Genomic DNA, 57,384 nt, shown 5'->3' on the forward strand with positions numbered 1-57,384 from the left:
CTCTCCCAGGGGGAGAGGGGACTGACCGAGATGTTCTTTCGAGCTACGCCGACCTGAAAAATCGAGTCGAACTCAGGTTTTGAAAAGCTCAAAGATCGGCTCCCTTTCCCCCTCGCCCCCCTTGGGGGGAGAGGGCTGGGGTGAGGGGGGAATCTCACTGACACACCCAAAAAACCGAAACTATCACTATCCCTGCGTATCACGCCGCACTCGACGCCAACGCCTCCAACGGCGAATACATCCAGCGCATCAACGAATGCCGCCCGCTGATGCCCAACTTGATCGCCGCCCGTTTCAGATAACTCTCCACAGTATTGACCTTCAATGCCAACTGCTCGGCCAGTTCCGGCGCCGTGCGCCCGGCGAGCAGGCCGACACACACTTCGGTTTCGCGGTTCGACAGGCTCAGGCCCAGTTGCACCAGGCGTTCATCGAAGCGCAGGCGCAAGGTTTCCAGCCCGGTGCCTTCGGCGGCCTCGGCTGGCGTCTCTGGCTCAAGGTTGAGCGGCTGCAAGGCGTTGATGTGTTTTTCCACCATTGGCAGTAGCACTGGGGAGATGTCCTGCAACAGGCTGCGCTCCTGCGCGGAAAAGCGCTGCGACTCGCCGTTGCGGTACACCGAAATCACGTAGCGGTAGCCATCCTTGCGCCGGGTCAGGTGCAGTTGCGAGGCGTCCGCGCTGTTCGCGGCTGGCGGGCTTTGTAACGGATGGGCGGCAGCAATGTTGTGTTCGGAAAACACCGTTTCGGCGAGCAGGGTGGGTTCTTTCATCGGCTCGGGCTCACTGCGGCCCGAGCTGCGGCTGGCCGGTTCGACACGCATCTGCCGGATGTGCGTGGCGTCCACCGCCAGTTGCGTCAGGATCAGATCATGCAGCATGCGCGGAAAATGCCGGCTGCCGGTGCTGGCAATGACCTTGCCGATGTGCGGGAACAAGTGTGAATTCATATGCGTGTCATCCCTGAGAGGCGTTAATTCAAAAACGTCTGCAGCACTGTCGACGATCTCCTTGGTCGACGAAATACCGCAGACTTGGATCCTATCCTAGTACAACGTTTGAGCGACGGTTTAATGAAGGTGTTATTAGCTCATAACCGCGATGTCGGGTTGTTTGCCCTGTGAGCACCAGCGATTACGGCCCTGTTGCTTGGCTTGATACAGGCAGGTATCGGCTGCTTTCAACAGGATCGCCGGGGTTACCGTGTCATCGACCGGGTGCCGTGTGGTAATTCCGGCGCTGGCGGTGACATAGCCCAATGGATGTCCGGCGTGCTCCAGTTGCAGCGTACGGATGGCTTGCAGAATATCTTCGGCGACCTGAATGGCGCCGGCATTGTCGGTATTGGGCAGCAGCACGGTGAATTCTTCGCCGCCGTAGCGTACCGCGAGGTCACTCGGTCGTTTGACCGCTTGCTGAATCGCCTGCCCGACGGCGCTCAGGCAATCATCGCCCGCCGCATGGCCATACTGGTCGTTGTAGCGTTTGAAGTGGTCGACATCGAGCATGATCAATGACAGCGCCGAACCCTGTCGCCGCGCCAGGCGAATTTCGTCCACCAGCGCATTGTCCAGGCGTCGGCGGTTGCCCAGCCCGGTGAGGCTGTCGGTCAGCGCCATGTCACGCATGGTCTGGTGTGCATAGCGAATTTCCCGCTCCATGGCCATGCGCTGGCGCAACTGGTGCAGCACGACCAGGCCGAAACCGCTGAGCACCAAAATCAGAAACACCAGCACGAAGCCGTTTTTCAGCAAATCCTGCTGCCACGGTTCGATGATCGAGTCCCGTGAAAGCCCGGCCTCGACCACCAGCGGATAGGTGGTGAGCGCACGGTAGCCGTACAGTCGCTCAGTGTCATCGACCACCGCGCGTACTTGCGCAATGCCAGCGTTGGCGTTGGGCAGGTAGACCTTGAAGATCTCGCTGTTAGCCAGGCTTTTGCCGATCACCGACGCGATGAACGGCCGGCGCACGAGGATGGTGCCGTCGCGTCTGGCCAGCACCAGTGCGCCTTTGTCATCAATTCTGAAGTCACCGTAGTAGTCGACAAAGTAGCTGACCTTGACCGTGCCCAGCAGCACTCCGGCGAACGAGCCATCGGGATTGTTCAGGCGGCGGGAGACGGGAATGATCAGGTCATGGGTCGAGCGGCTTTCGACCACATCACCGATGCGCACTTGCCGATCATCATGGCTGCGGTGGTATTGAAAATAATCGCGATCGGCGTTGTTGGCGGTCTCGGGCGTGACCTCCTTGTCGGTGACAATCCACTGCCCATCCGCGCCGTAGATGAACAAGCCATGCAGCTGCGGCATGATTTTCGATTGCTGCACCAGCAGTTTGTGAATCCGCGGCACGTCGAGGTTCTGCAGGCCATCGCCTTCGATCCGCTCGCTCAGGGCGGCGGTCAGCACATCCATTTGCCGAATGGTGTCCTCGGCATGCTGCGCGGTGGCGCGGGCCAGGTTGGTTACCGAATCGCGCGCGGAGGTGAACGCGGCGCGATAGTCGCGCCAGGTGCGCCAGCTCTCTACCGTCAGAAAGGCCAATACCACCACCAGCATAAAACTGACCGTAAGGCGGAACGTCGAGCCAGCGCGCACGGCGTTACGGGCAGAAGCGGCTCTGCTTGAGTCTTCGGTGTTCGGCTCTGGCGGACGGCGTCCGAGCATGAACCTCTCCTTTTTCATACGTAATGCATCGCAACAGTATGACAAGGATCGCCAGAAAGTTCGGCGCGGAGCGTGTTTTATTGCCTGATTGTCCTGTTCGAGTTGACGGTGAAACGCCTTTCAGCCGATTTATCCCGTCTCCGTGCGTCATTAATCTGTACCCAACTTGAACGCAACAACAACTTCTAAAACTCAAAAGGGAAGCAGACCATGACCACTCCAACCTACAACCGCCTCAACAAAGACGACGCCATCGTGCTGCTGGTCGACCACCAGACCGGCCTGATTTCGCTGGTGCAGGACTTCTCGCCGAACGAGTTCAAGAACAACGTCCTGGCCCTCGCCGATCTGGCCAAGTTCTTCGAACTGCCGACCATCCTCACCACCAGTTTCGAACAAGGCCCGAACGGCCCGCTGGTACCCGAGCTGAAAGAGATGTTCCCGGACGCGCCGTACATTGCTCGCCCAGGTCAGATCAACGCGTGGGACAACGAAGACTTCGTCAAGGCGATCAAGGCCACCGGCCGCAAGCAGATCATCATTGCCGGTGTAGTGACCGATGTGTGCGTAGCGTTCCCGACCTTGTCGGCGCTGGCAGAAGGGTTTGAGGTGTTTGTGGTGACTGATGCGTCCGGCACCTTCAACACCACCGTGCAGCAAGCGGCGTGGAATCGCATGACTCAGGCCGGCGCACAGATGATGAACTGGTTCTCGGTGGCGTGTGAGCTGCACCGCGACTGGCGCAACGACATTGAAGGCTTGGGTAATCTGCTGTCGCAGCGCATCCCCAACTACCGCAACCTGATGAACAGCTACTCGGCGCTCACCGCTCAGCAGAAGTAAGCGAACGCGACCTGACAAAAGCCTGCCCTCAAAGCAGGCTTTTGTCGTGTCTGTGCTTTAAAGCGCTGGCAGCGTTGCGATGGCGTTACTTCAGGTTATGGCTGAAGAACGTGGTCAATTTGGCGAAGGGAATCAGGTTGACCCGGTCGTACAAGTCGACATGGCCGGCGCCTGGAATGATCAGCAGCTCTTTGGGTTCGGCCGCGCGCTGGTACGCGTCTTCACTGAACTCGCGGGAGTGCGCCTGAGCGCCGGCAATGAACAGCAGCGGGCGCGGGGAGATGCTCTCGATGTCGTTGAAAGGGTAGAAGTTCATGAACTTCACATTGCTGACCAGCGTCGGCATGGTGGTGGTCTGCGGCGAAGCACCGGTCGGGGTGACCTGGCCACGCGGGGTGCGGTAGAAATCGTAGAACTCGTCACCCACGGCGTTGCCGGTGAGTTTGAGCGGTGTGCCGCCGGTGTAGCGGATCGGACCGCCCCAGGACTGCGCGTTACGCTGCTGCGCTGCCTGTTCAATGATGGATTGGCGTTGCTCTGGCGTGAGCGAATGCTTGAGGCCGTTACGGTTGGCAGCACCCATGTCGTACATGCTGACGGTGGCAATCGCCTTCAAACGTGGGTCGATCTTGGCGGCACTGATGGCGAAGCTGCCGCTGCCGCAAATACCGATGACGCCGATACGCTCGCGATCGACCAGTGGGCGAGTGCCGAGAAAGTCCACCGCCGCGCTGAAGTCTTCGGCATAAATGTCCGGTGCAACCGACTGGCGTGGCAGGCCCTCGCTTTCGCCCCAGAAGGACAAGTCGAACGACAGCGTGACGAAGCCTTGTTCGGCCATTTTGGTCGCGTAAAGATTGGCGCTTTGCTCTTTCACCGCGCCCATCGGGTGGCCGACGATGATCGCGGCATTTTTTGACTGCGGGTCAAGGTTCTTCAGGCTGAACAGATTGCCTGCGACCTTCATCCCGTACTGGTTCTTGAAGGTGACCTTTTCCACGGTCACTTTATCGCTGGTGTAGAAGTTGTCTGCGCCGTTCGACATATCGGCTCCCATGGCTGAAAAAGTACTGAAGAGCAGCCCGAAGGCCAAGCAAAAACCTTTCACTGGAATGTCCTTGCGATTGAGGGTTTATTCGTCTGAGCCTGTGCACGAACATTCTCTCGATCAGTTCCTCGGTGCCGAAGTGCATTCCTCTGGATTGCTTGCCTGATCCACTGAATCTGGATTTTCAACGCCGCGCAGACACGAGATGGCGGCAATGAGAGGGCAGGGATGGGATATGGATTACGCAGAGGATTCAGTGCTGGCCTCGACCAATCCGCTTTCAGCCTGACGACCGCTGCGCTGGGTTTCCGGAACCCCGATCCCGAGCAGGACAACCGCCACCGCCGCAATCGCGGCCAAGGTCAAAAAGGCTGCGCTGTAACCGGCCTCCTGCACAACGAATCCGGCGAGGCCGTTGCTCAACGCCGCGCCCAGCCCGAAGGCAGTCGTCAGTGCGCCGAGGCTGATGTTGAAGTGCCCTGTGCCCTGCGTGAGGTCTTTGACCATGATCGGAAACAAGGCGCCGAACAGGCCTGCGCCAACACCGTCGAGCATCTGCACCGCGACCAGCCAATAGGCATCGTCCGACAGCGTATAGAGCACACCGCGCAATGGCAGGATCAGAAAACCGGCCAGCAGCAGCGGTTTGCGTCCCCACAGATCGGCTTTCGCCCCGACCAGTAACGCCGCAGGCACCATCACCAACTGCGCCGCGACGATGCAGGCGGAGGTCAGCGGCGTGGCCATCTGCAAATTGGTTTGCGCGAGTTTTTGGCTCACCAGCGGCAACATCGCCGCGTTGGCGAGGTGGAACAGCGCACAGCAAATGGCGAACAGCAACAGCGAGCGGTTGCCCAGCAGCACCGACAAACCGGAAGGCTGGCGATGACCAGCGTCGGCCGGGTCCAGTCCACGTGCCTGATCATGGTCGATCGCTTCTGGCGACACGCAGGCAATGGCGATGACACTGGCCAGGGCCATGGCCGCCATCAGATAGAACACCGCCACCGGGCCGAACAGATACGCGAATACCCCGGCCAGCAGGGCGGCGCAGGCATTGCCGGCATGATTGAAGGTTTCGTTGCGCCCGGTTCGGCGGGTAAATGCCCGTGGTCCGGTCATGCCCAGGGTAATTGCGCAAATGGCCGGGGCGAATATTGAAGCGGCCATCGCACTCAGGGTTTGCGTCAACGCCACCCACGTGAACGACGTCACGAACGGCAGCAGCAGGCAACTGCCGGTCACCAGCAGCGCGGCGATTGCAATCAACGCACGTTTGCGCCGGCTGTTGTCGACCCAGGCGCCGGCGGGTGTCTGGGTGATCAGCGCGGCGACCCCGGCGATGGTCATCACCAGACCAATGCTGGCGGGCTCCCAGTGATGTACCGCCAATAAGTAAATGGCGAGATAGGGGCCAAGACCGTCGCGCACGTCGGCGAGGAAAAAGTTGAGGCTGTCCAGTGACAGGTTGTTGCGGCGATCGAGGTCAGCGGCCACAGGCAGTGTCTTCAATAGTCGAGGTCTGCGGATGGATTCAACCTCAGCAATCCTAATGACCTGCGCCCGTGAATATAAGTTGCAAGCCCCAGTCGTGTCGTTGCGAAACAACGCCAAGTGGCTGAAAACGACGTTCCGTCACGCGGTTGCTGCGCGTTCAACGCGCTACTTGTATCCTTGCGCCGGTCGAGGACATACGACCGCTGTTATTGCCTTGAATCAGTAACGGCCGGAACGGGAAACCGGACTTTCCATAAGGTGCTTTCGTGAAGCGTGATACCCACCTCGTCATTCTCTTGCTGCTGGTCATCGGCTGCTCCCTCGCGTCGCTGACCATCTGGAAAGTGCTGTCCTCGCGCGATCGCGCGCTGGAGGAAGTCAACGTGCACGGGTTGAACCTGACCCAGGCACTCGAGACCTATTCCGAAGGCATTGTCCGGCAAAGTTCGCTGCTGCTACTCGGGCTGGTCGAGCGCCTGGAAACCGAAGGCAGCGGTCCCGCACAGATCCAGCGCTTGGGTGCGCTGATCAACCGCCAGCAGCCGTTGATGCCACAAATGAGCGGGATCACCATCTATGACCGTCAGGGCCATTGGCTGATGTCGTCGAACCGACCGATCCCGGCGGGAGCCAACAGCAGTGATCGGGCCTACTTCATTCATCATCGCGACGACCCGAGCCGCGAACCCTTTATCGGGCCACCCATCCGTAGCCGCTCCAATCAGGAGTGGGTGATCACCGTCAGCCGCCGTTTCAATGATGATCACGGCGAGTTTGCCGGGGTCGTCGCCGTGACCCTGGGCGTGGAAAACTTTCTGCGTCTGTTCGGCAAACTCGACATCGGCCAGGAGGGGGCCATCGGCTTGTCGTATACCGACGGCACGTTGCTGGTGCGCTACCCCTTCCGCGAGCAGGACATGGGCCGCAACTTTTCCAAGTCGCCGATCTACGCCAAGTACCTGGTCGATCAATCGGTCGGCACCGCGTCTTATACCTCCAGCCTGGATGGCGTCGAACGCCTCTACGCCTTCCGTAAAAGCGAGAAATTGCCGCTGATCACCACGGTCGCCATCGGCAAGCGTGAAGCGCTCACGGCTTGGCGAACCGAGGCGCTGCTGTCGGCTGTGGTGGTGGCGGGGCTGTTGGGACTCACCGGTCTGATCGGCTGGTGCTTGATCCTCGATATCCGGCGCCGGACCCAGGTTGAAGGCGAACTGCGCATCGCTCAACAGCAGCTGCTCGGCTCGAACCGACAGTTGGAACTGTTGGCGATGAAGGATGCGCTGACCGGGCTGGCGAATCGGCGCTGCTTTGATCAGACCCTGGCTTCAGAGGCGCGGCGGGCACAGCGCGCTGGATCGTCGCTGGCCTTGCTGATGATCGATATCGACTATTTCAAACGGTTCAATGATGCGCTTGGGCACGTTGCCGGTGACGCCTGTCTGCAGGCTGTCGCTAATGTGCTGGATGCGTGTGTGCGGCGGCCGTCGGATCTGGTGGCGCGGTATGGTGGCGAAGAGTTCGCCGTGATCATGCCCGACACGGACATTGGCGGCGCTGCGGTGGTGGCGCAATTGATTATTGAGCGCTTGCAGCAGGAAAACATTGCCCACCCCACCAGTCCCGTGACCCGCGTGAGCCTGAGCATCGGCATCGCCGCTGCACGAGGTACGCACCTGGACCCGGTGCACGGTCTGATCGAGTGCGCCGATCAGGCGCTGTATCAAGCGAAAACGGCAGGGCGCAACAGGTTCATGAAGTCCCCTGCGCACCCCTCATTCGACGTCGATGGACAGCAAACCATTGACTCGTGAAACCAGTGTGTCGACGGCAAACGGTTTGGTCAGCACCTGCATGCCCGGGCCGAGCTGACCGTTGCCGAGCACCGAGTTTTCCGCGTACCCGGTAATGAACAAGGTCTTCAGCTTCGGCCTGATTTGCCTGCCCGCATCGGCCATCTGCCGGCCGTTCATGCCACCCGGCAAGCCGACATCGGTGATGAGCAAATCGATGTGCGCGCTGGAACGCAGTACTTCCAGTCCTTCAACGCTGTCGGCCGCTTCGAGCAGGTTGTAGCCGAGATCGTTGAGCACGTCCTTGAGCAGCGTGCGAACGGTGGGTTCGTCGTCGACAATCAGGATGGTCTCGCCGGGCTTGGCCTGCAGGGTTGCCGAGCTTTGTGTGTCGTCGTGATTGCGCTGCGTTTCGCCGAGATAGCGCGGCAGGTAAACGCACATGGTGGTGCCTTGGCCCACAGTCGATTGCACTCGCACCTGCCCGCCGGATTGTTTGGTAAAACCGTAAATCATCGACAGCCCAAGGCCCGTGCCCTGGCCCAACGGCTTGGTGGTGAAAAACGGGTCGAAGGCCTTGGCGATCACTTCCGCACTCATACCGGTACCGGTGTCCGCAACCGACAGGCACAGGTATTGCCCTTCGGGCATTTCCCGTACGCGCGCCGATTCAGCATCCAGGGTTCGATTGGCGGTTTCGACGGTGATGCTGCCGCCATCGGGCATCGCATCGCGGGCGTTGATGCACAGGTTGAGCAGGGCGTTTTCCAGTTGACTGGCATCGACCAGCGCCGGCCACAGATCGGCGGCGACGACCGTCTTCAGGCGAATGCTCGGGCCGACGGTGCGCTGGATCAGTTCGCTCATGCCGGCAATCAGCGCGTTGACCTCGGTTGGCCGTGGATCGAGGGTCTGTCGCCGGGAGAAGGCCAGCAGGCGATGGGTCAGGGCGGTGGCGCGTTTGGCGGCGTCCTGAGCGATCAGCATGTATTTGTCGATGTCGTTCAGGCGGCCTTGGCCGATGCGTTTTTCCATCAGCTCAAGGGAGGCGCAAATGCCGGCCAACAGGTTGTTGAAGTCATGGGCCAGGCCGCCGGTGAGTTGCCCGACCGCTTCCATTTTCTGCGATTGGCGCAGCTTCTCTTCGGCCTGCATCAGTTCTGCGGTTCGCGCCGAGACCCGTTGTTCCAGTGTGTCGTTGAGCGCCTTTAACGCGGCGGTGACCCGGTCGCGCTCGGCTTCGACATTGCGCCGGTCTTCGACATCGATGAGCACCCCGGGAAAGCGTACAGGTGTGCCGTCTTCAGCACATTCGACGCGTCCGTTCGCCTCAATCCAGGTGTATTGGCCATCCGCGCCGCGCACTCGGTATTGGTGCGAATAGGCACCTCCACGGGCAATGACTTCGTTGATTGCGGTTGTAAGTCCGGCCCTGTCGTCGGGATGCACGGTCATCACCACTTGCTCCAGGCTCAGGCCGTCGAGGCCCCAGGTCGGATCGAGGTCGAAAACCCGGGCAAAGGCTTCATCGACGCTGAAGCGATCGCTGGGCAAGTGCCAGTGCCAAGTGCCGATAATGGCGCCGGCGGCCAGCGCGAGCTGGACACGTTCGACGTTTTCCCGGGCGACCGCTTCGCTGATGCGCAAACGCTCTTGCGCGTCGCGGCGTTCGGTGACATCGCTGAAGAAGATCGCAATCTGCCGATCGGCCGGGTCGCCGACACGCACAGCGCGCACATCGAACCAACGTTCGAAGGTATTGGCGTAGTTCTCGAAGTTGGCCGGCTCGCCGGTCTTGGCCACATGGCCGTAGGTCTCGAACCAGAATTTTTCCAGGTTGGGTGCAAACTCGGTGACCCACTTGCCCCGCAGATTGACCCCGGCCTGACGCTCGAACGCCGGGTTGGCCTCGACAAAGAAATAGTCGATGGGTTGGTCGTCGGCATCGAATTTGACTTTGACGATGGCGAAAGCCGCTTCGATGGTTTCCAGAATGGTGCTGAAACGCTCTTCACTCTGGCGCAGTGCAGTCTCGGCGCTGCGCGAGCGGGTCAGGTCGAGCATCGCACCGATCATGCGTTCGGCTTTGCCATCGGCATTGCGGATCAGATGTCCGCGATCAAGCACTTCGGCGTATGAACCATCGTGGCAGAGGAAGCGGTACTCAGCGCTCCAGGTTGTGCCAGAGCCGTCAATCGCTGAGCGAATCGAAGTTGTCACGCGCGAGCGATCCTGTGTGTGAATCTGCGCAAAACGCCAGTCACACGTCGGTTCTATGGCCGTTGATGCGTAGCCATAGGCGTGTTGCAGCGAGTCGTTCCAGATGACCTGGTTGGTTTGCAGATCCCAATCCCAGACGGCGTCGCACGTCGCCTTGACGGCCAGACGCAGGCGCGTGACTTCGGACTCAAGCTCCTCGCGAGTAAGCTGTTTCAGGATGTTCACCCTTCATGCGTTGATGGTTGGCTTGCGTTCGATTGGCGTGTTTCCAGCCATCGGGTTCGCAGCTTTGTGAGCCATTGACCCAGAGCCTTATGGTTAAGTTGCACGCTGGACAACGGCCCAGGTGTATTCATAACGATTCGCCGCTATCCAGTCTGTCGAGCAGCCTCTGCCCGCGTTGCCACAGTGCCTGCTGTTTTTCCTGCGGCATGCGATCGAGGTTTTTGTACATCATGCCCATGCGCTGATTGCCGCGCAGAAGGTCACCGTGGCGCATCAGAAAATGCCAGTACAAGGCGTTGAACGGGCAAGCGTTGTCAGCCGTGGTTTCGCGCACCGAGTACGCACAGTCGCGACAGTAGTCGGACATCCGGTTGATGTACTGGCCGCTGGCGCAATAAGGCTTTGAACCGAGGTAACCGCCGTCGGCGTGCATGACCATGCCGAGGGTATTGGGCAGCTCGACCCAGTCGAAAGCGTCCATATAAATGGCCAGATACCACTCACAGATCTGGCTTGGCGCGATGCCGGCGAGCAGGGCGAAATTGCCGGTCACCATCAGGCGCTGGATGTGATGGGCGTAGGCGTGTTTGAGGCTTTGGCCGATAGCCTGGCGCATGCAGTTCATTTGCGTGTCACCGGTCCAGTAAAACTCAGGCAGGCGCCGCGTGTTACCGAAGGCATTGCCCTCGGCGTACTCCGGCATGTGCAGCCAGTAAACGCCACGAACGTATTCACGCCAGCCGATCAGTTGACGAATGAAACCTTCCGCGGCATTCAGGGCAATGTTGCCTGACCAATAGGCCGACTCCACGTCACTGCAGAGTTGACGCAGATCGAGCAAACCAATGTTCAACGCCGCGCTGATACGCGCATGGAACAGAAACGGTTCGTCGCTGGCCATGGCGTCCTGATAATCGCCGAACCCCGCCAGGGCGTAATCGAGAAACCATGCCCAGAGCGCCTGGGCATCGGCGTGAGTTACCGGATAGTTGAAATCATCCAGACTGCCGTAGTGGCTGGCGAAGCGTTTTTTGACCAGTGCGAGGACTTCATCGGTGATTGCATCGTTGGCAAAACCAGCCGGGTAGGGCGCCTTGACGGATTTGGGCAGGGCTTTGCGATTGTCTGCGTCAAAGTTCCACGCGCCGCCGACGGGCGTGCCATCGCCGTTGAGCAGGAGACGACTTTTGCGGCGCATCTCGCGGTAGAAGAACTCCATGCGCAGCTGCTTTTTGCCAGCGGCCCACGCGCGGAATTCGTCGCGGCTGCACAGGAAGCGGGTGTCGGCGTGCCAGTGGATGGGTAAACCACAATCTTTCAGCGATTGCTCCAGACGCCAGTCGCCGCATTCGGTCATGTGCACTTCGCTCGCCTGTAGCAGCGCCTGCCAGCGCTTTAATTCGTCGGGCACCGAACCGCTGTTTTGCGGATCGTCGAGGGTCACGTAATGCACAGGGATGCCCTGGTCTTTCAGTGCCTGAGCGAAGTGACGCATGGCGCTGAAGATCAAAGCGATTTTTTGCGGATGATGAGCAACGTGGCTGGCTTCTTCCATGACCTCGACCAGCAGCACACGATCATGTTCGCGATCCAGACCTGCCAATGAAGCCAGATCAAACGATAACTGGTCGCCCAGAACGAGGCACAGCCGATGGGTTTTGTTCATTTCACGGATTCAGCGTTAAGAGCGGCAGGCTGCCGAGTGGACGTTTAAGTGCTAAGTCCAGATAGTTGTACAGATTGTAGTCTGTGTATAGGTTTTTGTGCGGTGAATATTCACATCCCCTCTGTGGGAGCGAGCCTGCTCGCGAAGGCGTCGTCGCATTCAACATTGTGAGTGACTGACACGCCGCTTTCGCAAGCAGGCTCGCTCCCACAAGGGCTTGCACTCCGACTCGGATAAACGCTCCCGATATTTCGGGAGCGTTTATTTTGTCTTGAATGGCTTAGCCGGGAAAAACGGGGTAATCCGTATAGCCTTCGGCGGTGCCGCCATACACCGTCGCCGGGTTCAACGCATTCAACGGCCATTCATTGGCAATCCGCGCCGGCAGATCGGGATTGGCCATGAACGGGCGACCGAAAGCGACGAAGTCGGCCAGTCCGGATTCAAGCAGTCGCGCACCGGATGCTGCGGTGTAGCGCCCGGCATAAATGATCGCGCCGCTGAAGGTGTCGCGCACCGCCTGACGAAACGTGAGGGGCATCGCCGGGGCGTTGTCCCAGTCGGCTTCGGCAATCGACAGATAGGCGATGCCCACGTCCTGCAGCACTTTGATCGCTTCAATGTAAGTGGTATGCGGATCTTCCTCGACCATGCCCAGGTAAGTACGCGCTTCATCGGTGGTGGTGAACAGCGGGGCGAAACGTACGCCGACTTTTTCCTTGCCGATGCACTCGGCGACGCCGGCGACCACTTCCTTGAGAAAGCGCAGGCGGTTGTGCAGCGAGCCGCCGTACTGATCGTCGCGCAGATTGCTGTGGGCGGAGATGAACTGGTTCACCAGATAGCCGTTGGCGCAGTGCAATTCGATGCCGTCGAAACCGGCGTCCATGGCGTTGCGTGCCGCCTGGATGTACAGCTGAACCAGCTCCTGCACTTCATCGGTGCTAAGCGCGCGAGGTGCCGACGGCGGGACCAGTTCACCGACGCCGGGCGCAGTTTCGATAAATACGCTGACCCGGTCGGTGGCCACGGCAGAGGCGGAAACCGGCGCCGCGCCTTCTGGTTGCAGCGCGGTATGCGAGACGCGGCCAACGTGCCACAACTGGGCGAAGATCACCCCGTCTACGGCATGCACTGCCTCGGTGACTTTGCGCCATCCGGCGATTTGCTCAGGCGTATGAATGCCCGGCGTCCACGCATAACCCTGGCCACGGGGTTCGATCTGCGTGCCTTCGGTGACCAGCAAACCTGCGCCGGCGCGCTGTTGGTAATACTCGGCCATCAGTTCATTGGCGACGTTGCCCGGCTGGGTGCTGCGCTGGCGGGTGAGGGGTGGCAGGACGATACGGTTTTTCAGGGTGTGATGGCCGAGAGTGGCGGGGGTGAAGAAACGGCTGTTGTTCATGTGTGACCTTTTTGCGATTTATTAGACCAGTCGTCTATTAATTGGGTGAAAAAATAACGCCGGGCAAGACACACCCGGCGTTAGGAGGTTGGACGCGAGGTTTTAGCCCAGCATCTCCAGCAGTTTTTTCGCGACGGCGGCGGAGCTGGCCGGATTCTGGCCAGTGACCAGTTGCCCGTCGGCGACCACATGCACCTGCCAGTCAGCGACTTTCGAGTAATGGCCGCCGAGACGCTGGAACTCGTCTTCGATCAGGAACGGCACCACGTCCGTCAGGCCAACGGCCTCTTCTTCAGAGTTGGTGAAACCAGTGACTTGGCGATGCTGGACCAGCGGTTTGCCGTCAGCGGTGAGGACATGACGCAACACACCCGGTGCATGGCAGACAAAACCGTGGGGTTTGTTGGCGCGGTCAAACGCTTCGATCAACGCGATCGATTGCTTGTCTTCGGCCAGGTCCCACAGGGGGCCGTGGCCGCCCGGGTAGAACACGGCATCAAAGCCATCAGCGCTGACGTCTGCCAAGCGCCCGGTATTGGCCAGTGCCTGTTGCGCGGCGGAGTCTTTGCGGAAGCGATCAGTCTCGGCAGTCTGCGCATCAGGCTCATCGCTTTTCGGGTCCAGCGGCGGCTGGCCACCGGCCGGCGAGACCAGGGTGACGTCGGCGCCGGCGTCCTTGAAGGCGTAGTAGGGCGCGGCGAATTCTTCCAGCCAGAAACCGGTTTTCTTGCCGGTGTCGCCGAGTTGATCGTGGGAAGTCAAAACCATCAGGATTTTCATAGAGCACCTTGAGTCGATCAGATGTCTTCGAGTGAGCGAAGGATTCGCACATCGGCCACACCGGTCAGAAAACGTTTGTCGGGGCGCAGCATAGATTCCAATTAGACCAGTCGTCTAGTAATTTTTTATTCGCAGGTTTTTCATCGACAGGTATGGCAAACTTCCGTTCCTCCGAAAATACGACTGGTCTATTGCCTGGTAATTCGCGCCTCATGAAACCGACCTACGACGACACCCGCCAACACTTGCTCGACACCGGCCACCGGATGATGGCCGAGAAGGGCTTCACCAGTGTCGGCCTCAACGAAATCCTGCAAACCGCCGGTGTGCCCAAGGGTTCGTTCTATCACTATTTCAAATCCAAAGAGTTGTACGGCCAGGCACTGCTCGCGGATTACTTCGTCGACTACCTCGCCGATATGGAACGGCGCCTGACGCTGCCAGGCCTGAGCGCCTACGAGCGGCTGATGGATTACTGGCAGGGCTGGCAGAACCGCTGCACCCTCGAAGGGCACGGCGATGAGTGTTTGGTGGTGAAACTCAGTGCCGAGGTTGCGGACTTGTCGGAGTCGATGCGTCTCACCTTGCGCGATGGCGCCGAGCAAGTGGTGGCGCGCATTGCGCTTTGCATCGAACAGGGTCAGGCCGAAAACAGCCTGCCGAAGGGCGATGCCCGACACTTAGCGGAAACCCTTTATCAGCTGTGGCTGGGCGCCAGTCTGCTGAACAAATTGCAGCGTACCGGCCAATCCCTGGACACCTCGATGGCGATGACGAAACAGCTTTTGCACGTTTGACCAAGATTTTTGGGCGACCCAATGGATGACCTGTCTGCCGGCACTCGGTCGGCCAAATATACGAATGGGAATAAGTTTCAATAACGGAGCGCTTGGTATACCATCCGCGGCGCTTTGCTGGCGGTTTTACCCTTCGTTCTGGCCTATTCACAAGGTTTTCATTTCATGCGTCGTACTCTGCTTTCAATTTGCGTGCTGCAGGCGTTGTCTTCTTCCTCATGGGCCGAACAGGCCGATTCAACATCCTCAGCGCTAGAGCTGGAGGCAACCGACGTGGTCGGTACGGCAGATTACGAACGGGCCGACGGACCGGTGCAGGGTTATCGCGCCACACGTTCTGCCAGTGCCACCCGTACCGACACCTCAATCCATGAAACCCCGCAATCGATCAGCGTAGTGACCAAGGATGCGGTAGAAGACCTCGGCGCCACGCGTTTGCAAGACGCACTCGACTACGCCGGGGGCGTGGGCCGCGCGAACAATTTTGGCGGGCAGGGCCTGACCACTTTCACCTTGCGCGGTTTCACCACCGGCGAGTTCTACCGCAACGGTTTCCCGATCAATCGCGGCTACCCGAACATGCCCGACGCCAACACCATCGAGCGTCTGGAAGTGCTGCGCGGGCCGGCGACGATGCTGTATGGCCGTGGCGATCCCGGCGGCACCTTCAACGTTGTTTCCAAGCAGCCGTTGGCCGAGCGCACGGTCACGTTGGGCAGTCAGTTGAATGACCAAGGCATGAAGCGCGGCACCCTCGACGCCTCCGGTCCACTGGACGACGAGGGGCGTCTGGCCTATCGACTCAACGTGGTTGGCGAGGGCGGCGATACCTTCCGCGATCACGTCGAGACCGAACGCTACGGCGTGACACCGGTGCTGACCTGGCAGGCCAGCGATACCACCCGAGTGTTCTTCGAGGGTGATTTCATGCGCAACAATCATCCACTGGATCGCGGTGTGACGCGTTACGCCAAGCAGATCGGCACCGCCTCGCGCGACACGTTTTTCGGCGAAAAAGACGCCGGCAAATTGCACAACGACAACAACATGGCGCAACTGCGTTTCGAGCATCTGCTCAATGATGACTGGACGTTGGGCGGTGGCTTCCAGTGGCTCGACGGCTCGCTTGAGGGCAACGCGATCGAAGCCAACGGCATTGCCGATGACGGTCGAACCCTGGGGCGTAACTTCAACTACCGTAAACTGGAGTGGACCGATAAGGACACCCAGCTCAATCTCACCGGTCATTTCAGTACCGGCGGCTTGCAGCACACCTTGCTGACCGGCATCGAGTACGAAGATTACGACTACAAGTCGATCATTCAGCGTTCCAGCGGCGCGGTCGGCGCCTACCCGATCGACATCTTCGATCCGGTCTACGGTCAGCCGCGTCCGGCGCTGACTCGCACGCCGACTCACGACAAGGAAAACCTCAAGACCTACGCTGCATTCGTGCAGGATCAGGTGGCGTTGACCGAGCGTCTGAAGGTTCTGGCCGGGGCGCGTTTCGAGCGTTTCGAACACGACTATGAAACCTACGTGCCGGGCGGTAAAAACTGGCAGGCCAGTGATAACGCGGTGACTCCACGCCTCGGCGTGACCTACGACCTGACCGAGACGCTGGCGATCTATGCCGACATCGCGCGCTCGTTCAAGCCCAACACCGGCGCGAGCCGCGTGGGCGGAGGCTTCGCCCCGGAGAAAGGCAAGTCCTACGAAATGGGCGTCAAGTGGGAAGCGCTGGATCATCAGTTGAGCGTCGACGCGGCGATCTATCAGATCGAAAAACGCAACGTGCTGACCACCGACCCGGTGGACTCGACCTTCAGTGTGGCGGCCGGGGAAGTGCGCAGCCGTGGTTTTGACCTGAACGTCGCCGGCAACCTGACACCCGAATGGCGCGTGATCGGCGGCTACGCCTACGTGGATGCCGAAGTGACCAAGGACAATGTGATCCGTTCGGGCACGCGTCTGATGAACATTCCGCAAAACAGCTTCAGCCTGCTCAATGTTTACGAATTTCAGGACGGCGCGTTCAAAGGCCTGGGCCTGGGCACCGGACTCAAATACGTCGACGAACGCGCCGGGCAAACCGCTAATACCGCGTTCTCGATGGACAGCTACACCGTTGTCGATTTGCTCGGCTTTTATAAAGTCAACGAGAAGGTGCGGCTTAACCTTGACGTGAAAAACCTGTTTGATCGGGATTATGAAGAGGGCGCGTTCGGTAATGTCTACGCCTATCCAGGTGCGCCGAGAACGGTGCAGGTGGGGATTTCCTACACGTTGTAAGCCGCGCTCGACGCTGCAACGGCGGCCCCTCACCCCAGCCCTCTCCCGGAGGGAGAGGGAGCCGACCGAGGTGTCTTGCGCTATGCATCGACCTGACAGATCGCGTCGATTATGGATTCATCGGCAATGCCTGACGGTGATGGATTCACAGGCGCTATTGCACGTCGGTGCTCGTCGCCAACATCCCCCAATCGGCCCCTTTCCCTGTGGGAGAGGGAGCCGACCGAGGTGTCTGGCGTTATACATCGACCTGAAACAACGCGTCGATTATGGATTCATCGGTAATGCCTGACGGCATTGGATTCACAGACGCTATTGCACGGCGGCGCGCATCGCCAATATCCCCCAATCGGTCCCCTCTCCTGGGGGAGAGGGAGCCGACCGAGGTGTCTGGCGTTATGCATCGACCTGAAACAACGCGTCGATTATGGATTCATCGGTAATGCCTGACGGCATTGGATTCACAGACGCTATTGCACGTCGGCGTTTATCGCCAATATTCCCCAATCGGTTCCTTTCCCTGTGGGAGAGGGAGCCGACCGAGGTGTCTGGCGTTATGCATCGACCTGAAACAACGCGTCGATTATGGATTCATCGGTAATGCCTGACGGCATTGGATTCACAGACGCTATTGCACATCGGCGCACATCGCCAATATCCCCCAATCGGTCTCCTCTCCCGGGGGAGAGGGAGCCGACCGAGGTGTCTGGCGTTATGCATCGACCTGAAACAACGCGTCGATTATGGATTCATCGGTAATGCCTGACGGCATTGGATTCACAGACGCTATTGCATGTCGGCGCACATCGCCAATATCCCCCAATCGGTCCCCTCTCCTGGGGGAGAGGGCTAGGGTGAGGGCAGCTGTTTCAGCACCCGCCACTTAGCCAGTGACGCAACCCTGCGGCGTCTTCCCTGCAAAGCTGTCCAGCAAACTCGCAACCACCATCTCACCCATGCGTGTGCGCGTCTGCAATGTCGCGCTGGCGCGGTGCGGCTGCAGCACCACTTGCTCATTGCCGAACAGGGCTTCTGGCACATTCGGTTCATCGACAAACACATCCAGCCCCGCACCGGCGATCTCGCCGGCAGCGAGTGCTGCCACCAGGTCAGCTTCGTTGACCAGTTTGCCCCGTGCCACGTTGATCAGATAACCGTCCTTGCCCAAGGCCTTTAGCACGGAAGCATCAATGATGGCTTCAGCCTTGTCGGCAGCGGCGGCGAGAATCAGCGCATCGCTGTCGCGGGCCAATTGCTTGAGGTCGGCGACGAAAGTGTGGGGTACATCGCTCATCGGTTGCAGGTCGGTGTAACTGATCGGACAGCCGAAGGCAGCCGCTCGGCTGGCCACCGCGCGGCCAACCCGGCCCATGCCGACAATGCCGATACGCATGCCGGACACTTGACGTGCCAGAGGCAGAGGCGCCAGCGGTGTGGCGCTGTGCGGCCATTGGCCCGAGCGCACATAGCGATCGCTGGTGCACAGTCCGCGACACACGGAAATCAGCAAGCCGATGGCGAGGTCGGCGACGTCTTCAGTCAACGCGCCAATGGTCGCCGTCACGCGGATGCCGCGATCCCGAGCGTAAGCCAGGTCCACCGCATCGGTGCCGACGCCGTTGACCGCCACCACCTCAAGTTTCGGCAGTTGCGCCATGACGGCCTGGGTGATGCCGGTATGGCCACCGGTGATCACCCCGCGAATATTCGCACCGTGTTCCTGTAAATACGCCTGTTTGTCCGCCTGCTGGAAATAGCGTCGGACCGTAAACAATTCATCGAGACGCGCATTGATTTCAGGAATCAGGATCGGGCTGAGCTGCAAGACTTCTGGCTTCATGTAAACCTCTCTTACCGAATAAAAAGGCCGGCTCAACCGCGACCGGCAAACGGCATGGCGGTGGCCATGACGGTCATGTTCAGAACGTTGGCCGACAGCGGCAGGGCGGCGATATAGCGCACCGCATCAGCGACATGCTTGACGTCGACCATCGGCTCGACGGCGATGCTGCCGTTGGCCTGACGTACACCTTTGGTCATGCGCACCGACATTTCGGTCAGGGCGTTGCCGATGTCGATCTGGCTGCAAGCGATGTTGAATTCACGGCCGTCCAGCGCCAGCGATTTGGTCAGCCCCAGCACCGCATGTTTGCTGGCGGTGTAGGCGCTGCTGAACGGACGTGGCGTGTGTGCCGAAATCGAACCGTTATTAATGATGCGTCCGCCCTGCGGCTGTTGACGGCGCATCAGTCCGAAGGCACCACGGGCACACAGGAAAACCCCGTTGAGGTTGGTGTCGATGACGTTGCGCCACTGCTCGAACGTCAGTTCGTCCAAGGGCACGGCGGGGGCATTGACCCCGGCATTGTTGAACACCACATCCAGGCGTCCGTAGACCTCGGCAATGGTTGCGAACAGCGAATCGACACTGGCCGGGTCGCGCACATCGGTGGGCACCGCGAGGGCTTCGTGCCCCTCGCTTGCCGCCAGTTCGACCAGCGCTTGCAACGGTTCCGGTCGGCGACCGGCAAGCACCAGGGTGTAACCGTCGGCTAGCAGGCCAAGCGCCACGGAGCGGCCGATTCCGCTGCCAGCGCCGGTGACCAGCGCGACTTTCAAAGGTTGAGTGATGGACATTTTGTTGTTCTCCTGTCTTCAAATCACTGCGGCGTTAGGGCCCGCGGGCCGACGCGCATTTCCAGTTGGCCGATCCCGTCGATGCCGGCGCTGATTAAATCGCCTGGTTGTAGTCCATCGACGCCGGACGGGCTGCCGGTCATGATCAAGTCGCCGGCCCTCAGCGCCACTGATCGGGAGATCCGGCTGATCACTTCAGCGACCGACCAGATCTGGCTGTCGAGACTGTCGCGTTGACGCTCCTGGCCGTTGACGTTCAACCACAATTCGCCTTCGGGATGGCCGGCGCGGGTCACTGGCACGATGGCGGTCATCGGCGCGGCGCCGTCGAACACCTTGGCACCTTCCCACGGCAAACCATTGCTCTTGGCGGTGCGCTGAACATCACGACGGGTCAGGTCGAGGCCGGCGGCGTAGCCCCAGACATAGGCCAACGCCTCGTTTTCTGGAATGTTGGCGCCACCTTCGCCGATGGCCACCACCAACTCGATCTCGTGGGCGAAATCCTCGGTCAGCGAAGGGAATGCCACCTCACCGACGGCGTCGACGACGCTGCTCGCCGGTTTCATGAAAAACACCGGCGGCTGGCGCGACTGGCCGACGGCATCTGGCCACGGGTAATTGCGCCCGACACAAAATACCCGGCCAACGGGAAAGCGTTGCTCACTGCCGACAACGGGCAAGGTCACGGGCAGATCGGGCGTGAAGACGTATTCAGTCATGTTCATCCTGTTATGAGTCCTGTTGGTAGCTTCAGCGTACGGCGGCAGTTGTGGGTGAAGTTGGACGAAAGCCGCCTGCAGTTGGAGAAAACGGTGGTGTTGACTCAGCGCACTTTCAATTCGATGCGGTACAAGCGTCCGAGCAGCAGTGAGTAGGAGAGGGTGCCCATCAGCGCCACGCCGCCAATGAACCAGAAGGCCCAGGCGAATGAGCCGGTAGCGTGAACAATCGCGCCAATCACGATCGGCGTGACGATGCCGCCGATGTTGGCGGCGAGGCTGGTGACCCCGCCGGTCAAGCCGATCAGCTCCTTGGGCGCCACTTCCGACACGGCCGCCCACGAAGACGAGGCGATGCCTTGCGCAAAGAACGCAATGGTCAGCACGGCGATGCAGATCGTGTTCGAATCGGTGAAATTCACCAGTACGATGGACATCCCCAGCATCGAGCCAATCACCAGCGGCAACTTGCGAGCGAAGGACATCGAATAGCCACGGCGGATCAACAAGTCCGACACGATGCCCGCGAGAAGGATGCCGACCGTCGCGCCGACAAATGGCAGAACTGCGAAGATCCCGGCCTTGATCATGGTCAGCTTGCGTTCTTCGATCAGGTAGGTGGGGAACCAGGTCAGAAAGAAGTACAGCGCCGAGGTGCTGGCGAACTTGCCGATGCAAATCGCCCAGATTTGCCGATAGCTGAACAGCTCGGCGATTTGTCGCCAGTTGAAGCGCGTACGTTCCTGACTGCTTTTGACCAGACCGCCGCCGGCTTCGATGTATTTCAATTCTTCTTTGCTGACCTTCTTGCAGTTCAGCGGATCGCGATACAGGTACAACCACAGCACGCCGAACACGATGCCGAGCAGGCCGGTGCTGTAGAACACGTGACGCCAGTCAAATGTGGTCGCCAGCCAGAGCAGCGCGCCGGTAAACAGCGCCGTCCCCAGGTATTGCCCGCAGACGTAGATGCTGCTGGCCAGACCGCGCTCGCGCGCCGGGAACCACACCGTCACCGCGCGACTGTTGGCCGGGAACGCCGGTGCTTCCATGGCACCAACCGCCAGACGCAAACCGAACAATGACGCAAAACCTGTGGCAAAACCCTGACACACGGTCACCGTCGACCAGCTGATCAGGGACACCCCGTAAGTGAAGCGCGAACCGAAGCGGTCAGCGATAAACCCGGCAGGGACCAGAGCCAGAGCATACGTCCAGGCGAATGCCGAAAAGATCAGGCCCATTTCGATCTTGTCCAGACCAAGGTCCTTGGCCATGAACGGCGCGGCAATCGAGATATTGACCCGGTCGATGTAATTGATGATCGTCGCAATCAGCAGCAGCGAGAGCATGAACCAGCGTCGCCGCGAGGGCAGGCGTTGTGGCAGGACGGCGTCCCGGGCGCCGTCTATCACTGGCGGCACGGTGGCTTGGGAAGCATGTGAATTCGACATGGAGAGACCTCGTTATTGTTAGAAGAATCGAGATGTTTTCGCGCAGCCGAAGGCGTTGCCCGCGATGGTCGAGGCATGCCAATCGATACTGGAACGAACGGTGCGAGCAGCCGGCGTCAGACGTTCAGCAACGTCTTCCAGTCGGCGTGATCGGGACAATGTCGGGAGGGGCGGCGAGGTGGGAAAATTGAATCATGACGTGCACACCTGTGATTGTTTTTGGAAGAGGTTGGGCTGCGTCGGCTAACAGTGGTCGTACAACATCGGTAAAGCAACCGAGGAGTTAGAACGTTTTTTTTCTATGGCAGTGGCGTTGCTAAACCTGTCCAAGAAATAAATTGGTTAATCTCCTGATGGATTATTTAGATATGTTCATTAAATAGTTGATTCATAACGATAAAAAATCGTAGATCTTTCTCGGCGGTTTTGGACAGGCTAAACGCCATATCGAAGATGAAAAATCCTTGGAGAGACGGGTCGTCGTATGACTGCTTGCGTGCACTGCGTACATGTCTGCAAGATGACGGACGTCAGTTCACTGCAAAATACCTGTCGAGGATTCCGCGCAGATGTCGTCACCCAGCCGTATTCCCACCTATGTCATGCAGCAGCGCAGCGAATTGACCGACTTCTACATTCGCGACAAAAAGGGCCGGCGTGCCGAGACCAGTCCCCATCGGCACGAGTATTTTCAGATCCAGATCAACCTCGGTGGCGACACCGTGCAACACATCGGCAACGTCGAGCGTCCGTTCCCGCGCAATACCCTGGCCTTCATCCTGCCGCACCGAGTGCATGTGATCCCGCATCCAGCGGACAGCAATTTCATGGTGATCAATTTTTCCCAGACCTTTCTGTTGCCGCATTTGCAGTGCGACCCGATGGATCTGGAAGAAGTGTCGATCCTGCTGGCGCCGGAGTTATCGCCATTCCGCTTTCAGGAGCATCTGGATTTCATTCTCGAAGATGAGGATTTCGCCAAGGTCTGTGCCTTGATCGAGCAGATGCGCACGCTGGACGAGAACCGTCAGTTTGGTACGCGCGAGATGCTCAAGGGCTTGTTGCTGCAACTGATTGGCAGCGTGTGTTTCCTTTACGCCGAACCACTCAAGCGCCTGGCCGAAGAGAATGCGGCCGAGGTCAGCCGCCGGGATGCGCTGGGCCGCATGTTCGAGTACTTGCGCAAGAATATTGCCGATCCCGATCTCAATCTGATCAAGGTGGCTGCGGCGACGTACCTGTCGCCGACCTATCTGACGCACTGGTTGCGCAAGGAGATCGGCAAGACCTTCACCGAACTGGTGCTCGAACGCAGGATGCACGCGGCACGCAATTTCCTGCTCAACAGCACGCGCTCGGTGGGCGAGGTGGCGCGGTTGTGCGGCTTCGCTGACGAGGCGTATTTCTCGCGGCGTTTTCGGCAGATTCACGGCCAGCCGCCGGGACAGTTTCGCCGCCGGCAACTCAATCCGGATACGCCGCAATCGCCGTTGAACACCTAGGGTTCAAGCATCAAGGGCCGCCAGATGATCGGAGCAGCGCCAAGTATTGTGTTGTGCTTCTCGGGGTTGGGCGTTTCGTGGTTCGCTGATTCAGTAGGGTGTTTGTTCTCCGTGTCTTGCAGTTCGTCGGCGGGGGGCTTTTCGGTTTCGCAGGCAACGTTATCCATGGGTCTTTCGCCAGATGATTTCAGGCAGACAACTATTTGATCTGCACGATTACCTTGCCTTTTGCACGGCCCTGTTCGACGTAAGTCAGGGCTTCGCCCGCTGACTCGAAGGCGAAGGTGCGATCAAGCACGGGCCTTATTTCGCCGGCTTCAATCAGCGTGGTGATTTCTTGCAGTTGTGTACCGTTGGCCCGCATAAACAGGAAGCTGTACCGGGCATCCTGCTTTCTTGCCTTGCGCCGAATGCTCAGGCTCAACAAACGCATGACTTGCCGCAGCGGCCAGGCCAGTCCCTGCGCCTTGGCGAACTCGGCAGTTGGCGGGCCTGAAATGGAAATCAGCTGACCACCCGGTTTGAGTACCTTGAGCGAGTTTTCCAGGACATCGGTGCCGAGGCTGTTCAGCACCACGTCGTAGCCGCGCAGTTCGCGCTCGAAGTGCTGCTGCTTGTAATCAATCACCACGTCTGCGCCCAGCGCTTTAACCCATTCGACATTCGCGCTGCTGGTGGTGGTCGCCACAACCGCGCCGAGGTGCTTGGCCAGTTGAATGGCGATGGTTCCGACACCGCCGGAACCGGCGTGAATCAAGACCTTCTGACCCTTTTGCAAACGGGCGATGTCGACCAGCGCTTGCCAGGCTGTAAGGGCAACCAAGGGAATGCCGGCGGCTTGCTCCATATTGAGGTTGGCAGGCTTCAACGCCACGGCGTTTTGCTCGACGGCGATTCGCTCGGCGAACGTGCCGATTCGCTGTTCGGGCACGCGCGCATACACCGCGTCGCCGGGCTTGAAACCCTTGACCGCTGCGCCAACCTCAATTACCACGCCGGCACAATCGTTGCCCAGCACCAAGGGGAATGAGTACGGCAGAATCAGTTTGAATTCGCCGCTTCTGATCTTTGAATCGAGCACGTTGACGCTGGCAGCATGTATTTCAATCAGCACGTCATGGGCGCCCGGCAACGGCTCGGGCACGTCGCCCATACGTCCGTTCTGCTTGCCGTAGCGATCGATAAAATAAGCTTTCATGGTGGGGACGGCTCTCACTGTTTGGGGAAGGGCGGCGTTGCCTGAGCGGATTGCTTCAGTGGTGGAGTTCCGCGCCCCAATGGTTGAGCAGAATCAGCGGCACCGCCGATTTGGGACCGAGGTTGCGATAGGCGTAGGCCGTGCCGCCAACCAAAATTGATTGGTTGGCGGCGTTGACGAAAGGCGTCTGCGCCATTGCACTCACGCCAGATAGCGCTGGGCGACTGCCGACTGGCGGATCTGTGCCAGCAGGCCCTGCCGCGCGGTCTGCAAGGCATCCCAGCGCTCACCTTCATGCAGCGGCGGAATGGTCACCGGTTCGCGACGATCGAAACCGACCAGCGCCGCATCGACCAGATCGCTGACTTCCATGATCTCGCTCAAGGTGTTGATGTCGATGCCCGCGCGGTCCCAGATTTCCGTGCGGGTAGCGGCCGGAAGTACGGCTTGCACATAGACGCCCAGTGGCGACAGTTCCAGGCTCAACCCCTGAGACAGGAACAGGACAAACGCCTTGGTCGCGCCGTACACCGACATGCCGAACTCCGGGGCCAGACCGACCACCGAGCCGATGTTGATAATGGCGCCGTCACCGGCCTTCGCCAGACGGGGAGCGATGGCACTGGCGAGCCGCACCAGTGCTGTGGTGTTGAGGGCGACCAGATTGGCCACTTTATCGGTGCTCTGCTCGATGAAGTTGCCGGACTGCGCAGCTCCGGCGTTGTTGACGAGGATGCCAATGCGCGCATCGTCGCGCAGGCGCGTTTCGACGGTGTTCAGGTCTTGGAGTTGGGTCAGGTCGGCCTGCAGCACATCCACGGCGATGTTGTGTTCGCTGCGCAACTTCGCGGCGAGCGTTTCCAGGCGCTGAAGATCGCGGGCGACCAGCACCAGATCATGCCCGCGTTGGGCGAAGCGTTCGGCGTAAACCGCGCCGATGCCGGTCGAGGCGCCAGTGATAAGAACAGTAGGGTGGGCGTTCATAGGGTCATCTCTTTTCACAAAAACGATTAAGGAGAGGCAGTAAATGCGCTGGGGCTCGGCTTACTGAGCAGCAGCGCTCCATTCAGCCAAGGTCGGATAGTCGATGTAGCCTTCCGCACCGCCGCCATACAGGGTGGCGGGGTTGAAAGCGGCCAACGGCGCACCGGTTGTCAGGCGCTCGACCAGATCGGGATTGCCAATGAACGGGCGACCGAAGGCGATCAGATCGGCCTGGTCTTCGGCGATCCGCGTGTTCGCCAGGTCGAGGTCGTAGCCGTTGTTGGCGATGTAGGTGTTTTTGAAACGCTGGCGCAGAGCGCCGAAATCGAACGGCGCGACATCGCGCGGCCCGCCGGTTGCGCCTTCGACTACGTGCAGATAAACGATGCCCAGCGCATCGAGTTCCTCGACGATGTAATCGAATTGCCCTTGCGGGTCGCTGCTCGAAACCCCGTTGGCCGGCGACACCGGCGAGAGGCGAATGCCGGTGCGATCTGCGCCAATCTCGGCGACGACCGCTGCCGTCACTTCCAGCAACAAGCGCGCACGATTTTCAATCGAGCCGCCGTAGGCATCGGTGCGCACGTTGGCGCCATCCTTGATGAATTGATCGAGCAAATAGCCATTGGCACCGTGGATTTCCACACCATCAAACCCAGCGGCGATAGCGTTGACCGCTGCCTGGCGGAAATCGTTGACGATCCCCGGGAGTTCGCTGATCTCCAGTGCTCGCGGCGCGGAAACGTCTTCAAAGCGGTTGTTGACGAACACTTTGGTCGCCGGGCGTATCGCGGAGGGGGCTACAGGTGCGGCGCCGTTTTCTTGAAGATCAACGTGTGAAACACGGCCGACATGCCACAGTTGCAGAAAGATCTTCGCGCTTTGTTCGTGCACTGCAGCGGTCACCTTGCGCCAGCCATCGATCTGCGCCTGCGTGTAAATCCCCGGGGTGTCCTGATAGCCCTGGCCCTGTCGGGAGATCTGCGTCGCTTCAGAAATCAGCAGGCCAGCGGAGGCGCGTTGACTGTAATAGGTGGCCGCGAACTCACTGGGTACCAGGCCTTCGCCCGCCCGATTGCGAGTCAGCGGCGCGAGAACGATTCGATTCGCCAGCGTCAGGGAGCCAAGCGTGTACGGCGTGAACAGATTTTGATCGGTCATGGGGTTGATCCGTGCCTGTGGATGAGCAGCGATGATGTCTGTAATTAGGATGATGATCGAAATCTAAACTGTCAATGGTTTTGATTATGGCTGACATCTATGTATCATCGGCGCATGAATTTCAGCGGAGGTATTGCACGTGAGAGTCACCAAAGCCCAGGCGCAGGCAAATCGCGAGCACATCGTCGAGACCGCCTCGGTACTGTTTCGTGAGCGAGGTTTTGACGGTGTCGGCGTCGCGGACCTCATGGCGGCGGCCGGATTCACCCACGGCGGTTTCTACAAACACTTCGGCTCGAAGGCCGACCTGATGTCCGAAGCCTCGGCCAACAGCCTTGCGCGCTCGTTGGCCAGTGCCGAACCCCTCGATGTTCAGGGCTTTGTCGACGTCTATGTGTCGAGAGAGCATCGGGATGGGCGGGGCAGCGGTTGCACCATGGCCGCTTTGTGCGGCGACGCCGCGCGCCAGTCTGACGATGTGAAAACGGCGTTTGCCGACGGCATCGAGCGTACGCTGCAGACGCTCGGCGACAAGTACCCGACAGGGCCAGACGCGGCGCCTGACGCGGGGCGAGTGAAAATGATCGACATGCTGGCGCGTGCGGTTGGCGCGATCATCCTGTCGCGGGCCTGCCCGGATGATTCAGCATTGGCCGATGAAATACTCGCGGTGTGTCACGCTGAAATGAGCGCGTCATTGTCGGTTTCTGCCGACAATGCAGAAGTGCCTGGTTGATCGGTATTGTCCTTTTTGAGTTGACGGTGAAACGCTTTTCAGCCGATTTATCCCGTCCCTGTGCGTCAGTAATCTGTACCCAACTTGAACGCAACAACAACTTCTAAAACTCAAAAGGGAAGCAGACCATGACCACTCCAACCTACAACCGCCTGAACAAAGACGACGCCATCGTGCTGCTGGTCGACCACCAGACCGGCCTGATTTCCCTGGTGCAGGACTTCTCGCCGAACGAGTTCAAGAACAACGTGCTGGCCCTCGCCGATCTGGCCAAGTTCTTCGAACTGCCGACCATCCTCACCACCAGTTTTGAACAAGGCCCGAACGGCCCGCTGGTGCCGGAACTAAAAGAGATGTTCCCGGACGCGCCGTACATCGCTCGTCCTGGTCAGATCAACGCCTGGGACAACGAAGACTTCGTCAAGGCGATCAAGGCCACCGGCCGCAAGCAGATCATCATTGCCGGGGTAGTGACCGATGTCTGCGTAGCGTTCCCGACCTTGTCGGCGCTGGCGGAAGGGTTTGAGGTGTTTGTGGTGACCGACGCGTCCGGCACCTTCAACACCACCGTGCAACAGGCCGCGTGGAGCCGCATGACTCAGGCCGGCGCACAGATGATGAACTGGTTCTCGGTAGCGTGTGAGTTGCACCGCGACTGGCGCAACGACATTGAAGGTCTGGGTAACTTGCTGTCGCAGCGGATCCCCAACTACCGCAACCTGATGAACAGCTACACGGCGCTGACCGCACAGCAGAAGTAAGCCTGCGCGATTCAAACGATAAGCCTGCCCTGAAAAGCAGGCTTTTATTATTTGTGTTGCGCCGATTTAATCAGCTTAACCGGCCCACTCATCACGAAACTGCAACAGAAAATCGACAAACGCCCGCACCCGTTGCGGCACATAGCGGCCGTGCGGGTAGAGCAAGGTGTAAGGTCGCGAACGTCCGGCGTACGGCTGAAGAACCTCGACCAGGCTGCCGTCGGCCAGCTCCTTTTCGACAATGAACTTGTACGTTTGGAAGACCCCTGCACCATGCTTGGCCAGGGTGACACCGCCGAGCACGTCGTCGGAACAGGAGTAACCGCCGTCGGAGATCACTTCACGGTCCTGACCGTTTTCCTGGAAAAGCCAGGAGATCCGCCGCCCGCTGCTCGGCAGTTCGAACTGAATACATTCGTGTTGCACCAGATCCTCAAGCGTCTGTGGTGTGCCAGCCTTTTTCAGGTACTCGGGGGAGGCGACCACCACCAGTTTTGCATCCTCCAGCAGCCGCGCGACCATGGTCGAATCCGGTTGCGCGCGAACACGTATCGCCAGGTCGTAGCCTTCGCCGACGAAGTCGATATTGCGATTGCCCAAGTGGATGTCGACGGTGACGTCAGGGTAGAGCGCGCGGAATTTTGGCAGCAGCGGCAGAATGCGGTGGTGCCCGTAAGTGGTGGGCAGGCTGATGCGCAACTGACCGGACGGTGACGTCTGCGCGCCCATGACTTCTTGTTGCGCTTCGACCAGTTGGGTCAGGGCCTGGCTGCACTGGAGGAAAAAGTTTCTGCCGGACTCGGTCAAGCGAATGCTGCGCGTCGTTCGGGCAAACAAGCGTGAACCCAATCTTTTTTCGAGGCGAAGAATCGACCGGCTCACCGCTGCAGGTGTCACCCCCGCGAGTTGCGCGGCGGCGGTGAAACTGCCGGCTTCAGCGGCGAGGCAGAAGAGTTCGATACTGCCCAATTGCAAGTCATCAAAGTGGCGCTTCATGTGAGTACACCGAGGATCAACTGACGGTTCATTCTCAGGCTTATCTCATGAAGCGGCACCGCCGGTACACACCGGCGATGCTGCGGGGAGGTATCAATGGCCAGCGCTTTGACCACCGTCGACATGGAGGATTTCGCCGGTTACGAAGTTCGCGCCGTCCAGGTAAAGGATCGCTTGCACGATGTCATCGATCTCACCCATATGCCCAACCGGGTGCAGGCTGCCAAGGGCGGCGTGCGTCTCTTCGCCGTGCATCGGCGTTTTGATGATGCCGGGCGACACTGCATTGACCCGAATACCGCGCTTGGCGTACTCGATGGCCAGGGATTTGGTCGCCGCGTTGATGCCGCCCTTGGTCAGCGAAGCGAGCACCGACGGCACGCCGTCAATCGCGTGGTCGACCAGGCTGGTGGTGACGCTGACGATATGGCCGCTGGCGTTTTTCTCCATTTCGGCAATCGCCAATTGCGAGATGTGGAAGAAGCCGCTCATGTTGGTCGCCACCACTTGTGCGTAGTCTGCCTGGCTGTATTCGGTGAAAGGCTTGGCGACGAAAATCCCGGCGTTGTTCACCAGCGTGTCGATACGACCGAAACGTGCAACGGCTTCGCGGATCACCCGCTCGGCGGTCTGCGGGTCGGCGATGTCACCGGCGACGGCGAGAATGTCCGGGTCAGTGGACGGCTTGATCGAGCGCGAGGTCGCGACAACCTGATAGCCGCGTTCACGGAAACCCTTGACCAGACCTGCGCCAATGCCTTGCGAAGCGCCGGTAATCACTACAACTTTGTTGGACGTGCTCATGATGTTTCCTCTGCAATCTGAATGGTTTGAAAAAACGAAGTTCGGGTGTCAGGCGTGAGCCGCAACCTGTGCTGCCTGACGTAACGCTTGCTCGTAATAAGCGACGGACTGGGAACCGGGGATGACCTGTTTGTCATCGAGAACCATGGCCGGTACCGAATCGATGCCGCGCTGCTGATAAAACCGTTCAAGTTCGCGCACGGCCTGGCTGAACTCAGCGTTGGCCAGAACCTCTTGTGCACGCTGGCTGTCGAGCCCCACCGCGCCTGCCAGCATTACCAGCGTGGCGTGGTCATTCGGGTTCATGCCGTCAGTGAAGTAGGCCTTGAGCAAGGCCAGCTTCAACTCACGCTGACGTCCTTGTGTGGCGGCCCAGAACAGCAGTCGATGAGCATCGAAGGTGTTGTGGAAATGGCTGCGTTTTTCCAGGTCGAAGTGAAAACCGATCTGCTCGCCGCGTTCGATGATCATCGCGTTGCGATCCGCCACTTGCTCAGCGCTGCGCCCGTATTTGCGCATCATGTGCTCGATGGCGTGTTCACCTTCGGCGGGCATGTCGGGGTTCAGTTCGAACGGTTTGTAGGTCAGTTCCACATCGACTTCGCCCGACAGGTTCTTGATCGCTTGCTCCAGAGCGGTGGCGCCCAATGCGCACCAAGGGCAAACGACATCCGAGACGAAATCGATTTTCACGGCGCGGCTCATGACTGCGAGTCCGCCAACTGTTGGCGATACTCGGTGGTGGTGATGCCGGCATAACCCCAGTTATCGGTGTCGACTTCCTCGATCACGATGTGGGTGAGTTTCGGATCCTTGTGCAGCACCCGCTGCATCGTTTCGGTGATTTCCTTGATGACTTGGGCTTTTTGTTCCCGGGTCACGCCGTCACGGGTGATACGTACGCTGATGAAAGGCATTTGGGGTATCTCCAGTCGCTGGCCCGTCGGAGTGATGGGCGGCTGTTGGAGAGGACTTTAGGGGGAGGGCGGGAATTGATAAATGGGGCTTGAGGTACATCATTTGTGATGTGGTGTATCAAATGCAGGCGTGAGAACCCACTGCATTTCGGCACGAAACTCTGGCGCTCAGGCCAGCAGTTCGGTAATCCAGCGTGTCTGTTTTTTGAGGTCTTGCAGCTTTTGCTCTGGCAGGCTTTGTTGCGCATGGGCGAGTTGGTTGAGCGTCTTTTGCTTGTGGCGAAGTTTGTGCTGCCACTTGATCAGAAACTCGGGGCTGCGGGCCTGCATCTGCAAGGGGCCGAAGTACAGCTCCTGGTCGGTATAGGTCACAGGTTCAGCACGTTCGGCCACGATGATTTCGTAATCGAAGCGGTTTTCCCGCAGCAGTTCTTCGCTGAGGATGCGGTAGCCGTTGTCCATCAGCCACTGGCGCAACGGTTGCTCGCCACCATTGGGTTGCAGGATCAGGCGTTCCTCGCCGCTGAGGTGAGCTTTGCCGCTGTCGAGGATGTCGCGGATGGTTTCACCGCCCATGCCGCAGATCGTGATGGCGGTGATCCCGTCGCCAGGCTCGATGGCCGCCAGACCATTGGCCAGGCGCACACTGATGTGGGGCTGTAGATCATTCTCGCGTACGGTGCGTGCGGCCGCGTGGAACGGCGTCGACGCGACTTCGCCAGCCACGGCCGCTACGATCAAGCCTCGGCGCATCAGCGCCACCGGCAGATAGCCGTGATCCGAGCCGATATCGGCCAGCCGCGCGCCGGCCGGCACGTGTGCAGCCACGCGCTCAAGGCGCATGGACAATGTCTGTTCGTTCAACGGCAACCCCTGTGCAACGCAATCCTGCGGCCCGATGGCAGGCAAAGGGGTGCGACTCTGGCGAGCATCGCCGGGCCTGTCAAATCCCGGCGACGGAATTCAACGGCTGATTGGCAACATCGGGCTGCCAATCAGCCGTTTGCGCTTAGCCCGCCAACGTTGCGTTGTCGATCACGAAGCGATATTTCACGTCGCCCTTGAGCATGCGCTCGTAGGCGTCGTTGATCTGGTCGGCGCGGATCAGTTCGATGTCGGAGACGATGCCGTGCTCGGCGCAGAAATCGAGCATTTCCTGGGTTTCAGGGATGCCGCCGATCATCGAACCGGCAATCGTGCGGCGCTTCATGATCAGGTTGAACACGTTTGGCGACGGGTGCGAGGTGGCCGGGGCACCGACCAGCGTCAACGCACCATCGCGCTTGAGCAGCAGCAGAAATGCGTCGAGATCGTGCGGCGCGGCGACGGTATTCAGGATCAAGTCGAAACTCTTGGCGTGCGCGGCCATTTCCTCGGCATTGCGCGACACCACAACCTCATCGGCACCAAGCGCTTTGGCCGCTTCGCGTTTGGATTCAGAGGTAGTGAATGCGACAACGTGGGCGCCCAGAGCGTGAGCCAGTTTGATGCCCATGTGGCCGAGGCCACCGATGCCAACCACGCCGACTTTCTTGCCCGGTCCCGCATTCCAATGACGCAGCGGCGAGTAAGTGGTGATACCGGCACACAGCAGCGGTGCGACGGCGGCCAGTTGCGCCTCAGGGTGGCGGATGCGCAGGACGTAGCGTTCATGCACGACGATGTTTTGCGAGTAGCCGCCCAGCGTCCAGCCCGGTGCGTCCGGGGTCGGGAAGTTGTAGGTGCCGATCATGCCGTCGCAGTAGTTTTCCAGACCGCTTTCGCAGTCATCGCAATGTTTGCAGCTGTCGACGATGCAACCGACGCCGACCAGATCACCGACCTTGTAGTCCGCGACATGCGCGCCGACGGCCGATACGCGACCGACGATTTCGTGCCCCGGTACGCACGGGAACTGCGTACCCGCCCATTCGGCGCGCACCTGGTGCAGGTCGGAATGGCAGATGCCACAGAACGCGATGTCGATCTGCACATCATGGGCGGCCGGCGCGCGGCGCTTGATCTGCATCGGCTCAAGGGGTTTGTCGCCCGCGTGGGCACCGTAGGCTTGAACAAGCATGGGAACATCCTCAATCGGTTTGTCGTGAGGCATTGTTTCTTTTCCAGCGCTGCGGGCACTAGTGCATTCCTGTGCAATCCTTGCCTGATCCTGTGCGTCGTTGTGACATTGCGCGGACAGACGCTCGTGGCATTTGCAGGTAATCTCCCGGTTCACTGACGACAACAAAATCAAAACAGGAGTCATTGATGCAACCAATCCGTCTCGGTCTGGTGGGCTACGGCAAAATTGCCCAGGATCAACACGTCCCGGCGATCCTCGCCAATCCCGCTTTCCGCCTGGTCTCCGTCGCCACCCAAGGCAAGCCTTGCGCTGGTGTAGAAAACTTCCAATCCTTAAGTGAATTGCTGGAAAGCGGCCCGGAGGTGGATGCGATTGCCTTCTGCACGCCGCCGCAAGGGCGCTTCGCCCTGGTGCAGCAAGCACTGGCCGCCGGCAAACACGTGCTGGTTGAGAAGCCACCGTGCGCCACATTGGGCGAAGCGCTGGCCCTGGTCGATCAGGCTGCCGAGCAGGGCGTCAGTGCCTTGTTTGCCTGGCATTCACGCTACGCGCCCGGCATCGAAGCCGCCCGCGACTGGCTCGCCTCGCGCACTTTGCAAAGCGTGCAGATCGACTGGAAAGAAGACGTGCGCAAATGGCACCCCGGCCAGGCCTGGATCTGGCACCCCGGCGGCCTCGGTGTGTTCGATCCGGGGATCAATGCCTTGTCGATCGTCACTCATCTGCTTGCGCTGCCGCTGTTTGTCGAATCGGCTGAGCTGCGTGTGCCGAACAACTGCCAGTCGCCGATTGCCGCATCGATCAAAATGTCTGACGCGCGTCGTCTCGATGTGCGCGCGGAGTTTGATTTTGATCATGGGCATGATGAGCTGTGGAGCATCGAGGTGCGTTGCGCTGAAGGCGTGTTGCGCCTGGATAACGGCGGGGCGCTGTTGAGCATCGATGGCGTGCGTCAAGCCGTGTCGGAGGAGGGCGAGTACGCGGCGGTGTATCGGCATTTTCAGCAGTTGATTGGCGACAAGGCCAGCGATCTGGATGTGCAGCCGTTGCGGTTGGTGGCGGACAGTTTCTTTGTCGGCAGTCGGGTGTTGGTTGAGGCGTTTTACGATTAGCGGGGCGGGCAACGTATCCAGTCAATCGCTCTTTGCTTGTTTTACCTTTAACGCTCTATTGAAGACAGAACTGCGGGAACTGAAAAGCTCCCGCAGTCTGAATTTCTACTTAGCGATTGGCTTCGGCCAGACCTGCCTCAATGAAACGTACTGAGCTCTCCATTGCCTGTTGACCTTCTGGCAGCATGGCAGAGTAGAAGTGCCAGGCGTGGAACATGGCAGGCCATACCTCGAGATTGACTCGGACACGGTTGTCCGCCAGGTGGGTGGCAAGCCGCATCGCGTCACTCAGCATCAATTCGTTCTCGCCAATCTGTACCAGAATGGGTGGGAGTCCAGTGACGTCCGCGAAAACCGGCGATGCCAGAGGATGGTTGGCGAGTGTCTCGCCAAGGAATGTTCTAGCAAGAATATCCAGAACAGGCTTGGAATTCAGCGGATCCAGGCCCTCGCGGTTGCTCATAGAGGCGCCGGTGTGTTCGAGGTTTGCCCAAGGCGAGATCGAAGAACCCACCGCAGGTAACGCAAGCCCTTTGGATTTGGCAGCCACCATCACGCTTACAACCATTGCGCCGCCAGCCGACTCGCCGGAAAACGCGATTTTTTCAGCCGGGATTTTCTGCTCAAGCAACCACTCGTAGGCGCGCAGTGTGTCGTCGATGGAGGCGGGGAATTTGTGCTCCGGGGCCAGGCGGTAGTCAGGCATGTATACACGAGCACCCAGCATCTTCGCGTAGTTGCCACCTATGCCGTGGTAGCCATCTGGACGACCGACAATGTACGCCCCGCCATGGATGTACATCACAACTGCGTCGGTCTTGACTTCATCGGGTGTCACCAGGGTCCCTGGAACACCGCCCATGTCGACTGCTTCGAACCTGACGCCGGTGGGCGCTGGATTTTGCGCGAGCATTCTTGCGTAGGAGTCGCGGATATCGCTCATTTTCGTGGTGGTATCAATTCCTTTCAGCACAGGTACCAAATCGCTCAGGCTGTTGGCCCAGGTTTGAACGGCTGCTTTTACTTTCGTATTCATAGTGATCTCGCTTGAAGGAGGGCATTGGATTTGCTAATTGAGATACTATTCTCTTGATTGGGGAATAGGGTTCCCCATAGCAAGTGCCGTGGCGCCCGAACGTTGAGCGAGTGAGGAAGTATGGAAATTCATAACCTGAACGATATCGCGGCTTTCGTGGGGTCGGTAAATGCCGGAAGCTTTACCGCGGCTGCCAAGCAATTAGGTCTCACTCGTTCGGCAGTGGGTAAATCGATTGTCAGGCTGGAAGCCAGATTGCAAGTGCGGTTACTCAACCGCACAACCCGCAGTCTGAGCCTGACGGACGACGGGCAGGTACTCTACGAGCGCTGTGTTGGCATCCTTCAAGATCTTGACGATGTCGAGGATGCACTGGCGTTTCGTCGCTCGACACCCAGTGGGCGATTGCGTATGAGTTTGCCGGTCGCGCTGGGTAGGCTTCACGTTCTCCCCCACATCGAATGCTGTCTGAAGGACTGGCCTTCGCTAAGTGTCGACGTTACGTTTTCCGACCGACTGGTAGACCTCATTGATGAGGGGTTTGACCTGGCCATGCGTATTGGCCCGCCCAAAGAGGATTCTCGATTGCTGACACGCACCGTGGCGTACCAGCAGATGATCACCTGTGCTTCGCCCCAATATCTGGCTGAGCATCCACGGCCGCAAACGCCCGAAGAACTGTACACGCACGAATGTCTGCATTTCGTCAGCGGGGGACGATTGCTTCCATGGAATTTTCGAGTAGACGGCCAAGCGGTTGCCTTCACTCAAGGTGGGCGGCTACAGATGGACAGTGCGGAAGCGCTGCACGAGTGCGCGATGGCGGGCTTGGGTATTGCGACACTGCCGTCGTACGTGGTGAGCCACCAACTACGCAGCGGCAAGCTTATTCAACTGCTCGAGGAATATGCTGAGGCAGCAGAACCCATCCGTATCATCTATCCCAGCAAGCGACACCTTTCTCCCAAGATCCGACTGTTCATCGATAAGCTCCTGGACGCGTGGTCGCCTTGCCCTCCGTGGGAACAATGTCCGGTTGATGATATTGGCGCTGTATGAAAAGGGCGGCTTATGCTCCCGGCGGAGCGGATAGTTGCAATGTCGTCAGGAGCGCTGAAAGAAGCATTGCAACCGATCACTCGGGTGCAGACGCTCAACCGCATCTGCACCCGCCGTTCAGAAACGATCGAGTCTGAAGCGTTCATCTGCCGTCAGATCTATAGCCTGATGCGTCGTTGCCGGCCGAGCCATCCGCACCACCATCTCCGCCGTCACCGCCGCCTGCGTCAGCCCCAGATGCTGATGCCCAAACGCAAGCAACACCTTGCCTTCACAAACTTGATCAATCACCGGCAACGAATCCGGCAACGACGGTCGAAAACCCATCCACGGCGTCGCCGCTTCAGCACTCAGATCCTTGCGAAACAAACCCTGACTCAACCGATGCAACTGCCACGCGCGCTCCATGCTCGGTGGCTTCTCCAGACCGGCGAACTCGACGGTGCCGGCCAGGCGCAAGCCTTCGGACATCGGCGTCATGATGAATTTGCGCTCCAGTGAGGTGACGGGGAAGGGCAGTCGGTCGTGTTCCTGCGGCAGCATCAGGTGGTAACCGCGCTCGGTGTCCAGCGGTACTTTTTTGCCGGTGAGGGCGGCGGTGAGTTTCGCTGAGTGCGCACCACAGGCGATCAGCACCCGGCTGGCCGTCAAACCACTCGATCCGGTGATCAGCGAAACACCGTGCTCCTGTACATAGCCGCCCTGAACCTGTTGCTGGACAAAACTCACGCCACTGGCCTTGGCTGCTTCGACCAGTTCACAGACCACGCGGTAGGGATCGATGAAATGCCCGGTGCGTGGGAAGAACAAGCCGCCCTGAAGCTGTTCGCTGAGTTGCGGCGCGGTATCGCGTATGGCAGCGGCCTGCCAGTAGTCGACCGGCACCTGCTGCTGATGCAGTCGAGTCTGTAATGCCTGGATTGCCTGACGCGATTCGGGACGTTCGAACACCAGTAACGAGCCATCGATCTTCAGCAAGTCGGGCCGCTGGATATCACCGAGCAGGCGTTGCCAGGCCTCAAGACTGCTTTCATTGAGCGCACGCAAGCCTGCCACGGTGTTCTGAAAAGGCGCCGGGCGCAGATTCAGCAACAACCGCGTGAACCACGGCAATGCGCGCGGCAGGTACTTCCAGTCCAGCCGCAGCGGCCCCATCGGGTCCATCAGCATGGCCGGCAAGCGCTTGAGGATGGACGCGTCAGCAATCGGAAACACCTGCTCGGTCGCCAGATGCCCGGCGTTGCCGAACGAGGCGCCGTGGCCGGGAGGCTGCGGATCGATCACCACCACGCGCAAACCCTGGCGGACCAGACGCAGTGCGCAGGCGACGCCGATGATGCCGGCGCCGACCACGGCGATGTCGTGGGAGACGTTATTCGCCATGGTGCTGCGCTTCCCTTTGCCCATCGAGCAGACGGCGTAATTGCAGCGGATTGCCTTGTTTCAACGCGTCAGGCAGCAAGCTGTCGGGGAAATCCTGATAGCACACCGGTCGCAGGAAACGCAGGATCGCCGCCGTGCCGACGGATGTCGTGCGCGAGTCTGATGTTGCCGGGAACGGCCCGCCGTGAACCATTGCGTCACACACCTCCACCCCGGTTGGCCAGCCGTTGACCAGCAAGCGACCGGCCCTGCGCTCGAGCGTCGGCAGCAATGCACGCGCCTGTTCCAGGTCTTGGTCATCCAGATGCAATGTCACGGTCAACTGGCCTTCCAGGTGTTCGCTGACCTGACGGATTTCAGCCTCACTGCTGCATTGCACGATCAGCGCAGCCGCGCCGAACACTTCGGCTTGCAGCCTGTGATCGGTGAGAAAGTCGGCCGCTTCGGTGACGAATATGTGCGCCTGACACTGGTTCGGGCCGTTGCCGCTCTGACCAACACCCGCGATGTTCGCACTGGCATTCTCGGCCAACGCATTCACGGCCGATTCGTAAGCGCTGAAAATGCCCGGTGTCAGCATCGTCTGTGCCGAACTGCGTTGAATGATCTCGCTGGTGGCGCTAATGAACCGGTCCAGCGCCGGTCCTTTCAAGGCAATGATCAAACCCGGGTTGGTACAGAATTGGCCAGCGCCCAGTGTCAGCGACGCCACAAACCCTTCAGCCAACGCCTGTGTGCGATTGTCCAGCGCCGCCGGAAACAGCAGCACCGGATTGATTGAACTCATTTCCGCGTACACCGGAATCGGTTCCGGCCTGGCTTGCGCCGCTTGAATCAACGCCAGGCCACCGCTGCGCGAACCGGTGAAACCCACCGCTTTGATCCGTGGATCAGTGACCAGCGCAATGCCCACTTCGCGGCCGGAGCCGTACAGCAACGAGAACACGCCATCCGGCAAGCCACAGGCTTTTACCGCCCGAGCGACCGCGCGGCCAACCAGTTCGCTGGTGCCGGGATGCGCGCTGTGCGCCTTGACGATCACCGGGCAACCGGCGGCCAATGCTGACGCGGTGTCACCACCGGCCACGGAAAACGCCAGCGGGAAGTTGCTCGCGCCGAATACCGCGACCGGCCCCAGTGCAATCTGCCGTTGACGCAGATCCGCGCGCGGCAGCGGTTGGCGCTGCGGCTGCGCGCTATCGACGCGCACGTCCAGCCATTCACCGCCGCGGACGGTGCGGGCGAACATTCTCAATTGTTGGCAAGTACGCCCGCGTTCGCCCAGTAACCGTGCACGCGGCAGACCGCTTTCGGCATGGGCACGGTCAATCAGTTCATCGCCGAGGGCTTCGATTTCCTTGGCAATGCTTTCAATAAATTCGGCGCGGACGTTCAGTGCTGTCTCGCGATAATCATCGAGCGCTACCCAGGCCAGCGCGCAGGCCTGTTCGACATGCTCGGCCGACCCACCGGCATACCCCGGTTCCAGCGCTTCATTCGTGGCCGGATTGATCCCGCGAACAGCCTCTCGATTGCCCGCAATGGATTGCTGCCCGATCAGCATGTAGCCCGTCAGAGTCATGGTGTCTTCCTGAAAAAAAGGGAGGCCTGCCGCGTAGCACAACGCATCGAGGCAGGTGAGGAGGCGTTGATCAGGCGAAATTCTGTTCCGCCGACCAGTTCTCGTACCAATGACGGAACAGCGCATACTGCTTCTCGGCATAACGCCGCTGCGAGTCGCTCAACGCATCGGTTTCGTTGAAGTGCAGGGTGTATTCCTTGTCGCCGTTGAGCACCATCAAATGCTTGTAATACAGCACCAGATCGCAGCCTTCATCGAATGACGACAGCACCGCCAGCGCCGATTCCAGCTCCCGCGCCTGACGACGGGCCTTGGCATCCCCATTGGCCGCTTGCTTGCTCAGCGCTACCAGTTGCAGCACCTCGCGGGGCAGGGCGTTGCCGATACCGGTGATCGCGCCGGTGGCGTTGCAGTTGACGAAACCGTGCACCACTTGTGTGTCGACACCGACCATCAAGGTCACGTCATCGTCTTTGGAGGTGATGTTTTCCGCGGCATAACGCAGGTCGGCACCACCGCCGAACTCCTTGAAACCGATCAGGTTCGGGTGCTCGCGACGCAGTTCGAAGAACAGGTCAGCGCGAGTGGCGAAGCCGTAGTAGGGACTGTTGTAGATCACCGCCGGAAGGTTCGGCGCAGCTTGCAGGATCGCTGCAAAGTGGGCTTTTTGCGCGGCTGGCGAAGCACCACGGGACAGCACACGTGGAATCACCATCAAACCTTGCGCGCCGACTTTCGCCGCGTGCGCTGCATGGGAAACCGCTTCACGGGAATTCACCGCGCCGGTGCCGACAATCGTTGGAATCCCGGCAGCGACCAGACGCGCCACGCCTTCCTGCCGTTCAGCCTCGGTGAGCAACGGCCAGTCGCCCATCGAACCGCAATAAACCACGGCGCTCATGCCGATATCGATCAGCTCGCGACCCTTGGCCACCAGGGCATCGAAGTCCGGTTTGCGCTGGGCGGTGCACGGGGTCATCAGGGCCGGCATGCAACCGGTGAAGATGTTGTCGCTCATTGTTTTAACTCCTTGGCACATCATTCAAATTGAGGTGAAAAGTCAGCGCGGTGGCTCAGATGCCCCACGCGAACGGGTCTGCTTCGTCGATCAGCAAGGTGCTGTCGGCGGTCATGTAAGCGCGGCCAGTGATGAACGGGCGGACTCGTTCGCCGTCCCATTCGAAGCGGCCTTCGAACTGGCTGCCGGTGATGCTCGCCTGCACCCAGGTTGCGCCGGGCTGCAGCTTGTCGTCGGCGGCCAGACAGGCGAGTTTGGCGCTGGTGCCGGTGCCGCACGGCGAGCGGTCGTAGGCTTTTCCGGGGCACATGACAAAGTTGCGGCTGTCTGCTTCGTCGTCATCGGCGAACAGTTCGACGTGATCGATGACGGCTCCGTCCTCGCCATAAATGCCCTGGTCTTCAAGGGCTTTGAGCATCGCCCAGGTGTAGGCGGTGAGGTGTTCGACGCTGTCCATGGTCAGTGTCTGGCCGTGCTCGGAGACAAGGAAAAACCAGTTGCCGCCATAGGCGATATCACCGAATACACGACCGAATCCCGGCACATCAACGGGCACCTGCTTGCGATGGCGGTAGGCGGGGACGTTGCCCAGGGTGACGGTTCCGTCGTCATGCAACGTCGCGCTGACCGGGCCGACTGGCGTGTCGATCTTGTGGATGCCCGGTTGGATTTTCCCCAAGTACTGCAACGAATTGATCAGGCCGATGGTGCCGTGGCCGCACATGCCCAGATAACCGGCGTTGTTGAAGAAGATCACCCCGCAGGTGGCGTCCGCTGAGACCGGCTCGCAATACAGCGCGCCGACCAGCACATCGTTGCCGCGCGGTTCTAACAGGCAGGCGCGGCGCCATTGATCATGCTCAGTGCGCAGCGCATCGCGTTTTTCCACCATAGTGTTGCCGGGCAGATCGGGGAAGCCGTTCATCACCAGGCGCGTCGGTTCACCGCCGGTGTGGGAATCAATGACGTGTAGTTCTTTCATGAATAGATCCCGTTGGATGATTTCAGTAGGCGCCGGCAGGGCGCGCAGAAACGGTCGAGGCAGGGGCGGTGACTTCGCTTTCCTCATCGTCCTCTTCCAGACGCAGCAGGTGCGCCGGCACGCCGGTCGCCGCGCCCCAGTAATAAATGCCAGTGGCACAGGCTGCGACGACGATGGTGTCGAACGGATGGGCGAGGATGCCGAGGCCACCGAAGGTGCCGAGTTTCGACAGCACGATGGTCACCGCGTAGAAGGCGATCAGCCACGCAGAGGAACGCACCTGACGGGCCAGATTCAGGTGAGCGGTCGGCACAAACCGACCGCAGAGCAGGTACACCACGAACATCAGGATTTGCAGGCCGAGCAGCCAGGAAACGGTGTTCCAGCCCGACCAGTAGACGATCAGCGCGGCGATGATGAACGACACCGGTCCGAGCAGACCCATGCACTTGACCCGGAACGGCCGCGGCATGTCTGGCGCATTGCGGCGCAGCGCGGCCACGGACACGGGGGCCACGGCGTAGCTCAGCACCAGCGCGGCGGAGACCACGTTGATCAGCGCCTCCCACGACGGGAACGGCAGGGTCCAGAACACCGACAGGGCAAACGTCAGCCACAGCGCCGGGCGAGGGATGCCAGACTTCTCATCGATATGGGTGAAGACCTTGAAAAACGTCCCGGTCTGCGCCCAGCCGTAGATCACGCGGGGAGTGGCGTTCATGTAAATATTGCCGCAGCCGCTCGGCGAGATCACCGCATCGGCGACCACCAGGTACGCCAGCCAGCCAACGCCCAGCGCCAGGGCGATGTCGCGGTAAGGCAGAGCAAATTCCTTGCTGATACCGGCCCAGCCGTTGGCGAGCATTTCGGTCGGGATGCTGCCGAGAAAGGCCATTTGCAGCAGCACGTAAATCAGCGTCGACAGCAGCACCGAGAGGATCAGTGCAATGGGAATGGTGCGCTGCGGATTCTTCACTTCGCTGGCCACCGAGATGATCGGCGTCAGACCCAGATAAGCGAAAATGATCCCGCCCGCCGACACCGCCATTTCCACACCCGACAGGCCGAACGGGGCGAAACCCTGTACCTCGAAATTGGCCGGTTTGAAAAAGGTGAACAGCACACCGATCACCAGCAGCGGCACAATGAACTTGAACACGCTGACCAGATTGTTGGCCTTGGCGAAGGTCTTCACGCTGCGGTAGTTGAGCAGGAAGAAAACGCAGAGCAAACCGAACTGCACCATCCAGCCCAGAATCGTCGGATCGCCAGTGCCAGCCTTGGTCAGGCCGGGAAACCACGCCGCCGCGTATTGGCGCGAAGCAACCACTTCGATCGCCACGAGACTGGAAAACGCGATCAGGGTGATGAAACCCATCAAGTAGCCGAGCAACGGCCCGTGGGAGTACACCGGGTAACGCACCACGCCACCGGCACGCGGTAATGCCGCGCCCAGCTCGCAGTAAACGATGCCCAGCAACAACACGGCAAAGCCGCCCAGTAGCCAGGAAAAAATCCCCGCCGGCCCGGCAATCGCGGACACATGACTGGCCGCGAACAACCAGCCGGAACCGAAGATCGCCCCCAGCCCGATAAATGTGAGGTCGATCAGTGAAAGCTGTTTTTTGAACTTGCCTTGGCCTGACATGGCATCGCCTTCTTGTGAGTTATTGGATAGGCAGTTGTGTCACTGGGACGGCCAGACTTTGAACTTATCAACGGTGGGGCGATTGATGTTTTACGTCGGCTTCGATGACGAAATCAGCACAGTCGCGCTGGCGAAACATGGCCCTCGACAGGTCTTGAGCGATGCTGCAATCTGCACGCGAAGGCCGCATGGCGGGCGCTTCGTCCATCCACGTTACGAGAGGAATCTTTGATGCAACAGGCGTTTTCGATCCTGTCTCAAGGCATGAATGGCCAGCGTCCGCAGACACTGGAGGAACTCTTGGCTGGCGCCGCGCTGTTGTTGCCGATGCTCGATGTGATCCCCAATGCGGCGATTTTCATCAAGGATGTGCAGGCCCGTTACGTGCTCGCCAACCGCACATTGGTGCAGCGCTGTGGCTTGAAGGATTTACGCCCGTTGCTCGGCAAAACCAGTGCGCAAGTGTTCCCGGCGCAACTCGGACCGGGTTACACCGAGCAGGATCGCAAGGTGCTGGAGGAGGGCTTCGTACTGGAGGATCAGCTGGAGCTGCATCTGTATGGCAGTCGCGAACCGGGTTGGTGCCTGACGCACAAGCAGCCGCTGTACAACCGTGACGGGGTGATCCTTGGCTTGGCGGGGATTTCGGTGGACCTGCAATCGGCCAGCGAAACGCACCCGGCATTCGAGCGGCTGGCGGCGGTCGATGAGCATATCCGCGCGAATTTCAATCGCCGCGTCACCCTCGGTGAACTGACGCGCATCGCCGGTATTTCCGTTGCGCAGCTGGAGCGTTACTGCAAACGGGTGTTCCACCTGACACCACGGCAGATGATCCAGAAAGTGCGCCTCGAACATGCGCACCGATTGCTGCACACCGACTTGCCGATTACCGATGTGGCGCTGCAATGCGGTTATACCGATCACAGCGCTTTTACCCGCCAGTTCAAGGCCTCGACCGGGTTTACCCCGCGCGAGTATCGGCAGGCCACCTCACCCTGATGAAATGGTATTGAAGCGCTTTGTAGGAGCTGCCGAAGGCTGCGATCTTTTGATTCTGTTTTTTAAGATCAAGATCAACAGATCGCAGCCTTCGGCAGCTCCTACAGTGGAGTTATTTCAGGACAGTCAGCCATGCCGAGAGCAGCAGCAACAATGCCAGTGCCGCGTTCATCCGCTTGAACGCTTTCGGCGATCCCATCAGCCGCGCACTGCCCACACCCAGCAACGCCCAGAACGTCATGCACGGCAACGACACCAGCAGAAATGCCAACGACAACACCAGCAATCGCAGGGTCTTGTCACCACCGCCGACAAATACGCTGACCACCGCCACAGCCATCATCCACACCTTGGGGTTGACCAGTTGCAACATGGCCGCGGCCAGCACGCTGAAACCGTCCTCCTGTGTATCAGCGGGGTCCAGCGATGGCGGCGTGCTGCGAAAGATCTGCCACGCCAGCCAGCTCAACCAGAGCACGCCACCCCAGGCCATGGCCTGCTGCACGCGCGGGTAGCGCAGCAAAGTTTCGCCGGCACCGAGGCCGACCACCAGCACAATCAGCGCTGCCGCCGCGCAGGCGCCAAAAATGATCGGCAGCGTGGCAAGCAAGCCTTGGCGCGAACTGTGGCTCAACACCAGAATATTGGTCGGCCCTGGGGTGATCGAAGCGACGAAAGCAAACAGCAAAAAGGGCAGTAGTGACGCCATGATCCGGACTTCCTGAAAATGAACACAGGCATCCATGATCGCCCGTCGGTGTGCATCAGTCTGGAAGGTTTGAGCAGCGCTTGCGGTAGTCGGCGGGGGTGAGTTGGTAGGCGCGGCGAAACCAGCGGCCGAGATGACTCTGATCGGCAAAGCCGAGCACGCTGGCGACCTGCGCTGGCGTTTCACCGCGCGCCAACAACTGCCGCGCTTTGGCCAGGCGCAACTGGATCAGATACGCGTGCGGGGCCAGGCCAAAGGTTGTTTTGAATGCGCGACTCAGACGAAAGCGATCCACACCGCAGACACGAGCCAGATCATCGAGGCCAATATCTTCATAGGTGTGCGCGTGCAGATAATCGCGCGCCAATTGCGCCACCATCGGCAGGCGCGGATCGAAGTCCTGCCGCTTGCGCCAGTCGAGATGGCGCGTGAGCGAGCTCAGCAAGCCATCGACGGCGGTCTGCCGGACGATGCGCAGATCGCCGTCATGCAACGCATGGAAAGCGTGACTGATCGCTGTGGCCAGACGCGGATCCTGGCTCAGTGTGTCGGCAAAACCGGGCTGGCTGTCGGCCGGCGCGTCTTCGAACAGCGCATGCAGTTCACGCTCAAGCCAGTGCGGATCGAGATAGAGCATCGAATAGGTAAAACCTTCCTCGGTCGGCGCCTGCCCATCGTGAATTTCCCCCGGCTCCAGCAGGAACACGTTGCCCGGCGTACTGCGATGGCGAATGCGGCGGCAATTGAACTGCTGCACACCTTGCTCGGTGACGCCGACGAGAAAGCTGTCATGCCAGTGCGGATCGTAGGCATGGCCCTCGAAGTGAGCGCGAATCGACTCAATCCCGGTGTCGACATCCTGGGACAGCTCGATCCAGTTGCGTTTATCCACGAAGGCTCCAGTGTTCGCCATTGAAAGGTGCGGCCCCATAAAATACCGCGCAATGGTCATCCACGTTTAGAAGATTTGTGCAGGTGAGGGGGCTAGACTCTGTAGGTCACAACCCCTTTGGCGACAGGTGGAATGCGATGATTAACCGATGCTCGCGTGGGGTTTTACTCACCTTGATCGCCCTCAGCCTGGCGCTGACGGCAGGCTGCTCAAGCCGCAAACACTATCCGCCCTCCGGCGTTGGCGACGCCTGCTATGCCAAAGCCTTGCCGTCGGTCGGCGAGGGCGGTCTGGCCTGGGGCTCCAGTCTGAACATGGCCCGGCAGAAGTCGATGAACAACTGTATTCGTTATGCCGGTCGCTCCGGGGGCACGCCAGACACCTGTCAGGTGGTGTTGGCCAAGTGTCGATAGCTTTCGGCTTTGGCAAGGATCTGCTGAGTCAGACGTGGGCGCGGGCGCTGTGATCTGATTTTCATCGGTGGGTGCAGTGAAAAGGCAGACGAAAAAAAACCGCCTTTGCGGGGCGGCTCTTTTGTAAACCTTGGTTTGCGACCGAGGTTTGTTGCTTCACTAGCTGCTTTAACGTTCTCTCATGGTAAGAGTCTTTGTGCCCCCTTGCAAGGTTAAAGTTCGTATGAAACTGGTTGTTTACGCTATTTCATTTCCAGAAAAAGCTGGCAGAAATAATGGTTAACAAATCAGAAAATTACTTTTCCTGAAAGCCTCTGAATGAAGGTTATGATGCGGGCGCTCACTTGTTCGAGCAGCGGAGAGGCCAGGCTGGTGACTAAACGGTTTCATGCCCTTTGACACGGTTTTGCACCCGTGCCGGAATGATGTTTCGGGGGGATTTCAACCGGCCGCCTCACTAGCTGCTTTAACGTGCAGGCTGAAAGCAAGCATGATCCGGTAAGCTTGCCGGAGGTTTGGCCCCCAGCCCTGGAGGCCAAAACGTATGAAGCTTTTGCTACGTACGCTGAGCCTTGTATGGAGATTGTTTAAAGCCTTTCGCTTTTACGAGTTCCTGCGAGACCACTTTGACGACCTGAAGTAACGGCCGTTAAGGTGGGAAAAGCCCGTTTCAGTTTCGACTGGAACGGGTTTTTTTTGTTTTTGAAGGCTGTCATAAGTAGGATTTTTCTGCGTTGGGTTTTTTTGGCCTGTAGGGCATTTCTTCGGCAAGTGTAGGCATTGTTCAAACCACTCTGTAATCCGCAAAAAAACGTTCGATTATCGAGCACCCAAACCTTCTTCCAATTGCCCGCCCCAACACTCCGGCGTACTGTGAGTCGTGATGCCTGAAACCCCGTGATCCCAAAATAACGACAACAACGAGCACTACCCATGGACAGCCATCTGCTGAGCGATCGCAGCAGCGTGTTTCGTCACGCTGATCCTTATGCCGTCTCCGACTACGTCAACCAACACGTCGGTCAGCACTTCATCGGCCTGTCCAGAACCACCCACCCACAAGCCAGCCTCAACCATCGCAAACTGGCCGACCTCGATCTGGCCCGCATCAGTTACGGCGGCAGCGTGCGAGTGACCTCTGTTGCGCTGGAGACCGTGTACCACCTGCAAGTCCTGCTGCAAGGCAATTGTCTGTGGCGCGGGCACAAGCGCGAACAGCATCTGGTACCTGGCGAGTTGCTGTTGATCAACCCGGATGATCCGGTTGATCTGACGTACTCGGAAGACTGCGAGAAATTCATCCTCAAGGTGCCGGTCAGCGTGCTCGAATCGGTGTGCAACGAGCAGCGTTGGCAGCACCCGTCCAGCGGTATCCGTTTCCTGCGTAATCACTATCGGCTGGATGAACTGGAAGGCTTCACCAACCTGCTGGCGATGATCTGTCAGGAAGCCGAGGCCAGCGATCCGTTGCTGCGGGTGCAGGAGCATTACGCGCAGATCATCGGCAGCAAACTGATCTCGCTGATGAACACCAATGTCAGCCGTGAGTGCCTGAGCGCACCGAACGTCAGCTTCGAGCGCATCCTCGATTACATCGAACGCAATCTGAAACTGGATTTGCCCGCCGAACATCTGGCCGCACAGGCGAGCATGAGCCCGCGCTCGCTGTACGCTTTGTTCGAACGCCAGCTCGGCGTCACACCGATGCAATACATCCGCCAGCGCAAACTTGCGCGCATCCACACCTGCCTCAGCGACCCAAGCTGCCAGGTGCGCAATCTCACCGAACTGGCATTGGACTACGGCTTTCTGCACCTGGGCCGCTTCTCCGAAAGCTATCGCCAGCAATTCGGCGAACTGCCGTCGCAGACCTTCAAACGCCGCCACTGACACTCCGCACTAAACCCTCTGCGAAACATGCCGAATCATCTGCCGCGCCATCCTGCACAAAACGGATAGCGATCTGCAGGATTCGGCTATTGCCCCGCGCTGCGCCTCCCTAATCTGACCTGGCCTGAACAATAACAATGGAGGCCCCGGCCATGTCCCTGGGAATCGACTACCTCAATGCCATGCTTGAAGAAGACCAAGAGAAGGGCGCCTACCGCTGCAAGCGGGAGATGTTCACCGATCCGCGTCTGTTCGAACTGGAGATGGCGCACATCTTCGAAGGCAACTGGATTTACCTCGCCCACGAAAGCCAGCTCCCCAACAACAACGATTTTCTCACCACCACCATGGGGCGCCAGCCGATCTTCATCGCGCGCAACAAGGACGGTGTGCTCAACGCCTTCCTCAATGCTTGCAGCCATCGCGGCGCCATGTTGTGCCGGCACAAGTCCGGCAACCGTTCCAGCTACACCTGCCCGTTTCACGGCTGGACGTTCAACAACAGCGGCAAACTGCTCAAGGTCAAAGACCCGAGCGAAGCCGGCTACCCGCAAGGTTTCAACTGCGAAGGCTCCCATGACCTGACCCAAGTCGCGCGTTTCGAGTCCTATCGCGGCTTTCTGTTCGGCAGCCTCAATGCCGATGTGAAATCCCTTGCTCAACATCTGGGCGAATCGGCAAAAATCATCGATATGATCGTCGACCAGTCGCCAGAAGGCCTGGAAGTACTGCGCGGTTCCAGCTCGTATATCTACGAAGGCAACTGGAAACTCACCGCCGAAAACGGTGCTGACGGCTACCACGTCAGCTCTGTGCACTGGAACTACGCCGCCACCCAGAATCAGCGCCAACAGCGCGAAGCGGGTGAAGCGATCAAGACCATGAGCGCCGGCAGTTGGGCGAAGAAGGGCGGCGGTTTCTACTCGTTCGATCACGGCCATCTGCTGCTCTGGACCCGTTGGGCCAACCCTGAAGACCGTCCGGCCTATGAGCGTCGCGACGAACTGGCGCGTGATTTCGGCCAGGCCCGTGCCGACTGGATGATCGAAAACTCGCGCAACCTGTGTCTGTACCCCAACGTGTACTTGATGGATCAGTTCAGTTCGCAGATCCGCATTGCCCGGCCGATCTCGGTCGACAAGACTGAAATCACCATTTACTGCATCGCCCCCAAAGGTGAGAGCGCTGAAGCGCGGGCCAAACGTATTCGTCAGTACGAAGACTTCTTTAACGTCAGCGGCATGGCGACGCCGGATGATCTGGAAGAATTCCGCTCGTGCCAGACCGGTTACGGCGCTGGTCGTGGCTGGAACGACATGTCCCGTGGTGCCACCCACTGGGTCGAAGGCGCCGACGCAGCAGCCGAGGAAATTGACCTCAAACCACTGCTCTCCGGCATGCGCACCGAAGACGAAGGCCTGTTTGTGCTGCAACACAAGTACTGGCAGGAAACCATGCTCAAGGCCGCTGCCACCGAGCCACAGCTGATTCCCGTGGAGGCCGTGTGATGAGCAACCTCTACGACAGCGTGCGCGATTTTCTCTACCGCGAAGCGCGCTATCTCGATGACGGCCAGTGGGATCAATGGCTGGAACTCTACGCCGCCGATGCGACCTTCTGGATGCCGGCCTGGGACGACAACGACACCCTCACCGAAGACCCGCAAAGCGAAATCTCGCTGATCTGGTACGGCAACCGTGGCGGCCTCGAAGACCGCATTTTCCGGATCAAGACCGAGCGCTCCAGCGCGACCATTCCCGACACCCGCACCTCGCACAACCTGAGCAACATCGAGATCGTCGAGCAGAGCGATGGGCAGTGCCAGGTGCGCTTCAACTGGCACACCCTGAGCTTTCGCTACCAGGTCACCGACAGCTACTTCGGCAGCAGTTTCTACACCCTCGATCTGCGTGGCGAACAGCCGCTGATCAAGGCCAAGAAAGTCGTGCTGAAAAACGATTACGTCCGTCAGGTCATCGACATCTACCACATCTAGTCGACACGGCGAGGTGCACCATGAATTTCCAGATCGCGCTTAATTTTGAAGACGGCGTCACCCGATTCATCGAGGCTGGTAGCCATGAAACCGTGGCCGATGCGGCGTATCGCCAAGGCATCAACATCCCGCTGGACTGCCGTGACGGCGCCTGCGGCACCTGCAAATGTTTCGCCGAAGCCGGGCGTTACGACATGGGCGACAACTTTATCGAAGACGCCTTGAGCGCGGATGAACTCGCGCAAGGTTATGTTTTGACCTGCCAGATGCGCGCTGAAAGCGATTGTGTAGTGCGAGTGCCGGCAGGCTCGCAAGTGTGCAAGACCGAACAGGCCAGTTTCCAGGCCTCGATCAGCGCTGTCTGGCAGTTGTCCGAGAGCACCATTGCCTTGTCGATAAGGGGCGAGGCGCTGAGCAAACTGGCGTTTCTGCCGGGGCAATACGTCAACCTGCAAGTGCCCGGCAGTGAGCAAAGCCGCGCTTATTCCTTCAGCTCATTGCAGAAAAACGGTGAGGTCAGTTTCCTGATTCGCAACGTGCCCGGTGGCTTGATGAGCAGCTTTCTCACCGGGCTGGCCAAGGCCGGCGACAGCATAATTCTGGCCGGGCCGTTGGGCAGTTTCTACCTGCGCGAGATCAAGCGGCCGCTGCTGTTGTTGGCGGGCGGCACCGGCCTGGCACCGTTCACCGCGATGCTGGAAAAGATCGCCGAACAGGGCAGCGATCATCCCGTGCATTTGCTCTATGGCGTGACCAACGATTTCGATCTGGTTGAACTCGATCGTCTCGAGGCCTTCGCCGCCCGCATCCCGAACTTCAGTTTCGGCGCCTGCGTGGCCAATCCGCAGAGTGCGCATCCGCTCAAGGGCTACGTCACCCAGCACATCGAGCCGCGCCACCTTAACGAAGGCGATGTCGATGTGTACCTGTGCGGCCCGCCGCCGATGGTCGAAGCGGTCAGCCAATACATCCGCGAGCAGGGCATCACCCCCGCGAATTTCTACTACGAAAAATTCGCCGCTGCGGCTGCCTGAATTCCTACCTTCGAGGTTGTCATGAACAACAGATTCTCCAACAAGGTCGCGCTGGTCACCGGCGCGGCGCAGGGTATCGGCCGTCGCGTCTGCGAACGCCTGCTGAACGAAGGCGCGCAAGTCGTCGCCGTCGATCGCTCTGAACTGGTTCACGAACTGCAAGGCGAGGGCGTTCTCGCATTGACCGCTGACCTTGAGCAATACGCCGATTGTGCACGGGTCATGGCCGAAGCCATCAACACCTTCGGCCGTCTCGACATCCTGATCAACAACGTCGGCGGCACGATCTGGGCCAAGCCGTTCGAGCATTACGAAGTCGAACAGATTGAAGCCGAAGTGCGCCGCTCGCTGTTCCCGACGCTGTGGTGTTGTCACGCCGCGCTGCCGTACATGCTCAAGCAAGGGCGCGGCGCCATCGTCAACGTTTCATCGATTGCTACCCGCAGCGTCAATCGCGTGCCGTACGGCGCGGCCAAGGGCGGCATCAATGCGCTGACCGCGTGCCTGGCATTCGAGAACGCCGAGCGCGGTATTCGCGTCAATGCCACCGCGCCGGGTGGCACTGAAGCACCGCCCCGGCGCATCCCGCGCAATGCCGCCGAACCGTCGGCGCAGGAGCAGGCCTGGTATCAGGAAATCGTCGCGCAAACCCTCGACAGCAGCCTGATGAAGCGCTACGGCAGCCTCGACGAACAGGTCGGTGCGATCCTCTTTCTGGCCTCCGATGACGCCTCGTACATCACCGGCGTGACTTTGCCGGTCGGTGGCGGCGACCTCGGTTGATTACTTTTCAAGGGACATCGAAATGCAGCGAATTCTGATTGAAAGCCTGTCGACGGTCATCGTCGACCTGCCGACCATCCGCCCGCACAAACTGGCAATGCACACGATGCAGAAGCAGACTCTGGTGATTCTGCGCCTGCGCTGCAGCGATGGTATTGAGGGCATCGGTGAAGCCACCACCATCGGCGGCCTCGCTTACGGTTATGAAAGCCCGGAAAGCATCAAAGCCAATATCGATGCGCACCTGGCGCCGGCGTTGGTGGGCATGGAGGCCAACAACATCAACGCGGCGATGCAGCGCCTCGACAAGATCGCCAAGGGCAACACCTTCGCCAAGTCCGGCATCGAAAGCGCACTGCTCGATGCGCAAGGCAAGCGCCTCGGCCTGCCGGTCAGTGAACTGCTCGGCGGCCGTGTGCGGGACAGCCTCGAAGTGGCCTGGACCCTGGCCAGCGGCGACACCACCCGCGATATCGCCGAAGCCGAGCAGATGCTTGAAACACGCCGCCATCGCATCTTCAAATTGAAGATCGGTGCCAATCCGCTGGAGCAAGACCTCAAGCATGTCGTGGCGATCAAAAAAGCCTTGGGCGAGCGCGCCAGTGTGCGAGTTGACGTGAACCAGTATTGGGATGAGTCCCAGGCGATTCGTGGTTGTCAGGTGCTGGGTGACAACGGTATCGACCTGATCGAACAGCCAATTTCGCGGGTCAACCGCTCCGGGCAGATTCGCCTGAATCAGCGCAGTCCGGCACCGATCATGGCCGACGAATCGATCGAAAGCGTCGAGGATGCTTTCAGTCTCGCCGCCGACGGCGCCGCCAGTGTGTTCGCCCTGAAAATCGCCAAAAACGGCGGCCCGCGTGCCGTGTTGCGCACCGCACAAATCGCCGAGGCAGCGGGCATCGCGTTGTACGGCGGCACCATGCTTGAAGGCTCCATCGGCACGCTGGCCTCGGCGCACGCCTTCCTCACGCTCAAACAGCTGACCTGGGACACCGAACTGTTCGGCCCGCTGCTGCTGACCGAAGACATCGTCACAGAAGCGCCGCAGTACCGCGATTTCCACCTGCACATCCCGCGAACTCCAGGCCTTGGCCTGGCGCTGGATGAAGAGCGTCTGGCGCGTTTTCGCCGCCACTGAATCAGGAGAGTCAGCATGCTGTTCCACGTAAAAATGACCGTGAAATTGCCCGTCGATATGGACCCGTCATTGGCCACCCGGCTGAAGGCGGACGAGAAGGAACTGGCGCAACGCCTGCAACGCGAAGGCGTATGGCGGCACCTGTGGCGCATCGCCGGGCATTACGCCAATTACAGCGTGTTCGATGTGCCGAGCGTCGAGGCCCTGCACGACACGTTGATGCTATTGCCGTTGTTCCCCTACATGGACATCGAGGTTGACGGCCTGTGCCGGCATCCGTCGTCAATCCATTCCGACGATCGCTAATTCTGAGCTCGCCGCATTTCCCTTGTGGGAGCGAGCTTGCTCGCGAAAGCGGTGAGCCAGTCACCATAAATGCTGAATGACACAACGCATTCGCGAGCAAGCTCGCTCCCACAGGGGAAGTGCGCTAAGTGAACTGCGTCGACACAACAACAAGATGAGGTAACCACCATGACCGTGAAAATTGCCCACACCGCCGAGCTGCAAACGTTCTTCAAAGAAGCCGCCGGTTTTGCCAGCGACGATGGCAATTCCCGGCTGAAAACCATCGTTCTGCGCATCTTGCAGGACTGCGCGAAAATCATCGAAGACCTCGACATCAGCGATGATGAGTTCTGGAAAACCGTTGACTATCTCAACCGTTTGGGCGCTCGTTCCGAAGCTGGTCTGTTGGTCGCCGGCCTCGGCCTCGAGCATTTTCTCGACCTGTTACAGGACGCCAAGGACGCACAGGTCGGCTTGACCGGCGGCACGCCACGCACCATCGAAGGCCCGCTGTACGTGGCCGGCGCGCCGCTGTGCGAAGGTGAGTGCCGCATGGATGACGGCAGCGAGGAGGGCGTCGCCACCGTTATGCACCTCGAAGGCCAAGTGTTCGATCTGCAGGGCCAGCCGTTGTCCGGTGCCACCGTTGACCTGTGGCACGCCAACACCAAGGGCACCTATTCGTTTTTCGACCCGAGCCAGTCCGAGTACAACCTGCGCCGACGCATCATCACCGACGCCGAGGGCCGCTACCGCGCTCGCAGCATCGTCCCGTCCGGTTATGGCTGCGACCCGCAAGGGCCGACTCAGGAATGCCTGAACCTGCTCGGCCGCCATGGCCAGCGTCCGGCCCATGTGCATTTCTTCATCAGCGCACCGGGGCATCGGCACCTGACGACGCAGATCAATCTGTCGGGTGATCAATACCTGTGGGATGACTTCGCTTATGCGACCCGTGAAGGGTTGGTTGGGGAGGTGGTGTTCCGTGAGGATGCGGCATCGGGACGTTATGCCGAGCTGAAGTTTGACTTCCAGTTGCAGCCGGCGCCGGATGCCAGTGCCGAACAACGCAGTCAACGGCCGCGTGCGTTGCAAGACGCTTGATACCGAGTCGTCTGGTTCCCTCACCCTAGCCCTCTCCCAGAGGGAGAGGGGACTGACCGGGGGGATCTTGAGTGCTACGCCGACCTGAACGATATTTGCCGAATCCAACCCGGTTGTTCAGGTCGATGTATACCGCAAGACAACTCGGTCAGCTCCCTCCGGGAGAGTGTTGGGAGGGTACTGGCCGAGGCGATATTTAGTGCTACGCCGACCTGAACAGTTTGTGCCGAATCCATAATCGACTCGGTCGTTCAGGTCGATGTATCGCGATATACACCTCGGTCGACTCCCTCTCCCTCCGGGAGAGGGCTGGGGTGAGGGGAAATCAGGCCTAAGGTAATGCGAAAAAGATATTGGCTACGTATTTTTAAGATCGTTTAGTTTTGTCGCAACGACGAATCAAAACGCATCAAACCGATAGACCCCCGATTGCCATGACGGCACACGCTGAATCGATCACAGGTTCTTCAGGTTTGATTCACACGGGAGTGAATCATGCCGCATACCCTCGATATCACCGCATTACCGACGCTGGACCTGTCGCTGTTCGAAGGCACAGCGCAGCAGCGCTACGAATTTCTTGAAGACCTGCGCCACGCCGCCCGAGACGTCGGCTTCTTCTACCTGACCGGGCATGGCATCGACAGTGCTTTGCTCAAGCAGGTACAGGCCCACGCCCGCCAGTTTTTCGCTTTGCCCGACAGCGAAAAAAACGCCGTTGGCATGATCAACTCACCACACTTTCGCGGTTACAACCGGGCCGCCTCGGAAATCACCCGTGGCCAGCCCGATCTGCGTGAACAGTTCGATCTGGGCGCCGAGCGCGAGGTGTTGCCATTAGACGCGGACAGCCCATTCTGGGCGCGGCTGCAAGGCCCCAACCAATGGCCGGCGGCACTGCCGGAACTGAAACCTTTGCTGCTGGAATGGCAAGAGGCGATGACGCGGATGTCGTTGCGCCTGCTGCGTGCGTTCGCTCAGGCACTCTCGCTGCGCGCCGATGCGTTTGATCAGCTCTACGGCGACAAACCCAACGAACACATCAAGTTGATGCGCTATCCCGGCCAGTCCAGCGAGTCGAGCCATCAAGGTGTCGGTGCGCACAAGGATTCGGGTTTCCTCAGCTTCCTCCTGCAAGACCAACAGGCCGGTCTGCAAGTCGAAATCGAAGAGGGCCGCTGGATCGATGCGTTGCCACGCGAGAACACCCTGGTGGTGAACATCGGCGAACTGCTCGAACTGGCCAGCAACGGTTATCTGCGGGCCACGGTGCATCGCGTGGTTTCGCCACCGGCGGGAAGTGAACGCCTGTCTGTCGCGTTCTTCCTCGGCGCGCAACTCGACGCTGTGGTGCCGCTGTATCCGCTGCCCACCGCACTGTTGCGCGAGGCGCGCGGGCCGGCCAGTGATCCGCTCAACCCGCTGTTTCGCGATGTCGGCTGGAACTACCTCAAAGGTCGTTTGCGCTCGCATCCCGATGTCGCGCAACGCTTCTACGCCGATGCGCTACTCCCGCCACCGCCCGTTCGTAAATCCGCCTGACTCATCACTCGCTCAAGGACTTCGCACATGATCAAGAAAGCAGGTTTGACCCTGGCCGTGCTCGGCGCGCTGGTGACGTCGTTCGGTGCGCAGGCGTTGGAGCCGTTGCGCGTCGCCGCCGACCCGGTGCCCCACGCGCAGATTCTGGCGTACATCCAGAAAATCGATCCGCAGCTGAATCTCAAAGTCATCGAGATCCCCAACGGTGTGAACTCCAACGAGCTGTTGGTGCACGGTGACGTCGACGCCAATTACTTCCAGCACTTGCCGTACCTGAAATCCCAGGAAAAGGCTCTCGGCGAAAAACTCGCGGTGGCGGCCACGGTGCATATCGAACCCTTGGGCATCTACTCGCATCGCCATAAAAGCTTCGCCGATGTACCGGTAAAAGGCACCGTCGCCGTGCCCAATAACGTGACCAACCTGAGCCGCGCGCTGTACCTGTTGCAGGACAACGGCCTGATCAAGCTCAAACCCGGCTTCAATGACCCGGCCGCCGATCAGGCAACACCCAAGGACATCGCCGAGAACCCGAAACAGCTGAAGATCCTCGAGATCGAGTCGCCGCAGATTCCGCGCTCGCTGGACGACGTCGATCTAGCCGTGATCAACGGCAACTACGCGCTCGACGCAGGCCTGGTGCCGGCCAAGGATGCCTTGGGTCTGGAGAAAGCCGAGCACAATCCTTACGCCAACATTCTGGTAACCACACCCAAACTCGAAAAAGATCCGCGTATCGCGCAACTGGCCAAGGACCTGACGTCGCCAGAGGTCGCCAAATACATCACCGACAACTTCGCCGGCTCGGTGATTCCGGTGGCGGGCGGCAAGCCATGATCGCCGTCGAGCAGTTGAGCAAGACTTATCCTTCGGCCGCGCAACCGGCACTCGATCAGGTCTCGCTGAGCATTCCCGACGGTGCGGTTTACGGGATTCTCGGGCGTAGCGGCGCGGGCAAGTCGACGCTGCTGCGTTGCCTCAATCTGCTCGAACGACCGGACAGCGGACGCATTGTGCTGGATGGCGTCGACCTGACGACGCTGTCGGTCAGCGAACTGCGCCAGCAGCGCCAGCGCATCGGCATGATCTTCCAGGGCTTCAACCTGCTGCATTCGCGCACGGTATTCGACAACATTGCGGTGCCGTTGGAGATCGCCAAGGTGGGCAAGCCGTGGCGCCATGTGCGGGTGCGCGAACTGCTGGAGCTGGTTGGCTTGAGTGACAAGGCGCAGGCCTTTCCCTCGCAGTTGTCCGGCGGGCAGAAACAGCGCGTCGGCATTGCCCGCGCTTTGGCCGCTGAGCCGGCGTATTTGCTCTCGGACGAGGCCACCAGTGCGCTCGACCCGGAAACCACCGAATCGATCCTGCAATTGCTGCGCGATATCAATCGGCAACTGGGCGTGACCATCGTGTTGATCACCCACGAACTGGACGTGGTCAAGTCGATCTGCGACCACGCCGCGTTCATGGCCAACGGACGCCTGGTCGAAGCCGGGCCGGTGCCACGGCTGCTGGCCGATGCGCAATCGCAACTGGGCGCTTCGCTGCGGCCGACCTGCGGCTTGCCACTGGGTCATGCTGAGCCGGGCCTGAGTT

Annotated in this window: 51 protein-coding genes and 1 pseudogene (1 of these 52 only partly in view); 22 read left to right on the top strand and 30 right to left on the bottom strand. The window is 59.6% G+C overall.

Annotation, left to right across the window (positions count from 1 at the left end):
• Positions 1-199: 199 nt before the first annotated feature.
• Both F8N44_RS29125 and F8N44_RS29130 read right to left on the bottom strand, forming a co-directional pair.
• Complete coding sequence (locus F8N44_RS29125) at positions 200-949, bottom strand: helix-turn-helix domain-containing protein (RefSeq protein WP_150652756.1); 750 nt, start codon at positions 947-949, stop codon at positions 200-202.
• 135 nt (positions 950-1,084) lie between these two features.
• Positions 1,085-2,671, bottom strand: a complete 1,587-nt coding sequence (locus tag F8N44_RS29130) for a sensor domain-containing diguanylate cyclase (RefSeq protein WP_150652757.1) — start codon at positions 2,669-2,671, stop codon at positions 1,085-1,087.
• A gap of 210 nt (positions 2,672-2,881) precedes the next feature.
• On the opposite strand from F8N44_RS29130, the gene ycaC (F8N44_RS29135) reads away from it, so the two are divergent.
• On the top strand, positions 2,882-3,514 hold the full coding sequence (gene ycaC / locus F8N44_RS29135) for an isochorismate family cysteine hydrolase YcaC (protein WP_150652758.1): 633 nt from the start codon (positions 2,882-2,884) through the stop codon (positions 3,512-3,514).
• A gap of 85 nt (positions 3,515-3,599) precedes the next feature.
• On the opposite strand, the gene F8N44_RS29140 is transcribed toward ycaC (F8N44_RS29135), so the two are convergent.
• A complete protein-coding gene (locus F8N44_RS29140) occupies positions 3,600-4,571 on the bottom strand; it encodes an alpha/beta hydrolase (protein ID WP_224794833.1) in 972 nt (323 codons plus the stop codon).
• A 231-nt stretch (positions 4,572-4,802) separates the two neighbouring features.
• Positions 4,803-6,059, bottom strand: coding sequence for an MFS transporter (locus F8N44_RS29145; protein WP_150652807.1), 1,257 nt, complete (start codon positions 6,057-6,059; stop codon positions 4,803-4,805).
• A 266-nt stretch (positions 6,060-6,325) separates the two neighbouring features.
• Between F8N44_RS29145 and F8N44_RS29150 the strand changes: the two genes are divergently transcribed.
• The gene (locus F8N44_RS29150) at positions 6,326-7,873 is read left to right on the top strand and encodes a sensor domain-containing diguanylate cyclase (protein WP_150652760.1); all 1,548 of its coding nucleotides are present in this window, start codon (positions 6,326-6,328) and stop codon (positions 7,871-7,873) included.
• On the opposite strand, the gene F8N44_RS29155 is transcribed toward F8N44_RS29150, so the two are convergent.
• The 4 genes from F8N44_RS29155 to F8N44_RS29175 all read right to left on the bottom strand — a co-directional run bounded on the left by F8N44_RS29155 (position 7,835) and on the right by F8N44_RS29175 (position 14,148).
• Entirely contained in the window at positions 7,835-10,297 is a 2,463-nt protein-coding gene (locus F8N44_RS29155) for a PAS domain-containing protein (protein ID WP_150652761.1), read from the bottom strand. The two genes, F8N44_RS29150 and F8N44_RS29155, sit on opposite strands and share 39 nt — an antisense overlap.
• 127 nt (positions 10,298-10,424) lie before the next feature.
• The gene (locus tag F8N44_RS29160; RefSeq protein WP_150652762.1) at positions 10,425-11,963 is read right to left on the bottom strand and encodes a cryptochrome/photolyase family protein; all 1,539 of its coding nucleotides are present in this window, start codon (positions 11,961-11,963) and stop codon (positions 10,425-10,427) included.
• Positions 11,964-12,243: 280 nt separating this feature from the next.
• Positions 12,244-13,368, bottom strand: a complete 1,125-nt coding sequence (locus F8N44_RS29170; protein WP_150652764.1) for an alkene reductase — start codon at positions 13,366-13,368, stop codon at positions 12,244-12,246.
• A 102-nt stretch (positions 13,369-13,470) separates the two neighbouring features.
• Positions 13,471-14,148, bottom strand: coding sequence for a type 1 glutamine amidotransferase domain-containing protein (locus tag F8N44_RS29175; protein WP_150652765.1), 678 nt, complete (start codon positions 14,146-14,148; stop codon positions 13,471-13,473).
• 212 nt (positions 14,149-14,360) lie between these two features.
• Here F8N44_RS29175 and F8N44_RS29180 point away from each other — a divergent pair, with 212 nt between their 5' ends.
• Together F8N44_RS29180 and F8N44_RS29185 are read left to right on the top strand one after the other, a co-directional pair.
• Positions 14,361-14,945, top strand: coding sequence for a TetR/AcrR family transcriptional regulator (locus F8N44_RS29180; RefSeq protein ID WP_150652766.1), 585 nt, complete (start codon positions 14,361-14,363; stop codon positions 14,943-14,945).
• 165 nt (positions 14,946-15,110) lie between these two features.
• Positions 15,111-17,237, top strand: a complete 2,127-nt coding sequence (locus F8N44_RS29185) for a TonB-dependent siderophore receptor (protein ID WP_150652767.1) — start codon at positions 15,111-15,113, stop codon at positions 17,235-17,237.
• Positions 17,238-18,120: 883 nt separating this feature from the next.
• Here the strand turns inward: F8N44_RS29185 and F8N44_RS29190 are convergent.
• The 4 genes from F8N44_RS29190 to F8N44_RS29205 form a co-directional block, all read right to left on the bottom strand.
• Positions 18,121-19,077 (bottom strand): 2-hydroxyacid dehydrogenase, encoded by a 957-nt coding sequence (locus F8N44_RS29190; protein WP_150652768.1) that lies wholly within the window; start codon positions 19,075-19,077, stop codon positions 18,121-18,123.
• Positions 19,078-19,109: 32 nt separating this feature from the next.
• A complete protein-coding gene (locus tag F8N44_RS29195) occupies positions 19,110-19,868 on the bottom strand; it encodes an SDR family oxidoreductase (RefSeq protein ID WP_150652808.1) in 759 nt (252 codons plus the stop codon).
• A 29-nt stretch (positions 19,869-19,897) separates the two neighbouring features.
• Positions 19,898-20,602, bottom strand: a complete 705-nt coding sequence (locus tag F8N44_RS29200; RefSeq protein ID WP_150652769.1) for a fumarylacetoacetate hydrolase family protein — start codon at positions 20,600-20,602, stop codon at positions 19,898-19,900.
• A 98-nt stretch (positions 20,603-20,700) separates the two neighbouring features.
• Positions 20,701-22,050: an MFS transporter gene (locus F8N44_RS29205; RefSeq protein WP_150652770.1), complete on the bottom strand. Its 1,350-nt coding sequence runs from the start codon at positions 22,048-22,050 to the stop codon at positions 20,701-20,703.
• A gap of 569 nt (positions 22,051-22,619) precedes the next feature.
• Here F8N44_RS29205 and F8N44_RS29210 point away from each other — a divergent pair.
• A complete protein-coding gene (locus tag F8N44_RS29210) occupies positions 22,620-23,552 on the top strand; it encodes a helix-turn-helix transcriptional regulator (protein ID WP_150652771.1) in 933 nt (310 codons plus the stop codon).
• A 199-nt stretch (positions 23,553-23,751) separates the two neighbouring features.
• Here F8N44_RS29210 and F8N44_RS29215 read toward each other — a convergent pair whose 3' ends face one another.
• The 4 genes and pseudogenes from F8N44_RS29215 to F8N44_RS29225 all read right to left on the bottom strand — a co-directional run bounded on the left by F8N44_RS29215 (position 23,752) and on the right by F8N44_RS29225 (position 26,895).
• On the bottom strand, positions 23,752-24,750 hold the full coding sequence (locus F8N44_RS29215; protein ID WP_150652772.1) for an NADP-dependent oxidoreductase: 999 nt from the start codon (positions 24,748-24,750) through the stop codon (positions 23,752-23,754).
• Between the two features lie 64 nt (positions 24,751-24,814).
• Positions 24,815-24,946: pseudogene (locus F8N44_RS31470) on the bottom strand (alpha/beta hydrolase); the annotation flags it as partial.
• A 5-nt stretch (positions 24,947-24,951) separates the two neighbouring features.
• Positions 24,952-25,734 (bottom strand): SDR family NAD(P)-dependent oxidoreductase, encoded by a 783-nt coding sequence (locus F8N44_RS29220; RefSeq protein WP_150652773.1) that lies wholly within the window; start codon positions 25,732-25,734, stop codon positions 24,952-24,954.
• Positions 25,735-25,794: 60 nt separating this feature from the next.
• Positions 25,795-26,895: an alkene reductase gene (locus F8N44_RS29225; RefSeq protein WP_150652774.1), complete on the bottom strand. Its 1,101-nt coding sequence runs from the start codon at positions 26,893-26,895 to the stop codon at positions 25,795-25,797.
• A gap of 139 nt (positions 26,896-27,034) precedes the next feature.
• Between F8N44_RS29225 and F8N44_RS29230 the strand changes: the two genes are divergently transcribed.
• Together F8N44_RS29230 and ycaC (F8N44_RS29235) are read left to right on the top strand one after the other, a co-directional pair.
• The gene (locus tag F8N44_RS29230) at positions 27,035-27,631 is read left to right on the top strand and encodes a TetR family transcriptional regulator (RefSeq protein ID WP_150652775.1); all 597 of its coding nucleotides are present in this window, start codon (positions 27,035-27,037) and stop codon (positions 27,629-27,631) included.
• 128 nt (positions 27,632-27,759) lie between these two features.
• Positions 27,760-28,392, top strand: coding sequence for an isochorismate family cysteine hydrolase YcaC (gene ycaC / locus F8N44_RS29235; RefSeq protein WP_127928471.1), 633 nt, complete (start codon positions 27,760-27,762; stop codon positions 28,390-28,392).
• A 75-nt stretch (positions 28,393-28,467) separates the two neighbouring features.
• Here the strand turns inward: ycaC (F8N44_RS29235) and F8N44_RS29240 are convergent, their stop codons facing one another.
• The 6 genes from F8N44_RS29240 to F8N44_RS29265 all read right to left on the bottom strand — a co-directional run bounded on the left by F8N44_RS29240 (position 28,468) and on the right by F8N44_RS29265 (position 33,168).
• Positions 28,468-29,388 (bottom strand): LysR family transcriptional regulator, encoded by a 921-nt coding sequence (locus F8N44_RS29240; protein WP_150652776.1) that lies wholly within the window; start codon positions 29,386-29,388, stop codon positions 28,468-28,470.
• Positions 29,389-29,481: 93 nt separating this feature from the next.
• Positions 29,482-30,192 carry an SDR family NAD(P)-dependent oxidoreductase gene (locus tag F8N44_RS29245; RefSeq protein WP_150652777.1) on the bottom strand — a complete coding sequence of 237 codons (711 nt, stop codon included), beginning with the start codon at positions 30,190-30,192 and terminating at the stop codon, positions 29,482-29,484.
• A gap of 48 nt (positions 30,193-30,240) precedes the next feature.
• On the bottom strand, positions 30,241-30,897 hold the full coding sequence (locus F8N44_RS29250; RefSeq protein ID WP_150652778.1) for a DsbA family oxidoreductase: 657 nt from the start codon (positions 30,895-30,897) through the stop codon (positions 30,241-30,243).
• On the bottom strand, positions 30,894-31,109 hold the full coding sequence (locus F8N44_RS29255) for a tautomerase family protein (protein ID WP_016987787.1): 216 nt from the start codon (positions 31,107-31,109) through the stop codon (positions 30,894-30,896). The genes F8N44_RS29250 and F8N44_RS29255 overlap by 4 nt, the downstream gene beginning before the upstream one ends.
• 168 nt (positions 31,110-31,277) lie before the next feature.
• The gene (locus tag F8N44_RS29260) at positions 31,278-31,973 is read right to left on the bottom strand and encodes a tRNA (adenine(22)-N(1))-methyltransferase (protein WP_318182866.1); all 696 of its coding nucleotides are present in this window, start codon (positions 31,971-31,973) and stop codon (positions 31,278-31,280) included.
• A gap of 145 nt (positions 31,974-32,118) precedes the next feature.
• The gene (locus F8N44_RS29265; protein ID WP_150652779.1) at positions 32,119-33,168 is read right to left on the bottom strand and encodes an NAD(P)-dependent alcohol dehydrogenase; all 1,050 of its coding nucleotides are present in this window, start codon (positions 33,166-33,168) and stop codon (positions 32,119-32,121) included.
• Between the two features lie 188 nt (positions 33,169-33,356).
• Here F8N44_RS29265 and F8N44_RS29270 point away from each other — a divergent pair, with 188 nt between their 5' ends.
• Positions 33,357-34,283, top strand: a complete 927-nt coding sequence (locus tag F8N44_RS29270; protein ID WP_150652780.1) for a Gfo/Idh/MocA family protein — start codon at positions 33,357-33,359, stop codon at positions 34,281-34,283.
• Positions 34,284-34,392: 109 nt separating this feature from the next.
• Here F8N44_RS29270 and F8N44_RS29275 read toward each other — a convergent pair whose 3' ends face one another.
• The gene (locus tag F8N44_RS29275; protein ID WP_171057309.1) at positions 34,393-35,319 is read right to left on the bottom strand and encodes an alpha/beta hydrolase; all 927 of its coding nucleotides are present in this window, start codon (positions 35,317-35,319) and stop codon (positions 34,393-34,395) included.
• A 120-nt stretch (positions 35,320-35,439) separates the two neighbouring features.
• On the opposite strand from F8N44_RS29275, the gene F8N44_RS29280 reads away from it, so the two are divergent.
• Entirely contained in the window at positions 35,440-36,378 is a 939-nt protein-coding gene (locus F8N44_RS29280; RefSeq protein ID WP_150652781.1) for a LysR family transcriptional regulator, read from the top strand.
• A 117-nt stretch (positions 36,379-36,495) separates the two neighbouring features.
• Here F8N44_RS29280 and F8N44_RS29285 read toward each other — a convergent pair whose 3' ends face one another.
• The 5 genes from F8N44_RS29285 to F8N44_RS29305 form a co-directional block, all read right to left on the bottom strand.
• Complete coding sequence (locus F8N44_RS29285; protein ID WP_150652782.1) at positions 36,496-37,761, bottom strand: NAD(P)/FAD-dependent oxidoreductase; 1,266 nt, start codon at positions 37,759-37,761, stop codon at positions 36,496-36,498.
• The gene (locus F8N44_RS29290; protein WP_150652783.1) at positions 37,751-39,343 is read right to left on the bottom strand and encodes an aldehyde dehydrogenase (NADP(+)); all 1,593 of its coding nucleotides are present in this window, start codon (positions 39,341-39,343) and stop codon (positions 37,751-37,753) included. The genes F8N44_RS29285 and F8N44_RS29290 overlap by 11 nt, the downstream gene beginning before the upstream one ends.
• 70 nt (positions 39,344-39,413) lie before the next feature.
• Positions 39,414-40,361: a dihydrodipicolinate synthase family protein gene (locus F8N44_RS29295; RefSeq protein WP_150652784.1), complete on the bottom strand. Its 948-nt coding sequence runs from the start codon at positions 40,359-40,361 to the stop codon at positions 39,414-39,416.
• 55 nt (positions 40,362-40,416) lie between these two features.
• Positions 40,417-41,343 carry a 4-hydroxyproline epimerase gene (locus F8N44_RS29300; protein WP_150652785.1) on the bottom strand — a complete coding sequence of 309 codons (927 nt, stop codon included), beginning with the start codon at positions 41,341-41,343 and terminating at the stop codon, positions 40,417-40,419.
• 22 nt (positions 41,344-41,365) lie between these two features.
• Positions 41,366-42,991 (bottom strand): APC family permease, encoded by a 1,626-nt coding sequence (locus F8N44_RS29305; RefSeq protein ID WP_150652786.1) that lies wholly within the window; start codon positions 42,989-42,991, stop codon positions 41,366-41,368.
• A 231-nt stretch (positions 42,992-43,222) separates the two neighbouring features.
• Here F8N44_RS29305 and F8N44_RS29310 point away from each other — a divergent pair, with 231 nt between their 5' ends.
• The gene (locus tag F8N44_RS29310) at positions 43,223-43,993 is read left to right on the top strand and encodes an AraC family transcriptional regulator (protein WP_150652787.1); all 771 of its coding nucleotides are present in this window, start codon (positions 43,223-43,225) and stop codon (positions 43,991-43,993) included.
• Positions 43,994-44,105: 112 nt separating this feature from the next.
• On the opposite strand, the gene F8N44_RS29320 is transcribed toward F8N44_RS29310, so the two are convergent.
• The gene (locus tag F8N44_RS29320) at positions 44,106-44,702 is read right to left on the bottom strand and encodes a LysE family translocator (protein WP_150652788.1); all 597 of its coding nucleotides are present in this window, start codon (positions 44,700-44,702) and stop codon (positions 44,106-44,108) included.
• A gap of 55 nt (positions 44,703-44,757) precedes the next feature.
• The gene (locus F8N44_RS29325; RefSeq protein WP_150652789.1) at positions 44,758-45,594 is read right to left on the bottom strand and encodes an AraC family transcriptional regulator; all 837 of its coding nucleotides are present in this window, start codon (positions 45,592-45,594) and stop codon (positions 44,758-44,760) included.
• Positions 45,595-45,731: 137 nt separating this feature from the next.
• Between F8N44_RS29325 and F8N44_RS29330 the strand changes: the two genes are divergently transcribed.
• From F8N44_RS29330 to F8N44_RS29390, 12 genes are all read left to right on the top strand, one after another.
• Complete coding sequence (locus F8N44_RS29330; protein ID WP_038365800.1) at positions 45,732-46,007, top strand: hypothetical protein; 276 nt, start codon at positions 45,732-45,734, stop codon at positions 46,005-46,007.
• 933 nt (positions 46,008-46,940) lie between these two features.
• Positions 46,941-47,897, top strand: a complete 957-nt coding sequence (locus F8N44_RS29335; RefSeq protein WP_150652790.1) for an AraC family transcriptional regulator — start codon at positions 46,941-46,943, stop codon at positions 47,895-47,897.
• Positions 47,898-48,049: 152 nt separating this feature from the next.
• Positions 48,050-49,405: a benzoate 1,2-dioxygenase large subunit gene (benA, locus tag F8N44_RS29340; protein WP_150652791.1), complete on the top strand. Its 1,356-nt coding sequence runs from the start codon at positions 48,050-48,052 to the stop codon at positions 49,403-49,405.
• Complete coding sequence (benB, locus tag F8N44_RS29345; RefSeq protein ID WP_150652792.1) at positions 49,405-49,893, top strand: benzoate 1,2-dioxygenase small subunit; 489 nt, start codon at positions 49,405-49,407, stop codon at positions 49,891-49,893. The genes benA and benB overlap by 1 nt, the downstream gene beginning before the upstream one ends.
• 20 nt (positions 49,894-49,913) lie before the next feature.
• Positions 49,914-50,927, top strand: a complete 1,014-nt coding sequence (gene benC, locus F8N44_RS29350) for a benzoate 1,2-dioxygenase electron transfer component BenC (protein ID WP_150652793.1) — start codon at positions 49,914-49,916, stop codon at positions 50,925-50,927.
• A 21-nt stretch (positions 50,928-50,948) separates the two neighbouring features.
• Positions 50,949-51,710 carry a 1,6-dihydroxycyclohexa-2,4-diene-1-carboxylate dehydrogenase gene (locus F8N44_RS29355; protein ID WP_150652794.1) on the top strand — a complete coding sequence of 254 codons (762 nt, stop codon included), beginning with the start codon at positions 50,949-50,951 and terminating at the stop codon, positions 51,708-51,710.
• A gap of 22 nt (positions 51,711-51,732) precedes the next feature.
• Positions 51,733-52,854, top strand: a complete 1,122-nt coding sequence (locus F8N44_RS29360) for a muconate cycloisomerase family protein (RefSeq protein WP_150652795.1) — start codon at positions 51,733-51,735, stop codon at positions 52,852-52,854.
• Positions 52,855-52,869: 15 nt separating this feature from the next.
• Positions 52,870-53,160 carry a muconolactone Delta-isomerase gene (gene catC, locus F8N44_RS29365; RefSeq protein WP_150652796.1) on the top strand — a complete coding sequence of 97 codons (291 nt, stop codon included), beginning with the start codon at positions 52,870-52,872 and terminating at the stop codon, positions 53,158-53,160.
• A 168-nt stretch (positions 53,161-53,328) separates the two neighbouring features.
• Positions 53,329-54,246: a catechol 1,2-dioxygenase gene (gene catA, locus F8N44_RS29375; protein WP_150652797.1), complete on the top strand. Its 918-nt coding sequence runs from the start codon at positions 53,329-53,331 to the stop codon at positions 54,244-54,246.
• Between the two features lie 495 nt (positions 54,247-54,741).
• The gene (locus F8N44_RS29380; RefSeq protein WP_150652798.1) at positions 54,742-55,788 is read left to right on the top strand and encodes an isopenicillin N synthase family dioxygenase; all 1,047 of its coding nucleotides are present in this window, start codon (positions 54,742-54,744) and stop codon (positions 55,786-55,788) included.
• Positions 55,789-55,815: 27 nt separating this feature from the next.
• Positions 55,816-56,625 (top strand): MetQ/NlpA family ABC transporter substrate-binding protein, encoded by an 810-nt coding sequence (locus tag F8N44_RS29385; RefSeq protein WP_150652799.1) that lies wholly within the window; start codon positions 55,816-55,818, stop codon positions 56,623-56,625.
• Positions 56,622-57,384, top strand: the 5' portion of a protein-coding gene (locus tag F8N44_RS29390) for a methionine ABC transporter ATP-binding protein (protein WP_150652800.1). It continues 38 nt past the right edge of the window; the window shows 763 of its 801 coding nt (coding positions 1-763); the start codon lies at positions 56,622-56,624; its stop codon lies off the right edge, out of view. Before F8N44_RS29385 ends, F8N44_RS29390 begins: the two co-directional genes overlap by 4 nt.

Source organism: Pseudomonas fluorescens (genome assembly GCF_902497745.1).
Lineage (GTDB): Bacteria > Pseudomonadota > Gammaproteobacteria > Pseudomonadales > Pseudomonadaceae > Aquipseudomonas > Aquipseudomonas fluorescens_BM.

Excerpts from the sequence above, each read along its gene's own strand:
- F8N44_RS29125 (WP_150652756.1), bottom strand. The coding sequence starts at position 949 with ATGAATTCACACTTGTTCCCGCACATCGGCAAGGTCATTGCCAGCACC.
- F8N44_RS29130 (WP_150652757.1), bottom strand. The coding sequence starts at position 2,671 with ATGCTCGGACGCCGTCCGCCAGAGCCGAACACCGAAGACTCAAGCAGA.
- ycaC (WP_150652758.1), top strand. The coding sequence starts at position 2,882 with ATGACCACTCCAACCTACAACCGCCTCAACAAAGACGACGCCATCGTG.
- F8N44_RS29140 (WP_224794833.1), bottom strand. The coding sequence starts at position 4,571 with ATGGGAGCCGATATGTCGAACGGCGCAGACAACTTCTACACCAGCGAT.
- F8N44_RS29160 (WP_150652762.1), bottom strand. The coding sequence starts at position 11,963 with ATGAACAAAACCCATCGGCTGTGCCTCGTTCTGGGCGACCAGTTATCG.
- F8N44_RS29170 (WP_150652764.1), bottom strand. The coding sequence starts at position 13,368 with ATGAACAACAGCCGTTTCTTCACCCCCGCCACTCTCGGCCATCACACC.
- F8N44_RS29175 (WP_150652765.1), bottom strand. The coding sequence starts at position 14,148 with ATGAAAATCCTGATGGTTTTGACTTCCCACGATCAACTCGGCGACACC.
- F8N44_RS29180 (WP_150652766.1), top strand. The coding sequence starts at position 14,361 with ATGAAACCGACCTACGACGACACCCGCCAACACTTGCTCGACACCGGC.
- F8N44_RS29185 (WP_150652767.1), top strand. The coding sequence starts at position 15,111 with ATGCGTCGTACTCTGCTTTCAATTTGCGTGCTGCAGGCGTTGTCTTCT.
- F8N44_RS29190 (WP_150652768.1), bottom strand. The coding sequence starts at position 19,077 with ATGAAGCCAGAAGTCTTGCAGCTCAGCCCGATCCTGATTCCTGAAATC.
- F8N44_RS29200 (WP_150652769.1), bottom strand. The coding sequence starts at position 20,602 with ATGAACATGACTGAATACGTCTTCACGCCCGATCTGCCCGTGACCTTG.
- F8N44_RS29205 (WP_150652770.1), bottom strand. The coding sequence starts at position 22,050 with ATGTCGAATTCACATGCTTCCCAAGCCACCGTGCCGCCAGTGATAGAC.
- F8N44_RS29210 (WP_150652771.1), top strand. The coding sequence starts at position 22,620 with ATGTCGTCACCCAGCCGTATTCCCACCTATGTCATGCAGCAGCGCAGC.
- F8N44_RS29215 (WP_150652772.1), bottom strand. The coding sequence starts at position 24,750 with ATGAAAGCTTATTTTATCGATCGCTACGGCAAGCAGAACGGACGTATG.
- F8N44_RS29220 (WP_150652773.1), bottom strand. The coding sequence starts at position 25,734 with ATGAACGCCCACCCTACTGTTCTTATCACTGGCGCCTCGACCGGCATC.
- F8N44_RS29225 (WP_150652774.1), bottom strand. The coding sequence starts at position 26,895 with ATGACCGATCAAAATCTGTTCACGCCGTACACGCTTGGCTCCCTGACG.
- ycaC (WP_127928471.1), top strand. The coding sequence starts at position 27,760 with ATGACCACTCCAACCTACAACCGCCTGAACAAAGACGACGCCATCGTG.
- F8N44_RS29240 (WP_150652776.1), bottom strand. The coding sequence starts at position 29,388 with ATGAAGCGCCACTTTGATGACTTGCAATTGGGCAGTATCGAACTCTTC.
- F8N44_RS29245 (WP_150652777.1), bottom strand. The coding sequence starts at position 30,192 with ATGAGCACGTCCAACAAAGTTGTAGTGATTACCGGCGCTTCGCAAGGC.
- F8N44_RS29250 (WP_150652778.1), bottom strand. The coding sequence starts at position 30,897 with ATGAGCCGCGCCGTGAAAATCGATTTCGTCTCGGATGTCGTTTGCCCT.
- F8N44_RS29255 (WP_016987787.1), bottom strand. The coding sequence starts at position 31,109 with ATGCCTTTCATCAGCGTACGTATCACCCGTGACGGCGTGACCCGGGAA.
- F8N44_RS29265 (WP_150652779.1), bottom strand. The coding sequence starts at position 33,168 with ATGCTTGTTCAAGCCTACGGTGCCCACGCGGGCGACAAACCCCTTGAG.
- F8N44_RS29270 (WP_150652780.1), top strand. The coding sequence starts at position 33,357 with ATGCAACCAATCCGTCTCGGTCTGGTGGGCTACGGCAAAATTGCCCAG.
- F8N44_RS29275 (WP_171057309.1), bottom strand. The coding sequence starts at position 35,319 with ATGAATACGAAAGTAAAAGCAGCCGTTCAAACCTGGGCCAACAGCCTG.
- F8N44_RS29280 (WP_150652781.1), top strand. The coding sequence starts at position 35,440 with ATGGAAATTCATAACCTGAACGATATCGCGGCTTTCGTGGGGTCGGTA.
- F8N44_RS29285 (WP_150652782.1), bottom strand. The coding sequence starts at position 37,761 with ATGGCGAATAACGTCTCCCACGACATCGCCGTGGTCGGCGCCGGCATC.
- F8N44_RS29290 (WP_150652783.1), bottom strand. The coding sequence starts at position 39,343 with ATGACTCTGACGGGCTACATGCTGATCGGGCAGCAATCCATTGCGGGC.
- F8N44_RS29295 (WP_150652784.1), bottom strand. The coding sequence starts at position 40,361 with ATGAGCGACAACATCTTCACCGGTTGCATGCCGGCCCTGATGACCCCG.
- F8N44_RS29300 (WP_150652785.1), bottom strand. The coding sequence starts at position 41,343 with ATGAAAGAACTACACGTCATTGATTCCCACACCGGCGGTGAACCGACG.
- F8N44_RS29305 (WP_150652786.1), bottom strand. The coding sequence starts at position 42,991 with ATGTCAGGCCAAGGCAAGTTCAAAAAACAGCTTTCACTGATCGACCTC.
- F8N44_RS29310 (WP_150652787.1), top strand. The coding sequence starts at position 43,223 with ATGCAACAGGCGTTTTCGATCCTGTCTCAAGGCATGAATGGCCAGCGT.
- F8N44_RS29320 (WP_150652788.1), bottom strand. The coding sequence starts at position 44,702 with ATGGCGTCACTACTGCCCTTTTTGCTGTTTGCTTTCGTCGCTTCGATC.
- F8N44_RS29330 (WP_038365800.1), top strand. The coding sequence starts at position 45,732 with ATGATTAACCGATGCTCGCGTGGGGTTTTACTCACCTTGATCGCCCTC.
- F8N44_RS29335 (WP_150652790.1), top strand. The coding sequence starts at position 46,941 with ATGGACAGCCATCTGCTGAGCGATCGCAGCAGCGTGTTTCGTCACGCT.
- benA (WP_150652791.1), top strand. The coding sequence starts at position 48,050 with ATGTCCCTGGGAATCGACTACCTCAATGCCATGCTTGAAGAAGACCAA.
- benB (WP_150652792.1), top strand. The coding sequence starts at position 49,405 with ATGAGCAACCTCTACGACAGCGTGCGCGATTTTCTCTACCGCGAAGCG.
- benC (WP_150652793.1), top strand. The coding sequence starts at position 49,914 with ATGAATTTCCAGATCGCGCTTAATTTTGAAGACGGCGTCACCCGATTC.
- F8N44_RS29355 (WP_150652794.1), top strand. The coding sequence starts at position 50,949 with ATGAACAACAGATTCTCCAACAAGGTCGCGCTGGTCACCGGCGCGGCG.
- F8N44_RS29360 (WP_150652795.1), top strand. The coding sequence starts at position 51,733 with ATGCAGCGAATTCTGATTGAAAGCCTGTCGACGGTCATCGTCGACCTG.
- catC (WP_150652796.1), top strand. The coding sequence starts at position 52,870 with ATGCTGTTCCACGTAAAAATGACCGTGAAATTGCCCGTCGATATGGAC.
- catA (WP_150652797.1), top strand. The coding sequence starts at position 53,329 with ATGACCGTGAAAATTGCCCACACCGCCGAGCTGCAAACGTTCTTCAAA.
- F8N44_RS29380 (WP_150652798.1), top strand. The coding sequence starts at position 54,742 with ATGCCGCATACCCTCGATATCACCGCATTACCGACGCTGGACCTGTCG.
- F8N44_RS29385 (WP_150652799.1), top strand. The coding sequence starts at position 55,816 with ATGATCAAGAAAGCAGGTTTGACCCTGGCCGTGCTCGGCGCGCTGGTG.